Origin of the sequence: uncultured Lactobacillus sp., from assembly GCF_945290125.1 — a bacterium.
Lineage (GTDB): Bacteria > Bacillota > Bacilli > Lactobacillales > Lactobacillaceae > Lactobacillus > Lactobacillus rizhaonensis.
Genome location: NZ_CALYQV010000004.1, coordinates 1 through 57,671, shown reverse-complemented (window position 1 = coordinate 57,671; position 57,671 = coordinate 1). Strand labels below are relative to the sequence as shown.

Sequence of the window (57,671 nt, the reverse complement as noted above, 5' to 3'; positions counted from 1 at the left end):
TTTAAAAAGTGGTAAAGTATGGTGCCGGCTTTATTAGTATAAAAACAAAAAAATTAAACAAGAGGTATGTTGGAAATGGAAGAAAATAAAATTCGAGAGCTATACGCTAAGAATGATATTTCTGAAGTTTATACTAATCTTCACTCATCTTCGGCAGGCTTAACTTCTGCTGAAGCAACCGCAAGATTGGCAAAATATGGTCGTAACGAAATTAAAAAATCTGAGGAAGAATCCGAGTGGAAAACTTTCTTTAAGAATTTCATTAGTATGATGGCAATTTTATTGTGGATCTCAGGTGCCGTAGCCATGTTTAGTGGGACGCTTGAATTAGGAATTTCCATTTGGATGGTCAATATCATTAACGGACTGTTCAGTTTTTGGCAGGAAAGAGCTGCTAAAAGAGCGACAGATGCTTTGAATAATATGTTGCCAACCTATGTTCAAGCAATCCGTGATGGTAAAAAAACACAGATTGATGCCAAAGAACTGGTTCCAGGAGATGTTTTTATTCTTCAGGCCGGTAATGCCATTCCGGCTGATGCCAGACTGATTACTGCCAGTTCTATGCAGGTTGATCAAAGTGCGTTAAATGGTGAATCCGTGCCAGAATCAAAAACTACAGAATATGCTCCAGGCGAAGGCAGTTATGCGGAAGCAAACTTAGTTTATTCCGGAACAACAGTTGGATCTGGTACTGCTCGTGCTATCGCTTTTGCCACTGGGATGGATACTGAATTTGGTAAAATTGCGCAGCTAACGCAAAAGCAAAATAAGGTTGATAGCCCATTGACTCAAGAGTTAGATCGACTAACAAAGCAATTATCAATAATTGCGGTCTCAATTGGTGTTTTATTCTTAATTGCGGCAATCTTTTTTGTCAAATATCCTTTTGGCAAGGCCTTTATCTTTGCGTTAGGTATGATTGTTGCATTTATTCCTGAAGGATTGCTTCCAACTGTTACTTTAAGCTTAGCTCAAGGAGTTAAGCGCATGGCTAAAAAGCATGCCTTAGTTAAGGAACTGAATTCGGTAGAAACTTTAGGCGAAACTACAGTTATTTGTTCAGATAAAACTGGTACTTTAACTCAAAATCAAATGACTATTCATTACATTTGGACACCGCAAAATGAATATACGGTTACGGGCAACGGCTATGTTAATAATGGTCAGATTGAACTGAATAAAAAGCAGTTGTGGTACGAAGAAAATCCCGACTTGCATAAGCTGGTACAGATAGCTTCTTTAGATAATGATACTGCGGTTCAACCCAGCAAAGTTAAAGGGGGTAAACCCAAAATTTTGGGAACTCCAACTGAAGCTTGTTTAATTATTATGGCTGAAAAAGCAGGCTTTGATCGTCAGAAAGTTCTGGTTAAATATCCTCGTTTACGTGAATTGCCTTTTGACTCTAACCGTAAACGCATGTCAACCATTCATCGTTGGAACGACAGTCAGTATATTATTTTTACTAAAGGATCTTTCAGTGACATAATTAAGCAATGTGACCAGATTCAAGTTGACGGTAAGGTTCGCTCTATGACTGAAGAGGATAAAAAGCGTGCTGAAAAATACAATGCTGATTATGCTGCCAAGGGTTTCCGCAGTATGGCGATGGCTTACCGCATTGTTGAAAAAGAGAATACTGACGTTGCTAAGTTAACTATCGAAACGGCTGAACAACACTTGGTATTCGTTGGTTTGACTACGATGAGTGATCCTCCTCGTCCAGAAATTTATAATGCTGTTAAACGGTGTCATCAAGCCAAGATTAAGATTATTATGGTTACTGGCGACTCCAAGCTAACGGCTAAGTCAGTGGCTATACAAATTGGTTTGACTTCAGACAAGGCGCGGGTCATATCTGGTGACGAGCTCGAAGATATGAGTGATGCAGATTTGCGAGAAGCACTAAAAGGAGAAGTGATTTTTGCCAGGGTCGCTCCTGAACAAAAATACAAGGTTGTTAAGACCTTGCAGGAAAACGGTGAAATTGTCGCCTCTACCGGTGATGGAGTTAATGATGCCCCTGCACTGAAACAAGCTGATATCGGTATTGCAATGGGTCTCACTGGCACAGACGTGGCAAAGGACGCTGCTAATATTATATTGACTGATGATAATTTTGCTTCAATTGTAGCCGCAATTGAAGAAGGACGGGCAGTATATAGCAATATTCGTAAGTTCTTGACTTATATCCTAACTTCAAATGTGCCGGAAGCCTTTCCTTCAATTTTATTCCTGTTTTCAGGAGGTATGATTCCTTTACCAATGACGGTAATGCAGATCTTGACAGTCGATTTGGGAACAGACATGTTGCCAGCTTTAGGACTTGGTGGAGAAGCAGTTGATCCAGATGTCATGAAACAGGCACCACGTAAACGCAATGAGCACTTGCTTAATAGAAGCGTAATAATCAAAGCATTTTTGTGGTATGGTCTCATTTCCAGTGCTATTTCAATTGGCGCATACTTCTTCGTTAATTTCCAAAATGGTTGGCCTCATGTACCTTTGGCAGCTAACGGTCCAGTCTACATGCGTGCAACCACAATGGTCTTAGGAGCAATTATTTTTACTCAGATTGCAAATGTGTTGAATTGTAGAACAAACAAAGTTTCTTTATTCAAAAAAGGCATTTTTAGTAATCGCAATATCTGGTATGGCATTATCTTTGAAATACTGCTATTTTTAGCTTTAACTGTAACTCCAGGATTGCAACAATTATTCAATACAACGAGATTATTGCCTGTTGACTGGTTATTCCTGTTCTGCTTGCCTATCCCATTAGTTATAATTGATGAAATTAAAAAATGGCTTCTTTACCATCAGAAATAAAGAACTAACAAATAAAACCGCTTATATATTAGTTAAGCGGTTTTTGTTATGCTAAAATTAAAGCTTAAGGAGAACAAATTATGAAGTGGACAGCAACTATTACAAAAATTGGTAAACAAGCTATAGAGCCTAAGAGCAATATGGTGATTTTATTTGGTGAAAATGTTACAGCTGAACTGGTAGATGTTTCAATTATTCAAAAATTTGACCCTGAATCGCCACTGACTGGTTTTATTTTGAAAAAAGGGGACACAATTACAATTGATGGTCAAACTTATGTAGCTGATTATGTTGGCGCAATGGTTGTCAGTGATATGAAGGCATTGGGACACGCCACACTTTTCTTTAATCAGAAAAAGTCTAAAAATCCCTTGGCAAATGCTGTGTATCTTACATTAGGTGACAAGCAAACTTTGCCTGAATTTAACGTTGGCGATGATATAATTTACGAACATATTTGATTAGGATGATTTGATGGAAGTTGAAAAAAAACATAAAAAAAGAACCATATTTCAAAAATGGTTTTTAAATAACCGGTTTAGTATTGCATTACTAAACATTTTGTTGTTCTTCCTTGTAATCTGGTTGTTCAACAAAATTTCATTTGTCTTAAACCCTGCTAAAGTATTCGTGAGTGCAATCTTGCCACCACTAATGCTTGCTTTGATTCAATTTTACATCATGAACCCGCTGGTAGATATTTTGGAGCGGAAATTTAAAGTGCCAAGACTGGTTACGATCTTGGGACTATTTCTGCTTGTGGCAATTTTGCTGGTGTGGATTGTGAATACTTTATTGCCAATTGTTCAAAGTCAAATTAATTCGTTAATTGCACATTGGCCGCATATTTGGAAGGATGCAAGTAATGCTGTACAAGAGGCACTGAGCAAACCACAGTTTCATAGTGTAAAAGGCAATATTAATGATGCTATTAATCGCGCGCAGGATATGCTTTTCAAATCTGGTCATGAAGCCATAAACACTGCTTTGAGCAATATTTCCTCAGCAATCAGTGTAGTAACTATAATTGTTATGACTTTACTTACAGCACCTTTTATTCTCTTCTTTATGTTAAAAGATGCCCATAATTTGCGGCCCTATCTAACCCAATTTGCACCTAAGCGCTGGCAAAAAAGTTTTGGTGAACTGCTCTATGATATTAACACCGCTTTAGCTTCGTATATCAGGGGACAGATCACAGTTGCCTTTTGGGTAGGAATTATGTTTGCCATTGGCTATAGTATAGTAGGCTTGCCATATGGCATTGCACTTGCTGTTTTAAGTGGTTTACTTAACCTGATCCCATATTTTGGTACATTTATTTCCTTTATCCCTGCAATTGTAATTGCGATCATGCTTTCAGTTCCCATGGTCATTAAAGTTTTGATTGTTTTTGCAATTGAACAGACAATTGAATCAAGAATTATCAGTCCCCTCGTAATGGGTAATAAGATGGAAATGCATCCGGTAACTACAATTTTATTGTTAATTGGTTCTAGTGCTGTTTGGGGACTTTGGGGTGTCATTTTTGGTATTCCTATCTATGCAATCTTAAAAATCATCATTTTACGTGTTTATAATTATTATCGTAATGTTTCTCAAGTTTTTAGAGAAGATGAGGACGAAGAAACTACTCAAATTGCTGCGCAAGATGTAGAAAAAGCTGATTTAAAAAATAAGGAATAAGGTTAGTTTGTTCAGAAGTTTTATGTTGAAGGAGAAAAAAGATTGACAAATCATGTAGTGTTATATGAACCATTAATGCCGGCAAACACGGGTAATATTGCTCGGACATGTGCTGGTACTAATACAGTTCTTGACTTAATTGAGCCCTTAGGATTTCAAATTGATAATAAAAAAATGAAACGAGCCGGGCTTGATTATTGGGATAAAGTTGATGTGCGACTTCATGATGATCTTAATGCCTTTTTGAAGCAGTTAGGACCACAGGATGAGCTTTATCTTATTTCTAAATTTTCTTCTGAAAATTATGCTGAAGTAGATTACACGGATTCTTCCAAAAATTACTACTTCATATTTGGTAAGGAAACTACTGGCTTACCTGAAACTTTTATGCGAGAATATTACGAACGTAATTTGCGCATACCTATGTCAAATAATATTCGTTGTTACAATTTAGCTAATTCAGTGGCAATAGTTTTGCTTGAAGCATTACGTCAACAAGGTTTTCCTAAACTGGAAACTTCTCATCATTATGAAAATGACAAGTTAAAAGATAACTACAATCGTCCTGAGCGCTATGAAAGAAATTTGGGAGGAAATTAAAATGGACTTTGAAAAAGAAACACCAGTGTTAGTAAAAAATTTTCACTACGATATTAATGAAGAACCTGAAACTAAAGATCAAGTTAATTTTGGCCTTAAAAAAGTTGAAAAACAAAATGATGATGGCTCAACAGATGCAGGAGTAGATGGTAATTATTTTGACATTACCATCATTTTTGACGTGGCACCTGCTCCAGGGGAATTCTCAGTAAGCGGGATGATCAGCCAAATTGTTCAAATCAAAAATTACTTTGGTGATGGTAGTGATCTTAGTAAGAGTGATTACAAATTGCTTAGTAGACCTTTAGTTGAGTATATTGAAACGTTAACTTATCAAGTTACTCAAATTACGTTGGATAAACCAGTCAACTTGAACTTCCAAGCTAATTTTTAGCTATTGATTAGGTAATATCATGCCAAAAAAGAAAAGGAGAAAAACCACAAAGGCTCGAAAGAAAAATCACAGTACTGGAATTAAATGGGCAATTGTCGGACTTTTACAAATTGTTATCTCTGCTTTAGCATTTGCCAAATTTGGGATCTTGGGTAAACAAGTAGCAAATGCTTTTCGCTTGGTCTTTGGAGATTCCTATTTGCTTGCAGCTGGTATTTGCATTGTTTTCGGCTTGGTTATGTTGATTTATAATAAGCCGATGCACTTTAACTTCAAACGCAGTTGTGGACTATTTTTTGCTATTTTAGGAATTTTATTAATTCAAAGCAGTATTTATTTTGAACGTGAATTCGTTAATAATGCGTTTATGAATGTCTTTTGGCATGAAATTTCAGCTGAGTTCGGTCGCATGGCTGTTACTAAAAATATCGGTGGTGGAGTCATAGGCGCCTTATGTTATCAGATTTTTTATCCCTTACTTGGTCATATAGGACTGCGTATAATTGCAATTTTATTGATACCGAGTGGTATTTTGATGTTTTTTGATGTTAAATTTTCAACAATTATCAAAAAATTTCAGTCTGTTAGTCAGCTTTTTATTAATAAAAACAAAGCAGCTGGTAGCAAAATAAAAGATAAATATGGCTCTTTCAAAGAGAAACGTGAGCAGAAAAAAAACGAGTTGCGTGACCAGGAAGATCACAATTCAGTGGGTACAAAAGCTCCAGTTTTTCCGGACGTGGATGATTTTACTGTGGATGATAACTCTTCTGAAAGTAACATCGATCAAAACGAAGTAACTAATTTTCCATCTGAAAAATCAGAATATGGTGATATTCCGGAACACGCTCCTGTTGAGCCGCAAATTCAAGTTGCGAGTCAAAATAATAGCGACAAGGCACAGCAAAGTAATTCTTCTGTTTCATCATTACCTAAATCACATTCTTTTGTTGAAGAAGATAAAAAGATTAAGGAAGAATTAGGAGCAATAGACCACGGTGATTTAAAACAAGATCAAAAAGTTAGTCCGGATTACCAAAAACCGCCGTTAACATTACTTGATAATATAAAAAATATTGACCAAAGTACTGATAAAGCTCTCATTCGCAAAAATACTCAGACTTTACAATCTACCTTCAAGAGTTTTGGCGTTAACGTTATTATTAAAAAGGCAATATTGGGTCCAACTATTACGCGCTATGAGGTTCAACCGGCTGTTGGTGTCAAAGTCAGTCGTATTGTTAATCTCGCTGACGATTTAGCTCTTGCGTTGGCTGCAAAGGATATTAGAATAGAAGCACCAATACCTGGTAAACCATATATTGGAATAGAAGTACCTAACAAAAACACCTCAATTGTTGCTTTTAAAGATGTAATGCAAAATCAGGATACCAGGGCCAAAAAGGATCCTATGCAGGTTCCTTTGGGTAAGGATGTCAGTGGACAAACTATTTCGGCTAATTTGACTAAAATGCCTCATCTTTTGATTGCTGGATCAACCGGTTCTGGTAAATCTGTAGCCATTAATACGATTTTAACCAGTATTTTAATGAAAGCATTGCCGGATCAGTTAAAGTTAATCTTGATAGACCCAAAGATGGTGGAGCTTTCTGTTTATAATGGAGTACCTCATTTGTTGATACCGGTAGTTACTGATGCAAAATTGGCTGCAAATGCTTTGAGTAAAGCTGTTAAAGAAATGGAACGCCGCTATAAGTTGTTTGCTGCAAGTGGAGCTCGTAACATGAGTGAATTTAACGAAAAGGTGCGCCTGAATAATCAAGATAAATCAAAACCGGCAATGAAGCCATTACCATATATCTTAGTAGTAGTTGATGAACTTAGTGATCTAATGATGGTTGGCGGACGTGACGTTGAAGGAGCAATTGTCCGTTTAGGCCAGATGGCGCGAGCGGCTGGTATTCACATGATTTTGGCCACACAAAGACCGAGTGTTGATGTCATTACCGGTTTAATTAAAGCAAATGTTCCTTCACGGATTTCTTTTGCTGTTTCGAGTGGCATTGATTCACGGACTATTTTAGATCAGACTGGGGCCGAAAAATTACTCGGTCGCGGTGATATGCTATATATGCCAGTTGGTGCTTCAAAGCCTGAACGTATTCAGGGAGCCTATGTTTCTTCACATGAGGTTGAAAATATTATCTCATGGGTAAAGAAACAGCAGAAACCCGAATATGATAAAGGTATGATTCCACAAAAAGGCCAAGAAAATTCTGAAAATAAAGATGATGAGCCAAAAGACGAATTCTATGATCAAGCAGTGGACTTAGTAAGGCAACAACAAACGGCCAGTGTGTCACTCTTGCAAAGAAGATTTCGTATTGGCTATAATCGTGCCGCTAGGATAGTTGATGAAATGGAAGAAAAAGGTATTGTTGGCCCATCTGAAGGTTCAAAGCCTCGCCAAGTTTTATTACCGCCTAAAAAAGAGGAAGATCAGAGCTAATTTTTTAAGAAAGTTTATCATGTCGTTTTATTAGTTCAAATTTGTGAAAAAATAATGGTAAAATAAAATTGAATGTGAATGCATAACTGAGTTATTCTCGAGAAGATTAATTCAGTTATTAAGATCATTTTCAATATTAAAAGTAAAAATACAATAAAAGGAATGTTTTAATTGCAGCGAGCTCTTGTATTTGGTGCTACAGGTGGCATTGGTCAGACTATTTGTCTTGAGTTGGCTAATGCTGGTTGGTCTCTTTACATTCATTGCAGTCAAAATTGGCAAAAAGCTTATTCTTTGGCTCAAGGGATGAGTCAAAAATATCCTCAGCAGGATTTTATTCCCATCAAATTAGATTTTCTGGCTGAAAATAATGATTTAAAAGAATTTGTTAATAATTTATTACCAGTTAACGCTATAGTATTTGCCCAGGGAATTACCGATTATAATTTTGTTAGTAGTCAAGATACAGCCAAAATTGATGATATTATGCGCATAAACTTGATTACCCCAATTAAATTGACAGGACTATTCGAACCTCATTTGATAAAAAATGATTATAGTCGTATTGTTTATTTAGGATCAGTTTACGGTGGGGCAGGTAGTGCCATGGAAGCGGCATACAGTTCTTCCAAATCGGGTCTTGAAGGGTTTGCTCAAGCTTATGCCCGCGAAGTTGCTTCAGCTAACCTGACGGTTAATGTTGTTGCACCAGGTGCTGTTAATACTGCAATGAATGCTGTGCTTGGCCCTGAAACGATGGAAGAAGTTAAGGGTGAAATACCTGTTGGTCGTTTAGCAGAAGGTAAGGACATTTCTTATTGGGTTAAAACTTTACTTGACGTTCAGTCAGGGTATCTAACTGGTCAGACTATTTATGTTAGTGGCGGCTGGCTTATTTAAATGTAATAATTATATGTAGTATATGTTATACTCAAAGAGTAAATTTAGAATTTGAAGAGGTAACTATGGCAGATATCGGAGACAAATTACGCAGTGCCAGAGAGGCTAAAGGACTTTCAATTGAAGACATTGAAAAAACAACCAAAATTCAAGGTAGATATCTGACTGCAATCGAGCAAAATGATTTTGATAAACTTCCTGGTGATTTTTACGTCAGAGCCTTCATTAGACAATATGCACAGATAGTTGGTTTAGATGGTAAAAAGCTGCTAAGTGAATACCACGAAGACATACCTAAAGCTGAACCCGAAGAATTTGTCGAAGATTCGATTGACAATAAAAGTGAGGAAGTACGCAAGACCACCAGTAATAAGAAAAAGATTTGGCAGGATTACCTTCCACGAATCATTGTCGGTTTGGGGATAGTTGTAGTGCTTTTGGTATGCTACGTTGTGTTTGCTCATTTTTCTTCTAGTCGCAATGAAAATAACAATGAAGCTAACGATGTTTCTGTTTCTTCGGATAGTGGTAAACGACACCGCAAAGTTAAGAAAATTAAAAAGAAGAGCGTTAAAATTAAGGAACTGGCTGCGAATCAGTTTCAGATTACCGGCCTTAAAAATAATCGCAATTTAGTTGTTAGAGCTGGTGATCAAGCAACTACAGTTTCTATTGCAATGAATGGCGTAAACCAAAGTGGTCAGACTTTAACAGCTGGTCAAAAACACACTTTAAGAATTCCAGAAACAGCTCAATCTGTTGTCGTTACATTTAGCAACGCTCTGGGAACATCAGTTACAATTGGCGGCAGAAAAGTACCATATACAGCTCAAAATTCGAGTCTTTCTTTAACCTTTTATATTGGCAAACATCGAAATAATCAAAATAGTCAAAGCAACCAACAACATCAAAGTCAAAATAATTCCGGAACTACGAATAATAATTCAGGACATAGTAATTCGAACCAGCAAAATCAAGAGCACAGCCAAACTAATAATTCTAATGGTAATAATGGTGCAAGTTCGAATACAAATAATGGTCAACAAAATACTCAAAATAAACAAAGTTCCCAGAATAATGGTCAATCGAATCATGATAACAATCAATCAAATAGCACTGAGCATAGTAATGATTCTGGCCATTCTGGAGGTAATTCCTCTAGTGGAAATGATGATAAAAAATAGTAACTATTTTTGGAGGAAAAGTTAAGAATGAATTTGCCTAATAAGTTAACGGTTTTTAGAATATTATTGATTCCGGTTTTCATGCTAATTGTCATTTTTGGTGGTGATGCCAATTTTAAAGTTGCTGGTACTACTGTTTATTGGAGATTGGTAATAGCTGCGATTGTATTTGCAGTTGCTTCTGCAACTGATTGGTTTGATGGTCATATTGCCAGATCACGCAACTTGGTTACAAATTTTGGAAAGTTTGCGGACCCTTTGGCTGACAAAATGCTTACTATGACTGCATTTATAATGTTAATTTCTTTAAAACTTGCTCCAGCATGGGTTGTAGCAATAATTGTTTGTCGTGAATTGGCTGTAACTGGATTGCGTTTGATTTTGGCTGAGAATAAAGGGCAAGTTATGGCTGCTGCTATGCCTGGTAAAATCAAAACGACATGTCAAATGCTTTCAATTATCTTTTTGTTAATTGGTGACTTTTATCATATAGGCACCATCTTACTTTATATTGCACTGATTTTTACTATCTATTCTGGCTGGGATTATTTCCACAGTTCATGGGATGTTTTTGAAGGTTCAATGTAAATTAAAGAAAAATTTAGTTTTATTAAAAAGCACTGTAAGGCGGTGCTTTTTTGTGCTTCTTTTTAATATAAAAAAAGGCATAAAATGGGCAATTGTTGATTATGCTTCATTTACTTGTTAGGATTAAATTAAGGAAATATTGAAAGGGAGGAAAATTTATGGGAGAAAAAATACCAATGGTTGAGTTCAAAGATGTATCCAAGATATATCCTAAAATGAAAAATCCGGCTGTTAACCATATCAGTTTTGAAATAGATAAAGGTGATTTTTGCTGCCTAATTGGCACCTCCGGTTCAGGAAAGACTACTTTGATGCGAATGATTAATCGCATGAACAGCGTAACTAAAGGCGAAGTGCTGGTTAACGGTAAAAACGTTAAAAGTTTTAATCCCGTCAACTTAAGACGTCATATTGGATATGTTATTCAAAATAATGGTTTGATGCCTCATATGACCATTAGGGATAATATCATTTTAGTACCCAAGTTATTAAAATGGCCTAAAGAAAAATTAGCTGGTGAAGCGCAAAAGTTGATTCAAATGGCTGAATTGCCGGAATCATATTTAGACAGGTATCCAACTGAGCTATCTGGCGGTCAACAACAAAGAATTGGAGTTGTACGTGCACTGGCAGCAAACCAAAATCTAATATTAATGGATGAGCCATTTGGTGCGTTAGATCCGATAACTCGTGAAAGTTTACAGAATTTGGTACAAAACTTACAAGTGCGATTAGGCAAAACAATTGTTTTTGTCACTCATGATATGGATGAAGCGTTAAAGTTAGCTACTAAAGTAGTTGTTTTGCATGATGGGCAGTTGATTCAAGTAGGAACGCCTGAAGAGATTTTACATCATCCTGCTAATGACTATGTTAAAAGTTTGATCGGTGAAGAGCGCTTGTCTGAAGCAAAATATGAAACCGTAAAAGTTAAAAACGTGATGACTAATCCAATTAAGATTGACTTGGGTGCCTCTTTGCCTGATGCCTTAACCATGATGAAGGAACACCGTGTCGATACGCTTTTAGTGGTTGATAATAGTGACCACCTTAAAGGTTATATTTCGATTGATGATTTGCAGCGCAATTATTCTAACGCAAGCAGCGTTAGTGATATTTTAATTACTAAATTAAGCACAGTTGGTCCAGATGAATATTTGCGGGACAATTTTAGTCGCATCATGAGCCGCAACAAAAGTTATATTCCGGTTATTGATGGTGATAATAAATTAGTCGGTATAGTTACTCGTGCAAGTTTGGTTAATGTCGTTTACCAAAAAATATGGGGCGATAAAGGCCACACGCAAAATAATACGGAAAAAGAGGCGAACTAAAATGTCAGCCTTTTTTGCACAACATGGCTCAGAATTATTAGTAAAAACATGGCAACAAATATATATTTCAGCTATTTCACTAGGCTTAGGAATAATTGTGGCAGTTCCATTAAGTATCATATTAATGAAATTTCCGCGAGTGGCAAAAGTCGTGATTGCTATTGCCAGTATGCTACAAACCATACCAGCTTTGGCATTGCTCGCGATCATGATTCCTTTCTTCGGTATTGGTAAATTGCCCGCAATTATTGCACTTTTTCTTTATAGTTTAATGCCTATTTTGCGTAATACATATGTGGGCCTAATGGGGGTAAACCCAGACACTATTGATTCAGCTCGCGGCTTAGGTATGACGAATATGCAATTAATCTTGAAAGTTGATATTCCTTTAGCAATGCCTGTGATCATGGCGGGAATAAGACTTTCTGCTATTTATGTTATTGCGTGGGCTACTTTGGCTTCTTATATAGGTGCTGGAGGTCTTGGCGACTTCATCTTTAATGGCCTTAGTCTATATCAAACTGATCTAATTTTTGGTGGTACCATTCCTGTCATCATATTGGCACTTCTAACTGATTATTTATTGGGTAAGCTAGAACGTAAATTAACACCAAAAGGAATATAAGGAGGTATTCATCATGAAAAAGTATTTTAAAAAAATATTACTGATGATAACAGCCTTGTTTATTATGTTAACTACTAGTGCTTGTGGCTTGCCTGGACTTTCTGATAGTCAGGGCAGTCAGGAAAATATTAGAATTACGGCATTAACAACTACTGAATCACAAATTATGGCCAATATTGTTGCCCAATTGATTGAACATGAAACTTCATATAAAACTTCGATCGTTAATAATTTAGGTTCTGCTCCTATGCAGCATCAAGCTCTAATTCGACATGATGCCGATATTCAAGCTGCTGCTTATGATGGTGGTGAACTAACTGCAAATCTTCTATTGCCGGCTATTAAGAATTCCAAAAAGGCAAATAATACGGTTAGGCGTGAAGTAAAAAAGAGATGGGACCAAACTTATTTGCATACATATGGTTTTGCTAATAATTATGCTTTTATGGTGAGAGCAAAAGATCAAAAGAAGTACCATCTGTATAAGATTTCTGATTTAAAGAAAGTTAAAGATAAATTTTCTTTCGGTGTAGCTTCCGAATGGGTAAATGCTCCAGGAGTCGGTTATCCTGCTTTTCAAACAGCTTATGGATTAACCTTTTCTAAAGCACACCCTATGAATATCGGCTTAGTATATTCAGCCCTGAAAAGCGGTAAGATGGATGTTATTCTAGGCTATTCTACTGATGGCAGGATTGATAGTTACAATTTGCACCTGTTAAAAGATGATAAGCATTTCTTTCCACCATATAATTGTGGAATGCTAATCAATAACTATTTGTTAAGAGAGCATCCTGAATTAAAAGCAATTTTGGAAAGATTAGTGGGTAATGTGAGTGTTCATGATATACGTAAAATGAACTTCCAAGTAGATGACAAGCTACTTGAACCAGCTACGGTTGCACAGCAATTTTTAGAAAAACATAATTACTTTAGGGGGGAGAAATAATGTCTCATTTATCTTTATGGCAGCAATTTATTTATTATTATGTCCATAATGGTAGTTATGTATTAGCACAATTTAACCGTACTTTTTTGATTTCAATCTATGGCGTTTTATTTGCAGCTATTATTGGTATACCGGTTGGAATTTTTATTTCGCGCAATGGACATTTAGGAGATTTTGTTGTAGAAATTGCAAATTTTATTCAAACGATTCCTTCGCTTGCCCTGTTGTCTATTGTAATGATTGGTTTGGGCCTAGGCGTTATGACCGTTATTGTCACCGTTACGCTTTATTCACTTTTGCCAATTATTAAAAACACATATACTGGTATGAAAAGTGTTAATAAGAATGTCATTGATTCAGGAAAAGGAATGGGAATGACAAAACTGCAACTACTTTATATGGTGAGATTACCCCTCTCAATGTCTGTTATTATAGCCGGCTTAAAAAATGCTTTAGTAATAGCAATTGGTATCACTTCAATTGGTTCGTTCGTTGGAGCAGGTGGCTTAGGAGACATAATTATTCGCGGCACCAATGCTACTAATGGCAGTGCCATTATACTAGCTGGCGCCCTTCCTACAGCATTAATGGCAATCTTGGCAGATGTGATTTTAAATTTCCTGCAAAAAGTTTTGGAACCCAAAGGCCTTAAAAAATAAATTAAAGTTTTTTGCAGCTTTTTCGTACTTAATAATGTGAATAAAAATAATAAACATTTGTTCGCCTTTTTTCTTGCAAATATACACTAAAGCAAAGTATAATTATTACGTACTAAATTAAAGAAATTATGATAGAGGAGGACAAGAGTCTTGGCCAAGGATGAAAAACAAGCTGCACTGGAAAATGCGCTTAAGAAAATTGAAAAGAATTTTGGTAAAGGCGCTGTTATGCGTATGGGCGATAAAGCTGACACCAAAATTTCGACCGTTCCCTCAGGTTCGCTTGCTCTTGATGCGGCCCTGGGAGTTGGCGGCTATCCCCGGGGTAGAATTGTAGAAATTTACGGACCAGAATCTTCTGGTAAAACAACCGTTGCATTACATGCAGTAGCCGAAGTGCAAAAAAGAGGTGGCACAGCAGCTTATATCGATGCCGAAAATGCTATGGATCCGGCTTATGCGGAGGCGTTGGGTGTTGATGTTGATTCACTTATTTTGTCTCAGCCAAATACTGGTGAAGAAGGTTTACAAATTGCTGATACGTTGATTACAAGTGGTGCGATTGATATTTTAGTTGTTGACTCTGTTGCAGCACTTGTGCCTCAAGCTGAAATTGACGGAGAAATGGGTGACAGTCATGTTGGTCTGCAAGCTCGTTTAATGAGTCAAGCTCTGCGTAAGCTTTCGGGTAATATTAATAAGACCAAAACTATTGCAATTTTTATCAATCAAATTCGTGAAAAAGTTGGAATTATGTTTGGTAATCCTGAAACTACTCCCGGTGGTCGGGCACTGAAGTTTTACGCCACTATTCGCTTGGAAATCAGAAGAGCGGAAAAGATCAAGCAAACCGGTGGAGAAATTACTGGTAACCGTGTAAAAATCAAGGTAGTTAAAAACAAAGTTGCACCGCCTTTTAAAGTTGCTGAAGTTGACATGATGTATGGTAAGGGCATCTCACAGAGTGGAGAACTGTTGGATATGGCGGCCGACAAGGACATTATAGCCAAGGCTGGCTCGTGGTATTCATATCACGATGAACGAATTGGACAGGGCCGAGAAAATGCTAAGAAGTATCTTGAAGATCACCCTGATGTCTATGACGATGTCCAAAAGCAGGTTCGTCAAGCTTTCGGTATTGATGAAAAATCAGTTGCTGAAAGAGAAGATCCTGAGAAAATCAAAGCTAAAAAAGCCCAAAAAGCTGCTGATACAGAAAAGGAAGCTTCTGCTAAAAAAGAAGCAGACAGCAAAAGCTAATTACGAGGAAATAAACCTTGACCTGTGAAAATGGGTTAAGGTTTTTTCATGTCGTTTGACATAAGTCCCATCGTTCTTTATTATTAATATTGTGTGAATAATCTAAAAAATAAAAAAGGCGATAGAAATCATGATAAGTAAATTTTTGATTCCCGTCGCGATAGCTATAATTTCAATTATTGTTGGCGTTGTTGTAGGATACTCTATTCGTAAAAGTATCTGGGAGAAAAAGGCTCAGAATGCTCAAAACGATGCCGACCATATTTTAACCGAAGCAAAAGCACGAGTTGATGCTGCTAAAGCTGAAGTCAATGCACAAAAGCAAGCAGCTGATGCTATTAAACAGAGTGCGCAAAACACTAAAAAAGAAAAAATTCTTGAAGCTCAAGAACAAATTCAAGACTATCGACAAAAAGTTGAAGATGAATTAAACGACAAACGTGATAAAATTGCGCGCGATCAAAATCGCTTAACCCAACGAGAAGATACTCTTGATCATAAGAACTCTTTGCTAAAAGAAAAAGAGGATGATTTAACCAAAAAAGATGAACAGCTAGAGCAAAAGCAAACAGAATTAGCTGCTAAATTACAAAAAGCTGATGAACTAGTTGAACAGACTACGCAGAAGCTTTACGAAGTGGCTCATTTAGACAAAGAGCAGGCAAAAAAGCTTGTTTTAGATCAATTGGCAGATGAGTTAGTCAAAGAACGGGCAGAGTTGATTAGTAATAGTAATCAAGAAGTAAAAGCTAAGGCTGACCATTATGCGCGCAAAATAATTATTGATGCAATTCAAAGTAGTTCGGCAGATACAGTAGCTGAAACAACAGTATCTGTGGTTGATTTGCCTAATGAGGAAATGAAAGGTCGGATTATTGGTCGTGAAGGACGTAATATCAGATCTTTTGAAGCACTTACTGGAGTTGATCTTATAATTGATGATACTCCAAAAGTTGTAACTTTAAGTGGTTTTGATGCCATTAGGCGTGAAATTGCGAAAAGAGCAATGGAACGTTTGATTAAAGATGGACGGATTCATCCGGCTCGAATAGAGGAAACTGTTGATAAAGCCCGTAAAGAAGTAAACGATGACATTTACGAAGCCGGAGAAAGCGCTCTAATGGAGCTGGGGATTCATAAAATGAATCCAGAACTGGTTAAAATATTGGGTAGACTCAAATACCGGACTTCTTATGGTCAAAATGTTTTGGGTCATTCAATTGAAGTTGCAAAATTAGCTGGTACAATGGCTGCGGAGCTTGGATTAAATGAAAAATTAGCCGTTCGCGCGGGATTATTACACGATATTGGAAAAGCAGTCGATCATGACATTGAAGGTTCACACGTAGAAATTGGTGTAGAACTTACAAGGAAATATCATGAGCCGGATGTGGTTGTTAATGCAATTGCAGCACACCATGGGGATGTGCCTAAGTTATCATTTATTGCTGAATTGGTAGTTGCAGCGGATACCATTTCTTCTGCAAGACCTGGTGCCAGAAGTGAAAGTTTGGAAAATTATATTAGAAGACTTACCGACCTTGAACAAATAGCAAATAGGTATGATGGAGTCAAACAGGCGTATGCTATTCAGGCTGGGCGGGAAGTCCGCGTGATGGTTGAACCTGATAAAATTTCAGATGATCGTATTACTGTTTTAGCACGAGATATTCGCAATCAAATTGAAAAAGAACTTGATTACCCCGGTAATATTAAAATAACAGTTATTCGTGAAAAACGTGCTGTATCAATTGCAAAATAAATAAAAGGATTGAATGCAAATTCAATCCTTTTTTTAATTCGCTTTAGCAAATTTTACTTTCAAAGTTGAAGTAGTTAGCTCTTTTAAGTATGCTCTTGATAATTTTGACATCTTTATTATTCAGTGAATATCCTAATTACGACTTTCAATTTCTAGTGAAGTTTCATAAAGTTATAAGTATTCCTATTTTAAAGATGCTCATACTTAATCAACCTAATTTGTGCATTTTTACTCTACCCTGTATAATTAAGACAACTTTAAATGAAAGTAGCCGACTATGTTTAAAATTATTGTTGAATTATTCTTTTTAGTGATTATACAGGCTGCGATCACACCTTTTATTAGGCGATTAGCTTTTGTATTAGGTGCTGTCGACATTCCCAATAAAAGAAGAGTAAATAAAAAACCAATGCCAACCCTAGGGGGATTGGGTATTTTTGTCACCTTCAATATAGGAGCTTTTATTCTTCTGCGCGATCAGTTTCCAACCCATGAAGCATTTAGCATACTTTTAGGTTCTAGTGTAATCGTCTTAACTGGTATAATCGATGATATTATGGAGCTGAAACCAAGACAAAAAATGCTAGGCATTTTTATCGGCGCTTTAGTAATTTATTTTCTTGCCGGTATTAAAATGAATGTTCTCAACCTACCATTTTTAAACAAACAAATAAATTTGGGTTGGTGGAGTCTGCCAATTACCATTTTTTGGATCTTAGCTTTAACTAATGCAGTTGATTTAATTGATGGACTTGATGGATTGGCTGACGGTGTCTCTATGATTTCACTCATAACGATGGGAATTGTCGGCTATTTCTTCTTGCACACCGGCCAGCTTTATATCCCGATCGGTTGTTTTATGCTAGCAGCTTGTTTACTGGGCTTTCTACCATATAACTTTCATCCGGCTAAAATATTTTTAGGTGATACAGGTGCGTTATATATCGGCTTTATGATTGCCGTATTTTCTCTTAAAGGCTTGAAGAACGTAACTTTCATTTCGTTACTTGTGCCGGTTACTATTCTAGGTGTACCGATTACTGATACGCTTTATGCTATGATTCGGCGAAAACTTAATAATCGGCCCGTTTCTCAGGCTGATAAGCATCATTTGCATCATCAACTAATGAAAATGGGTTTGACACACAGACAAACGGTTTTAAGTATTTACGCAATATCACTTGTTTTCTCTTTTATCTCCCTTTTGTTTTTATTGTCGCCAATGTGGGGCATGTGGGTCTTAATTGCTGGTCTGGCTGTTGCCCTTGAATTTTTCGTAGAGTCTATCGGGCTTTTAGGTGAAAAGTATAAGCCCTTGCTGAATTTAACCCAAAAATTAATTAATTCACGCAGTAAAAAAGATCCAACGGTGGAAGTTTGGCATCTGGGACAAGATAAACCTGAGCAACTAAAAAAGAAGAAAAAAGAATAAATTTTAGACTTGACTCACATTTGAAATGTGAGTCTTTTTTACTGCTCATGATAGTTGTTTTGAGTGACAGGAACTTCATTATATCTTTGGGAAAGAAGTTCAAATTTGACCTTGCCCGCCAAAATATTGATTAAGTCATTTTCGAGTTGCTTTAACTTGTTTTCATCAATAAAAATGGAAATTGTGACTTGCGCTCCATAATCTATATTATCAATGAAAATCTTTTTTTGATTAAGGTAATGCTGAGTTTCGTCAAATTTTTTATAATCAACTTGAAATTTCAAGCCTTGTTGCTGTACGCGCTTAACTACTCCTATAGCCTCAACGGCCTTAGTGACACTGTTGGAATAAGCACGGATTAAGCCGCCAGCGCCTAATTTTATCCCACCAAAATAGCGCGTTACTACCACGGTAACGTTTTTAAGATTCATTAATTGAAGTGCCTTTAACTCTGGGACACCTGCGGTTCCGGATGGTTCACCATTATCGCTTGCTTTGACATGCTCGTCATTTAATCCAATAGTGTAAGCAAAAGTGTTATGGGTAGCATCACGGTATTTTTTGGTAACAGCATTAATTGCACTTTCAGCCTCTTTATCGGTTAAAGTTCTTATAACAGTGGCAATAAAGCGACTTTTTTTAATTATTAATTCATGGTCACCATTTTCCTTAATGGTTAAATAGTTTTCTTTTTCATTTTCATTCAAAACAATCAGCCCTTTTTGCGTATTTATCATTGGAGGACAAAATGGAAAATATTTCTCATCTTGCTGGTCGTCAATGGCTTAGTAGTCAAATGGATTTTAGCACAAAGAAAGGTATAACAAAAATCAAGGCTATCATCAATGATCGGTGTTCACGATGCAATGCTAAGGTTTGGGCTAAATTGCCGAACGGCAAAAGATATTGTCGCGAATGTATTGGTTTAGGAAGAGTAGTTGAAGGTGATTATCTTATTCGTAGTGGGGAGAAAGTAAACTTCCCTCAAACAAGAAACGGTGGCTTAACTTGGGATGGTAAATTAACAGCTCAACAAGAAAAAATCGCTAAGGATTTGGTTCAGAATTACATAAATAAGCAAAATACTTTAGTTCATGCAGTAACCGGTGCTGGTAAAACTGAAATGATGTTTCCTTTGATTGCTCACTGTTTAGCGGAAAGAAAGCGGTGCTGCATAGCTGCACCGAGAATAGATGTAGTTAATGAATTATTTTCCCGCTTGCAGATGGCATTCACTAAAATCAGAATTGGTAAATATCATGGACATGAATACCGAGAGCCAGGCTTAGAGCAATTAAGCATCTGTACCACCCATCAATTATTAAAATTTTTCCATGCTTTTGACTTATTGATCATTGATGAGGCTGATTCTTTTCCATATGTGCAAAATCCTGGGCTTAATTTTGCAGCGAATAATGCGCTTAAAAATAATGGCCGGATGGTCTATTTGACAGCAACACCAACAAAAAAACTGTTAAAACTTGTTAAAATAGGCAAAATTCAGCAATTAAAGTTAAACAGACGTTTTCATGGCCATCTTTTGCCTGTACCAAAAGAAAAACTGTTTTTACGTCCATTTTTAGAAGGTAAACGGATTAATCCAAAACTTATGCAAGAAATTAGCAAAGTAATTAAGGCTAAGCATCCACTACTCTTGTTTTTGCCCAAAATTGATTTGATTAAACCATATGTTAGTGCGCTTAAAAATGAACCTGAATTCAAGCAAGTAACAATAGAGGGTGTACATGCTAATGATGTACAAAGAATTAAAAAAGTTGATAAATTCAGGCGCGGACAAATACAATTGCTTGTTACCACTACTATTTTGGAACGTGGAGTAACCTTTAATCATGTTTGGGTAATTGTGGTCCAGGCTGATGATAAAATTTATAATACTTCTAGTTTGGTCCAAATTGCGGGGAGAGTTGGTCGGGCTAAAACTGATCCAACGGGTCTAATATTATTTTGCTACCAAAAATATACTTCAAGTCTGCGTAATGCTATGAAGCAAATTCGTGAGATGAATAAATGAAAAAATGCCTATTATGTGGACAGTATTTTATTTCGAAAATGTCATTTTTACATTTGTTTTCTTTGCCCCAAAAAAATTGCAAAAGTATTTGTGACCACTGTTTAAAAAAGTTCATTCATATACCTGAAAAGCATTGCCCAATATGCTCGGGAAATTTAAATCAAAATAAGATTTGCTCTGATTGTGTGAATTGGCAAAAAATATATGGCGAAAAGTTAATAATTAATCACTCTGTTTATTTATATAACAGAGCATTCCATGATTTAATGGTTAACTATAAACGTTATGGTGACTATGTTTTATATGCTGCACTGCAAGAATTGTGTGCTAAAGAACTATCTGAATATAAAGCTGATGTTTATGTCCCAGTTCCGACTTCTTCTGAGCACATCGCTCAAAGACAATTTGATACAATCACTGCACTATATGGTAGTCTTGTTCCTTTAACAAATGTGCTGGGTAAAAAATCAGGACTAGGAGCTCAGGGTGAGAAAAATCGTGCTGAAAGATTAAGAAGTAAGCAAAGTTTTTTTGTTAAGAAAAACTTTACGATTAATTTTCAAAAATGCACTGTTCTCTTGCTGGATGACATATACACTACTGGCAGAACGCTTTATCATGCTCGCGATGCGCTGGCAAAAATTTTTCCCAATGCGAAAATTAGTAGCTTTACCTTATGTAGATAAAACAAAATTGTTCAGCGCTTTCATGTTTTGTTATAATTTTGCTATAATATAGATAACACAAGACTGCCTCAAGCAGTTGAAAGGAGAATCTCATATGTTAAAGTATAATGTTCGTGGTGAAAATATCGAGGTAACGGATGCTTTAAGAAGTTACGTAGAAAAGCGCCTTAAAAAATTAGAAAAATATTTCGATTTAAATCAAGATATGATTGCTCATGTTAATTTAAAGGTGTATCGTGATCATAAGGCTAAAGTTGAGGTAACCATACCACTGCCATACTTAGTATTGAGAGCTGAAGAAACAACTGACGATATGTATCGCAGTATTGATTTTGTTTCTGAAAAATTGGAAAGACAAATTAGAAAATATAAGACACGTGTAAATCGTAAGAGTCGTGAAAAAGGAATTAATGATTTCTTCGTTGAAAGCGCTGAGGAAGATTCAAAAGACAAAGAAAGTAATGAATTTACGATTGTTCGTAATAAGCAAATTGGCTTGAAACCAATGAGTCCTGAAGAAGCAATCCTGCAAATGAATATGCTTGAGCATGATTTCTTTGTTTTCCAAGATGGTGAAACCGGCGGTACAAGTGTTGTTTATCGCAGAAATGACGGCCGTTATGGTTTGATTGAGACCAAATAGCAATAATATTATCAAGTAAGGGCCCCACATTTAGTGTGAGGTCTTTGTTTTGTTTATTTTTCATTTAGCGCTAATCATGGTAAAATTATAATGTGTTTTTATACTTTAACTACATATAAGGATCGATTAAATGGTAAACATTTTAAAGAAACTATACAATAACGATAAAAGAGAACTGAAAAAATTTGAAAAAATTGCAGATAAAGTTGAAAGTCATGCAGACGAATACAGTCGGCTTTCTGACGAAGAATTACAGGCAAAAACACCTGAATTTCGTGATAGATTGAAAAATGGTGAAAGCTTAGATTCGCTCTTGCCAGAAGCTTTTGCAGTTTCTCGTGAAGGAGCCAAAAGAGTTTTAGGTTTATATCCATTTCATGTTCAAGTATTAGGTGGTATTGCGCTACACTATGGTAACATTGCCGAAATGATGACTGGTGAAGGTAAGACCTTAACTGCGACTATGCCTGTGTATCTGAATGCATTAACAGGAAAAGGCGTTCACGTTGTCACCGTTAACGAATACTTGTCCAGTCGTGATGCCGAAGAAATGGGTCAGTTATACAAATGGTTAGGCTTAACTGTTGGTCTTAACTTGAATGCTATGTCTCCTGATGAAAAGCGTGAAGCATATAATTGTGATGTAACTTATTCCACTAACTCAGAACTGGGCTTTGATTATCTGCGTGATAATATGGTCGTTTACAAGGAGCAAATGGTTCAACGTGAACTTAACTATGCTATTATCGATGAGGTTGACTCAATTTTAATCGATGAAGCGAGAACGCCATTAATTATTTCTGGCGAGGCTGAGCAGGCTAATGGTGACTATATTCGAGCTGATCGCTTTGTTAAAACTCTTAAAGAAGACAAAAGTGATGATGATGCAGATGATGACAAGGATTATGGCGATTACAAAATTGACTGGCCTACTAAGACTATTTCTTTAACTAGAACTGGTATCCAAAAAGCTTGTGATCACTTTGGTCTTAAAAACTTGTATGACGTTGAAAATCAGAAATTAGTACACCACCTTGATCAAGCTTTAAGAGCAAATTACATTATGCTTAAAGACATTGATTATGTTGTGCAAAACGGTGAAGTCTTAATTGTTGACTCCTTTACTGGTCGTGTTATGCAGGGACGGCGCTATTCTGACGGCCTGCACCAGGCTATTGAAGCTAAAGAAGGTGTTAAGATTCAGGAAGAATCTAAGACGCAGGCGACGATTACTTACCAGAACTTTTTCAGAATGTATAAAAAGCTTGCCGGTATGACAGGTACTGCTAAAACTGAAGAAGAAGAATTCCGTGAAATTTACAACATGCAGGTAATTACTATCCCGACTAACCGTCCTTTGATAAGGAAAGATAATCCGGATATTCTGTATCCTACTTTGTCATCTAAGTTTGCGGCAGTTGTTAATGAAATTAAAGAACGGCACTCGAAGGGCCAACCGGTTTTAGTTGGTACCGTTGCGGTTGAAAGCTCTGAAAGATTGAGTAAATTACTCGACAAAGAAGGAATCCCCCATGCCGTTTTGAATGCTAAAAACCATGCTAAAGAAGCGCAGATTATCATGAATGCTGGTCAACGCGGTGCAGTCACTATTGCAACCAACATGGCTGGACGTGGTACTGACATTAAATTAGGGCCAGGTGTGAAAGAATTAGGCGGACTATCTGTCATAGGTACTGAACGTCATGAATCACGTAGAATTGATAATCAGCTCCGTGGACGTTCAGGTCGTCAAGGTGATCCTGGTGTTACCCGTTTCTATCTCTCGCTTGAAGATGATTTGATGAAACGCTTTGGCGGTGACAGAGTCAAAGACTTCCTTGACCGTTTGTCTGACAATGATGATGACAAGGTAATTGAGAGTCGCTTGATTACTAGACAAGTTGAGTCTGCTCAAAAACGAGTTGAGGGTAATAACTATGATACCCGTAAGCAAACATTGCAGTACGATGATGTTATGCGTATTCAGCGTGAGATTATTTATGGTGAACGGATGCAGGTTATTGGTGAAGAGAAGTCACTTAAGGATGTTTTAATCCCAATGATTCGTCGCACCATTAATAGCCAAGTAGACATGTTTACACAGGGTGATCGCAGTAAGTGGCGGCTTGATTCACTGCGTGACTTTATTTCTTCAAGTTTAACGAGCGAAGAAGAAACTGATGCAATTGACTTCAAAACAATTACGGTCCCTGACTTAAAGCAAAAACTGTATGATATTGTTGAAGCCAACTATGAAGAAAAAGAAGCGATTTTGGCTGATCCTTCAGAAATGCTTGAATTTGAAAAGGTAGTTATTTTACGGGTAGTTGATGATCGGTGGACTGATCATATAGATGCCATGGACCAATTACGGCAGTCAATTAGTTTGCGGGGCTATGGTCAACTTAATCCGCTGGTAGAATATCAGGATTCTGGCTACAACATGTTTGAAGAAATGATATCAAATATTGAATTTGATGTGACTCGTTTATTTATGAAAGCTGAAATTAGACAAAATCTTAGTCGTTAATAGTTAAGATGAGAGAGAAAGCAGCTGCTTTCTCTTTTTTACTGAAATTTTATTAAAAATAAAGGAGCTAATGCAAAAATATGGAAATAAGTGACATTCAAAATGAATTGGATAGTTTAAAAAAGCGGTTAGACCACTTTAGGGGGTCTCTTTGACTTAGATTCTATAAATGAAAATATCATTGTTAATGAAAATAAGATGCAAGATCCGACTTTTTGGGATGATCAGGAAAAAGCACAAACTTTGATTAGTGAAACAAATGTGTTGAAAGAAAAACGTGATTCTTTTGTTAAATTGGAAAAGGATTACCAAAATGAAACGACAGCGCTGGAATTACTGCGTGAAGAAACAGATCAAGATTTACAAAAAGAAGTTGAAACCGATCTGCAAAAATTGCAAACAGAGTTTCATGATTATGAGCTAGATTTACTCTTATCTGGTAAATATGATGATCACAATGCGCTGATTGAAATTCATCCGGGTGCAGGTGGCACTGAAGCGATGGACTGGGGCCAAATGCTCTTGCGGATGTACCAGAGATATGCTGACATTCGCGGTTTTAGATTTGAAATTAGTAATTACGAACCCGGAGAAGAAGCAGGTCTTAAAAGCGTTAGTGCAAAGATTACTGGTAAAAATGCCTACGGGCTAATGAAATCGGAAAATGGTGTTCACCGTTTGGTGAGAATTTCTCCCTTTGATTCTGCCAAAAGGAGACATACCTCTTTTGCTTCAGTTGAAGTTATTCCAGAAATTGATGACAGTATTAAGGTGGATATTGATCCTAAAGATCTTCGTGTCGACGTTTACAGGTCGAGTGGTGCGGGTGGCCAGCATATTAATAAAACATCAAGCGCTGTCAGAATAACGCACCTACCGACGGGGATAGTGACTACTTCTCAGGCACAGCGTTCACAGTTGCAAAATCGGGAAACCGCAATGGATGAACTGCGAGCAAAATTGTTTCACTTAGAAGAAAAAAAGAAACGTAAGCATAAGCAGGAGCTTAAAGGTGACCAAAAAGAAATTGGCTGGGGCTCACAAATTAGATCTTATGTTTTTCATCCTTATAATTTGGTTAAAGATCTGCGCACAGGCTATGAAACTTCCGATACAAGTGGTGTAATGGATGGCAAACTACAACCGTTTGTTTATGCATATTTACAATGGCTTTTAAGCCAGGAGAATCCAGAGTAGGTGGTTAGATGAGTTTTTGGGGAATTGTTGGATTAGTATTATTGGCAGTTGTTATTCTAAGTATTATTTTTGCCATATTTCACATCTTTTTCATGATATTGCCTGCGGCCCTAGTAATTATTGGTATTATCTGGTTAATCAATCATTTTACCAAAAATGATGATAATAATGATGGACACTCGAATATCAATTCCAGTTCTTATACCTGGAACAATTGGAGTGAAAATAATGAAACTAAACCAAAACGAAAAAAAGTACGCAATGCTAAAACTAAAGATGTCGACAAGTAATAAAGGGGCATTTTGAAATGACAAACGCTGTTAAATTAAAAAATTTAATTCGTGATAATAAAATTGTTCACGTTGTGCAGGGAAAACAATATATCAATAATAAGGAGATTGTTGTATCTGATATTTATAGACCAGGACTAGAGTTAACTGGCTACTTTGATTTTTATCCCCGTCAGCGTATTCAGTTACTTGGGCGCACAGAAATTTCTTATGCCGCTAGACTAGACCACGATAGTTTAGTGCAGGTTTTTAAAAAACTTTGTACTCCTGATACGCCTTGCTTTTTTGTATCGCGTTCTCTGCGAATACCACCTGAATTAGCTCAAGCTGCTGATGAGGCGGAAATTCCTATTCTTTCTTCACCAGAGTCAACTACATATGTTTCCAGTATTTTGACGGAATATTTAAGAGAGCGACTGGCTGTGCGTGATACAATTCACGGCGTCTTAGTCGAAGTTAAAGGTATGGGCGTGTTACTGACTGGTGATTCGGGTGTAGGAAAATCTGAAACTGCTTTAGGTTTAATTCATCGCGGTCACCGTTTAATTGCAGATGATCGAGTTGATGTTTATCAAAAAGATGTGGAAACCGTGATGGGTGAAGCTCCGGAAATATTAAAACACCTAATGGAAATTCGTGGTATTGGCATCATTGATGTTATGGATTTATTCGGTGTTGGAGCTGTTAAAAATCGTGAAAGCATTCAGCTAGTTATCAAACTTGTCAATTGGGATAATAAAGCTAATTATGATCGTTTAGGTTTTGAGGAAAGCAAACGAGATATTTGTAATGTTGAAGTTCCCCAAATTACCATTCCTGTTAAAGTCGGTCGTAACATGGAAGATATTATTGAAATTGCAACTATGAATTTCCGCGCCAAGAGAAGCGGCTATAATGCTACAAAAACTTTTGACAATAATTTAACGAAATTAATTAAGAAAAACTCTCAAGCAGACTCAACAAAGGATAAGAATAAATGATATTGACCATTAATCCTGTAGCATTTAAATTAGGAAACCTAAGTGTCAAGTGGTATGGCATTATTATGGCTGTAGCAATTATTTTAGCTGTCTCAATGGCAATCATTGAAGGTCGTAAACGTCAAATTGAAAGTGATGATTTCATGGATTTGCTATTGTGGGCTGTTCCTATTGGATATGTGGGCGCACGTATTTACTATGTTGTTTTTGAATGGAATTATTATTCTCAGCATCTTGGCGAGATAATTGCTATTTGGAATGGTGGCATAGCTATCTATGGTGGCCTACTGGCCGGACTGGTAGTTTTACTAGTATTTTGTTATAAGAGGATGTTGCCACCATTTCTGATGCTTGACATCATTACCCCAGGAGTAATGGCTGCTCAAATATTAGGCCGCTGGGGTAATTTTATTAATCAAGAAGCTCATGGTGGACCAACAACGTTAGCTTTTTTACAAAGCTTGCACTTACCTGATTTTATTATTAATCAGATGAAAATTGGTGGAGTTTACTATCAGCCTACTTTTTTATATGAATCTTTTTTTAATTTGATTGGTTTACTGATAATATTGTTATTAAGACACAGGAAGCATCTGTTTAAACAAGGCGAAATATTTATGCTCTATTTGGCATGGTATTCTGTCGTGCGTTTTTTTGTAGAAGGCATGCGGACAGATAGTCTTTACTTTTTGGGATCGATTCGGGTTTCGCAAATGCTTAGTGTCATATTGCTGATTGTGGTTATAGTATTATTTATTTATCGCAGACGAGTTGTTAAACCTAAATGGTATCTAGAAGGCAGTGGCTTGAAATACCCTTATAGTCGAGATTAATAATTTATTTAAGTGAAAGAGAGTAAAAAATGACGAAAATTGCAGTTTTAGGAGCAGGTTCTTGGGGCACGGTTTTAGGTTCAATGCTTGCGGATAAAGGATATAACATCGTTTTATTTGGTAATAACGAAAAAGTTAATGACGAAATCAACCAGTGTCATACTAATCAGCATTACATGAAAAACTGGCAGGTAAATAAAACGGCCGTTGCTACAGGCGATTTAAACGAAGCCTTAAGAGGCGCTGAAATTGTCTTATTTGTTTTACCTACTCAAGCAATTCGCAGTGTGGCTAAGAATGTTAGTGAAATCTTAAAACAGACTAATGCCAAGCCGCTCATAGTTACTGCGACGAAGGGTATTGAACCCGGTTCTAAAAAACTGATATCAGAAATTTTAACAGAAGAAATTTATCCCGATGATGAGGATAAAATTGTAGCTATATCTGGACCTAGCCACGCTGAAAGTGTTGCTCAAAAAGATTTGACTGCCATTTCATGTGCTTCAACCAGCATGGCAAACGCACAAAAAGTGCAACAGTTATTTTCAAATGATTATTTCCGTTTATATACCAATAGTGACTTGATTGGTGTTGAAGTGGCTGGTGCGGTTAAAAATGTTATTGCTATTGCGGCAGGGATTTTAGTTGGTAAACACTATGGTGACGATGCTAAAGCTGCTTTAATGACACGAGGATTAGCAGAGATTACGCGCTTAGGAGTTAATTACTTTGGTGCCAACCCAATGACTTTTAGTGGTCTTGCAGGAATTGGTGATCTGATTGTGACTTGTACATCTGTTAATTCCCGTAATTGGCGCTGTGGTAAGCAATTAGGTGAAGGTAAGAGCCTCGACTATGTCTTGCAAAATATGGGTCAGGTTGTAGAAGGTGCCACAACAGTAAAGGCTGTGCATGAATTATGTGCAGAGAAGAACATTGATATGCCGATTAGTGAAGCTATCTACCGCGTTTTATACCAAAATTCTAATGTTGATGACGAAATTACTAAAATGATGGGTAGAAGTCCTAAACAGGAGATTAGACTTTAACATGCAAATCGTTGTACTATTTACTTACGAAAAATAAGAAAGTACTGGGGGTAAAACTATGACTGAAAAATATGACGTAATCATTATAGGAGCAGGACCTGGTGGCTTAACTGCTGCTCTTTATGCTTCTCGTGCAAACCTTTCAGTGTTAATGCTTGATCGAGGTTTGTATGGTGGTCAAATGAATAATACCGATGCAATTGATAACTATCCCGGTTTTAGTGAGATTAAAGGGCCAGAATTGGGTGAAAAAATGTACAATTCTGTCATGAAATTTGGCGCCAAATTTGAATATGGCGATGTGCAATCGGTAACCACCACTGGTGACCAAAAAATAGTTAAAACAGATACTGGCGAGTACAGTACACCTGCTTTAATTATTGCTACTGGTGCAGATCATCGTCATTTAGGAGTTCCTGGTGAAGATGAATATTCTGGTAAAGGTGTTTCTTATTGTGCGGTTTGTGATGCTGCCTTTTTTAAAGATGAAGATATCGCAGTTATAGGTGGTGGCGATTCTGCTATTGAAGAAGGAATTTACTTGGCTCAAAGTGCTAAATCCGTTACGGTTATACATAGGCGAGATCAACTACGCGCTCAACCAACTTTGCAAAAACGTGCTTTTGCTAATCCTAAAATGCATTTTATTTGGAATGGCTTAACTCAATCTATTGATGGTGACGGCAATAAGGTTACTGGCGTAACCTATAAAGATAAAGAGACCGGTGAAGAAAAACACTTAAAGACTCGCGGTGTTTTTATTTACGTTGGTGTTATTCCTCAAACTGCTCCATTTAAAGATTTGGGCGTAACTGATGAGAATGGTTGGATTCCAACGGATGACCATATGAGAACTAAAGTTGATGGTATTTTTGCTCTGGGTGATGTAAGGGCAAAAGACTTGCGCCAAATTGCCAATGCAGTTGGTGATGGTAGTATTGCTGGCCAACAGGCTTATAATTATTTGCAAGATTTAAATGATCGGTAAATATAACGATTACAAAAAGAATTCAGCTTAAATGAATTCTTTTTTTATTTTTACAGATAGCGATAGTGATAAATGCTAGAATATAATTTATGAAAATGAATTAAATGCTAGAAAAAGAGGAACATTACTGAAATGAATGTAAGAGAAACATTTCAAAAATGGCAACAGGCACCAAATCTGCCCGATTATTTAAAAGATCAACTGTCTGAACTTGGTCAAAATCCAAATTGGGTTGAAGATGCGTTTGGGCAAGATATTAATTTCGGTACAGCCGGCATGAGGGGCAGACTAGAGCCGGGAACTAATCGCATCAATTTGTACACTGTTGGTCGTGTAACAGAGGGCTTAGCTCGGTTGATAGATGAAAAAGGTGAGCAAGCTCAAAATAAAGGGGTGGTAATTTCTTTTGATTCACGTTATCATTCGCGCGAATTTGCGGAACATGCGGCGCGAATCTTAGGAAGCCATAATATCCATGTTTATCTGTTTGATGATTTAAGACCAACACCGGAATTATCATTTGCTGTTAGATACTTACACGCTACGGCAGGAATTAATATTACTGCTTCACACAATGCTAAACAATATAATGGTTACAAAGTTTATGGTGCTGATGGTGCCCAAATGGGTCCTGAAGATGCAGAGCGAGTTTTTGAGTATTCTCAAAAAGTAACAGATATTTTTAACGTTAAAGCAGCGCCCATAGTGCAATTACGTGCACAAAAAACTTTACAGCTGATTGGTGAAGACATTGATGAAGCTTATTTAGCAGAATTAAAAACGGTAAATGTTAACACCGACCTTATACGGCAAAATGCCGATAAATTAACAATTATTTATACCCCATTGCATGGTACAGGTAAAATGATTTATGATCGCGCATTCAGGCAAGGAGGTTTTACTAATGTAATTCCGGTTCCCAGTCAGGCAATCATTGATCCTGAATTTCCAACAACTAAAAAACCAAATCCGGAATACCGTGATGTTTTTGATCCGGGAATAAAATTAGCAAATGAAAAACATGCAGACTTAATCGTTGCCACGGATCCTGACGCTGATCGAATGGGTGCATGCGTTCGCACCAAAAATGGTGATTTTCAGGTGCTAACTGGTAACCAAATTGCTACGCTGATGATTTATTATTTATTGGTTAATTTAAAAAATAATGGTCAGTTGAATCCTGATTATGAGTTAATTACTTCGGTAGTTTCAAGCAGCATGCCATTTAAAATTGCCAGAGATTTTGGTATTAAAACCAAGTCGGTTTTGACCGGTTTCAAGTTCATCGGTGAAGAAATCGATCGTATGAGTAAAATGCATGATGGCAAATTTTTAATGGGCTTTGAAGAAAGCTACGGTTATCTTTTTAAGTCTTTTGCGCGGGATAAAGATGCCATGCAGGGTGCATTAATGTTTGCTGAGGTTGCTTCTTATTATGCTTCACGGAATATGACAGTATTAGATGGTCTCAATGAAATTTGGCAAAAATACGGAACTTCATATGAAATTACCAAAGCCATCGAAATGCCCGGCATTGGCGGTCAAAAGAAAATGGCGCTTTTAATGTCAAAATTGCGCTCAGAGCATTTGGAAAAGATAAATGGTGTTAAAGTTAACAAAATCCAAGACTTTTTAAAGCAGCAAGAAATTACCGAGAATGGTGTTAAACCGCTAGCAGGATTACCTAAATCCAATGTATTAAAATATTATTTAGCAGATGAAACCTGGCTGGCCTTAAGACCATCTGGTACAGAACCAGTAATTAAAGCCTATGTCGGAGTTAATAAGCCCGATATTGCAACTGCTCATGAGGCGGCTGAAAGTTATCAAAAGGCAATGGCAAAACTGTTAAAATAAGACAAAAATAATGCGAAAATACGTTCGAGAGTGTAAAATATAATAAGTCAAATAAGAGTTGGGCGATTTTGTCCAACTTTTTCTACGAGGAGTCTTTCGATGATTAAACGACAAGAAGAACGTAAATTTGAACTCGTTTCTAAATTTAATCCAGCAGGTGATCAGCAACAAGCTATTGACAAATTGGCTGCTGGTTTTAAAAAAGGGTATAAAGAACAGATTTTGGAAGGTGCTACCGGTACTGGTAAAACTTTCACTATGGCTAATATTATTGCTAAGCTAAATAAACCCACTTTAGTCATTTCTCATAATAAGACTTTGGTGGGACAGCTGTATGGAGAATTTAAAGAGTTTTTCCCGCATAATGCCGTTGACTATTTTGTGTCATACTATGATTATTACCAACCTGAAGCATATGTGCCGCAATCAGACACATATATTGAAAAGGACTCAGCAATTAATGATGAAATTGACCAATTACGTCACCAAGCTACCAGTGACTTAATGGAGCGTAACGACGTTATAGTCGTAGCGTCAGTTTCGTGTATCTACGGTTTAGGTGATCCTAAAGAATATGCTGCGAGCGTGATTACAGTTCATGAGGGTGAAGAATATAATAGGAATACTTTGCTGCGTGATCTAGTTAATATTCAATATGATCGTAATGATATTGACTTTCAACGTGGTCGTTTTCGCGTCCGCGGAGATGTTGTAGAAGTTTTTCCTGCAGGTAATTCTAACCACGCATATCGGATTGAATTTTTCGGTGATGAAATTGACAGAATAGTAGAAGTTGATGCCTTAACAGGTGAAGTAGTTGGTGAAAGAGAGAGTATTTCACTTTTCCCAGCAACGCACTTTATGACCAATGAAGAACAAATGAGGCGGGCTCTCAAGGCAATTTCACAAGAAATGAATATTCAAGTGAAAAAGTTTGAGGGCGAGGGAAAGTTGCTGGAAGCTGAACGTATTAAGCAACGGACTACTTTTGATATGGAAATGATGGGTGAAGTTGGCTATACCAACGGTATTGAAAACTATTCGCGTCATATGGAAGGAAGAAAAGAAGGAGAACCACCTTATACTTTACTTGACTTCTTTCCAGATGATTTTTTGATTTTAATCGATGAGTCTCATGCGACTATGCCGGAAATTAGGGCAATGTACAACGGGGATCGTAATCGTAAAAAGACTCTTATTGATTATGGCTTTCGTTTACCTTCAGCGCTTGATAACAGGCCCCTGAAGCTGGCTGAATTTGAAAAACACGTTAACCAAATATTATATGTTTCAGCAACCCCAGGAGACTATGAATTAGAACGCACTGATCACAAAGTTGAGCAAATTATCAGACCAACTGGACTTCTTGATCCTAAAATTGAGGTTAAACCAGTTGAGGGGCAAATTGATGATCTAGTTGCCGAAATTAATAAACGTATTGACAAGAACGAACGTGTTTTTGTTACGACATTAACGAAAAAAATGGCTGAGGATCTGACAGATTATCTGAAAGATCTGGGCATTAAAGTACAATACCTTCACTCTGACGTGAAAACGCTGGAGCGAATGCAAATATTGCGTGATTTGCGTACTGGCAAGTATGACGTTTTAATTGGTATTAACTTACTGCGTGAAGGTATTGATGTACCGGAAGTTTCACTTGTTGCAATTCTTGATGCTGATAAGGAAGGCTTTTTACGTGCCTACAGACCACTAGTGCAAACAATGGGGCGGGCTTCCAGAAACGCAGATGGAGCTGTAATTATGTATGCAGATACAATCACAGATTCGATGCGGGAGGCTATTGATGCAACGCAGAGAAGACGTAAATTACAGATTAAGTTTAATGAAGAACACGGTATGAAACCGAAAACTATCGTTAAACCGATCAGAGATGTTATTTCTGCTACTAAGGTTGCTGATGAAGACACTCAGACCGACAGTTTTGCCGATTTGAATTTTGACGAATTAACCGTTAAACAAAAGAGAACCATGATAAAGGATTTGCGTAAGCAAATGCAAGAAGCTGCTAAGAAGCTTGATTTCGAAGGTGCTGCAACCTTGCGGGATGCTATCATGGAATTGGAAAGCTCAACTAGAAGTCCAATTAAGAAAAAAGGAAAAGCTTTAAATGGTAAATGATAAAATTGTTATTCGGGGTGCGCGTGAACACAATTTAAAAGACATCAATCTTTCAATACCTAAGGATAAATTAGTTGTTATTACCGGCCTGTCAGGTTCTGGAAAAAGTTCTTTGGCTTTTGATACTTTGTATGCTGAGGGGCGCAGAAGGTATGTCCAATCGCTATCAAGTTATGCGCGCCAATTTTTAGGGCAAATGGATAAGCCGGATGTTGATTCAATTGATGGCTTAAATCCTGCAATCTCGATTGACCAAAAAACGACATCACATAATCCCAGATCGACTGTGGGCACGGTTACTGAAATAAATGATTATCTCAGATTATTGTGGGCACGGGTTGGGCACCCAGTCTGTCCTAATGATGGTACTTTAATTGAAAGACAGTCGGTTGAACAAATGGTTAATCGTATTTTGGCTTTGCCAGAACGTACTCGCATTCAAATTTTAGCACCAGTAATTAGAGCTAAAAGAGGAGCACATAAAGAAGTCTTTAAACGTGTCCAAAGGGCTGGTTATGTGCGTGTCATCGTTGATGGCGATATGCATGAAATTGGTGAAAAATTTGATTTGGAAAAAAATAAACGCCATTCAATTGATATTGTGGTTGACCGTTTGATTGTTAAAGATGGTATTCGTTCGCGGCTTTTTGATTCGGTAGAGGCAGCCTTGCGCTTATCAGACGGCTATATGAACGTTGATGTTATCGGTGGAGAAACAATTAACTTTTCAGAGTACTATGCCTGCCCTAAATGCGGTTTTACTGTAGGAGAAATGGAACCGCGGCTTTTCTCTTTCAATGCACCGTTTGGCGCTTGTCCAGACTGTGATGGCTTAGGAGTTAAGTTAGCAGTTGATGAAGATCTGGTTGTTCCAGATCAAAGCAAAACTTTAGCCGAAGGAGCAGTTGCACCTTGGAAAAATTCAAAGTACTACGGGGAAATGCTTGAACAAGCATGTACGGCTTTAAAAATTCCGCTTGATAAACCTTTTTCTAAGTTGACTAAGAAGCAAAAAGAAATAATTTTGCACGGCTCAAATAAAAAAATCAAGTTTCATGTTACTGGTGATTTTGGGGTTAATGATACTACAGCACCTTTTGAAGGTGCTATGGAAAATGTTGAGAGACGTTATTATCATCCGATGTCCAAGTTCATGAGGGATGTTATGGGCAAATATATGACAGAACTTACTTGCTCAACCTGTCATGGTAAAAGGTTAAATCGTAAAGCATTAGCAGTAAAAGTTAACGGTAAGGATATTGCTGAAGCATCGGAATTGGCAATCAGCCACGCTCTTGAATTTTTTAATAATATTAAACTTGATGAGCAGGAATCTGTCATTGCTAAGCCAATACTAAAGGAGGTACGTGATAGACTCACTTTCTTAAATAGTGTAGGCCTAGATTATTTGACCTTGTCTCGTTCTGCTAATACTTTGTCTGGAGGGGAAGCTCAGAGAATTAGGCTTGCGACCCAAATTGGTTCCAATCTTTCAGGAGTCATGTATGTTTTGGATGAACCATCAATTGGTTTACATCAGCGTGATAATGACAGGCTAATAGCTGCTTTGAAGCGCATGCGCGATTTAGGTAATTCCTTAATTGTAGTTGAGCATGATGACGAGACGATGAGACAAGCTGATTATCTGATCGATATGGGCCCGGGTGCCGGGACTTACGGCGGTGAAGTCATGGCTGCTGGTACGCCAGAAGAAGTTGAACAGAATGAAAAATCTCTGACAGGGCAATATATGGCTGGTAAAAAGTTTGTTCCTGTTCCGTTAAAAAGACGTAAAGGTAATGGTAAAAAAATTACAATTACAGGCGCGGCTGAAAATAATCTAAAAAATTTAAAGGTTGAATTTCCTTTAGGCAAATTAATTGTGGTTACTGGGGTTTCAGGCTCTGGTAAATCAACTTTGGTAAATATGATATTAAAACATGCTTTAGCACAAAAATTGAATCGGAATCAAACTAAACCTGGCAAATACAAAACTATCAGTGGCTACCAAAACATTGAAAAGATCATTGATATTGATCAAAGTCCGATCGGTCGTACTCCTCGAAGTAATCCTGCTACTTATACCAGTGTTTTTGATGATATTAGAGCTTTATTTGCCCAAACAAATGAAGCCAAACTCCGTGGTTACACGAAGGCGCGTTTTTCCTTTAATGTTAAAGGTGGTCGTTGTGAAGCCTGCCATGGCGATGGCATTATTAAAATAGAAATGAACTTCTTACCAGACGTTTATGTTCCGTGTGAAGTTTGTCATGGCAGTCGTTATAATTCTGAAACTTTAGAAGTGACCTATCGCAAGAAAAATATTGCTCAAGTGTTGGATATGACAATTAGCGAGGCCTGCTTGTTCTTTAAAAATATTCCTAAAATTGCACGAAAATTACAAACAATTGTGGATGTCGGTTTAGGTTATGTTAAATTAGGTCAGTCTGCTACTACTCTATCCGGTGGTGAAGCTCAAAGGATGAAGCTTGCTGCGGAGTTGCAAAAGCTGTCAACAGGTAAAAACTTTTATATTTTAGATGAACCGACAACTGGATTGCATACTGATGATATCAAGCGTTTACTCGAAATATTGCAAAGGCTTGTTGATCAAGGCAATACTGTTTTGATAATCGAGCACAACCTAGATGTGATTAAAAATGCCGACTGGCTAATTGACCTTGGTCCCGAAGGTGGAGAAGGTGGCGGCCAAATAGTTGCCACTGGAACTCCAGAGGAGGTTGCATTGATTAAAGAAAGTTATACAGGTCAGTACCTAAAACCAGTTCTTAAGCGTGACACCGCACTAACAAAAAAGGCTAGAGCAAAAAATAATTAAATAGTATTAATTATTTGTGATAAAGTGTAAAATATAGCGCAAGGAGGAATAAAAATGGATAATTTTTCTAGTTACGGACAAAATCGTGGGTTTAATTGGGCCGCATTTATCTCTGGTATTTTAATGGTAATTGCCGGGTTATTTCTATTGCGGCATCCAGGTAAAGCACTACATGCATTTGTCTTGCTGTTCGCTATTGTCTCTATTGTCCAGGGATTTGTTTGGCTGGTATTTTACAGCCGCTTTCGGTATTTTATCCCTTCTAGCTGGTGGTCGATTTTTTCAGGAGTACTGGACATTATTATTGGTGTTCTGTTTCTTTATTCTTACGATGCCGCTGGATTAACAATTGCTTACCTTTTTGCTTTTTGGTTCTTATTTGATTCGATTACTGGAATAGTTTTTTCATGGCACATGAGAAGGATTTCCAATTTCTTCTTTTGGCTTAATCTGATACTGAATATACTAGGATTATTGATAGCAATCAGCCTGATGTTTAATCCAGCATTATCTGCTTTAACACTAATTTGGCTAGTGTCATTCTGGTTATTAATTTTTGGAATTAATCAGATTATTGCTGCTTTTGTTAATCGCTAATAAATAAAAAGTTCATTAGAACTTTTTTTTTACTCAAAAAAGTTATGAAAAATCTGATATGGTATAATTTTATTAATAGGGGGTAGCTTGAAAATGGCTGAGCACAAAAAGCAACTATTGATTGTTACAGGAATGAGTGGTGCGGGTAAAACCGTTGCTTCTCATGCTTTGGAAGATATGGGCTATTTTATAGTTGATAATTTGCCTCCATCGCTTTTACCTAGTTTTTGGGATTTAATTGTTAACTCGGATGATTTTTCTAAAGTAGCAGTAGTCATTGATCTACGAGTTAGACGGTTTTACACAGATTTAGGTAATGAAATTAATTCACTTGAAGATAACAGTAATGTTCAAACAAGAATTGTATTTCTTGACGCATCAGACAGTACCTTAGTTGCACGTTACAAAGAGACAAGGCGTGTACCACCTTTGGCTAAGAATGGTCGCTTACTGGATGGTATTTTGGAAGAAAGACGAATTTTAGCTGGATTAAAGAGTCGTGCTAATGACATAATCGACACCTCTAATTTATCTCCTAAAGAGTTAAAACAAGAGATGGCAAATAGATTTAGTAAACAGCATAAACAGCCTTTTTCAATTGAAGTGTTATCTTTCGGTTTTAAATACGGTATGCCGATTGACGCTGATATTGTGATGGATGTCAGGTTTTTGCCCAACCCATTTTATATACCTGAATTAAGGCCATTTACGGGACTAGATAAACGGGTTTTTAATTATGTAATGGATAAAAAGCAAACCCGTACTTTTTATCAAAAATTTTTAGATTTATTAAAAGAAGCTTTACCCGGATATATCAAAGAAGGTAAAAGCAAATTAACTGTTGCAATTGGTTGTACAGGTGGACAACATCGTAGTGTAGCAATTGCACAACAATTAGCAAAGGATTTGGCTAAAGACTATACAGTTGATATTACTCACCGTGAAATTAGTCGTTATGCTAGAAAAAGGTGATTTTTATGACGAATGCTGAAAAAGCTATTCACGTAACAAGAAGCAGAAGGCCACAGATTGTAGTTATTGGTGGTGGTACTGGACTGCCAGTTGTCTTAAATGCACTTAAAGAACAAGATGCTGAAATTACTGCAATTGTGACTGTATCGGATGATGGTGGTTCATCAGGCTCGATTCGCAATTTTATTAATGTCGTACCACCTGGTGATATACGTAATGTCTTAGTTTCTTTAAGTGAAATATCTCAAGAAGAAAAAGATGTTTTTCAGTATCGTTTTGATTCCTCAGATTCATTTTTTTCAGGTCATGCCATAGGTAACTTAATTATTGCAGCTCTGAATGAGATGCACGGCAATATTTTTGATGCTGTGCAAGCATTGTCTAAAATGATGCATGTAGATGGACATGTGTATCCAGCTTGTAATGAACCCTTAACGCTTAATGCTGAGTTTGTCGACGGTTCTATCCAGGCGGGAGAAAAGGAAATCACTGATAAAGATAAGCGGATAAAAAGGGTTTGGGTTACTAATACAGATTCAAAATCTGAACCAGAAGCTGTACCTCAAGTATTGGAAGCTGTTGAAAATGCTGATGCTGTAGTGTTGGGACCTGGAAGTTTGTTTACTTCGATCTTACCTAATCTAATGATTCCTAATTTAGGTGAAGCTGTTAGAAAAACCAGTGCAGAAGTGATATATATTTGCAATATTATGACGCAACTTGGTGAAACCGATCACTTTTCTGATTGTGATCATGTTAGAGTAATTAATGCTCATTTGGGTGGACATTATATTACTACCACTTTAGTCAATGGTGCCAAAATTGACATGACTAAGTTTAATCCTAATGATTATGATGCGTACATTGAACCCGTAAAAAACGATTTTAAGGGATTACGTGAGCAAGGCTGCCGTGTAATTACCGATGATTTCATTGACCAACGTAGCGGGTTGGTTTTTCATGATGGTAAGAAGGTAGCAAAGGAGATCATCAACCTGGCATTTGCAGCAATGTCTCGCAGGAAGGAATAACAAATAATGGCCAGTTATGCTAGTAACGTAAAAAAAGAGTTGACTTCGTTGCCCATTCACCGCGAACATGCCAAAGCTGAACTGGCTGCTTTCTTGCGTATGAATGGCGTTTTGAATTTTCACGAGCACCAATTTAGCCTTGATATCACTACTGAAAATCCTGCTATAGCTAGACGTATTTTTTCATTAATAAAAACTGCGTATAAAGTTGAACCTCAGCTGATAGTTTCTCGCAAAATGAAGCTGAAAAAAAACAATCAATACTTGGTGCGACTTCAAAATCATGTTAAAGAAATACTGAATAACTTGGAAATTCTGACGCCAACTTTGAATTTAATTACTAGAATTCCAAAAAGAATAATTAATTCACGGGAAGGGGCAATGTCTTATCTACGTGGTGCATTTTTGGCCAGTGGTAGTGTGAATAATCCTAATACGAGCCGGTATCATTTAGAGATATATTCTATCTATAAAGACCATAATGACGATTTGCTTCATATAATGAATGATCGCTTTAATCTGAATGCTAAAAGCACACCTAGAAGGCGAGGTTATATTGTTTATTTAAAGGAAGCCGAAAAAATTGGCGACTTTTTGCATATTGTTGGAGCATTAAATGCAATGCTGTCTTTTGAAGATTTGCGCATTATGCGCGATATGCGTAATTCTGTTAATAGATTAGTCAATTGTGATACTGCTAATTTAAAGAAGACGGCTAATGCAGCAGCAAAGCAGGTTGAAGATATTGAGTTAATTGAACGTAAAATCGGGCTGGAGAATATTCCTGAAAAATTGCAGGGATTAGCTCGATTGCGACTAGAAGAGCCTGAACTGTCATTAAAAGAAATAGCACAGCAGGTGCCAGATGGTCCAATATCGAAATCTGGAGTTAATCATCGATTTAAAAAAATACACGATATTGCTGCAAGTTTAGAGCAATAAAAAAGAAACTCATCAATTGATGAGTTTCTTTTTTTATTATGTTGAAGTAATGATAAGATCGATGCCATTGTTCATAATGCCCTTGGCAATATTGATTGGTGGAGTTTTATCAGTGATAATAGTTTGAATTTTTTTTGAATTAAAATCTGATAGAAGAATATAGTCTTTTTTGCCAAACTTAGTATGATCAATTAATAATATTGTCTTTTGTGATTTGTCTATTGCAGCTCTCTTCATGTATGTTTGGCTTTCATCTGCCATATATATTCCATTCTCATCAATTGAACTGCATGAAATGAAATTTAAGTTAGGGCGGTAATTATTATCAAGATCATCAATTGCTTTTGGACCCAAAATTGAATTAGAACAGTTTGATATTTGGCCCCCTAAAACTGAGATATCAATATTTTCTAATTGTGTTACTTCGTCAACAATATTGATATTATTCGTAATAATATGCAAATTTTCTTTTCCAGCAAAATACTTAGGCAAAAAAGTTAAAGTAGATGATCCATCTAAAAAAATTGCGGCCCCGTTAGTAATTAAATCAGCTGCGTACTTACAAAGTTTATTCTTGACAGCTACATTTTCACTCTTCCTAGTTGCATATGCAATTTCGACATTGGAATTTTCAAGCAAGCTAACATAACCATGAGTCCGGCTAATTGTATTTGTTGCCTGTAAACTCATAAGATCCCTTCTCAATGTTGAAATACTAATTCCAAGTTTTTCTTGTAATTTTTTGGTACTAATTCTCTTATTTTTAGCTAAAATTTCGATTATTTGCTGTAATCGATCTACTTTTGAAACATTCAACATAAATTCCCCCAGTTATTCAATAATAAAAATAACATATTAACAAAAGAAACTAAATATGAAGATATTAAAGTTTTTCAGCCTTCATATCCCAGTAAGGTTATCAAGTTAAGTATCTTAACAAAAATAATTATAGCTTTTACAAGCCATAAATACTTATATATAAATTTTTGTCTATGTTAACTAAAAACTTGAACATTTTTGAACAAATAATGATATTTACTTAAAAAAACTCTTGAAATGATATTGGAAGCGTTTTATAATCTTATTGTAAATATAAAGTTCATAAAAGTTCGAACAAATGAACAAAAGGAGGATTCAATGAGTAGTTGCGCAAATTTACTTGATCGTGATCTTGTTTTTTGGAATATTCATGCAGATAGTTGCATGGATTTATATCAAAAGATAGCAAATAAGCTTGAGGACGCTAATGTAGTGGAGACAAGCTATTTTAAAGCTTTAATTGAAAGAGAAAAAGAATTTCCTACAGGGCTAAATACGCAGTTTTTACCTATTGCTTTACCACATGCTAATCCAGAAAATGTAAAAAAGGCATTTATAGCTGTTGTGAAAACCACTTCTCAAATCAATATGAAACAAATGGGGACTAATGAATATATGAAAAGTCAATATTTTTTCTTTTTAGGAATTGTCAAAGAAAAGCAGGATTTGCAAGTCAAGTTATTACAAAGATTTATGCAATTAATGAATGATAAAAGCTTTGTCAGCTCATTTAAAGGATTGTCACAACCTGATGAAGTTTATGAGTTTTTAAGAGATCGATTTTAAAGGAGTTTGTCATGTTAAAAATTGTCGTTGCATGTGGAAGTGGAATTGCTACTAGTGAAACTGTTGTAGGGACAGTGAAGTCATTTTTAGAGGATCATTCGGTAAAGGGAGTTGATGTTGAAGCAACAGATTTTAAGCAACTACCTAGTGTATTACCTAATTATGATATTTATGTATGGCTAGCAAAGCCAACACCTGAAATTCATGACATATGCAAAAAAGAAGGTATTCCGGAAGTTAATGGTGTTGATATTTTGACAGGATCAAAAGGTGACAATACTTATTTAGAACTAGTTAATGCCATGATGACATTAAAAAGCAGGTCATAAAGAAAGGAAGTGATTCTAAATGGAAATACTAAAAAACATAGTCAACTATGTCCTTAACTTGGGTGCAGCCGTTTTTGTACCATTGATTATGTTTGTCATTTCTTTGATAGCCAGATTAAAATTGAGCAAGGCCGTTAAAGCTTCCCTTACTTTAGGTGTTGCCTTCAGTGGAATGACTTTGGTTGTTAATTACATGACTGATTCAATTTCACCGGCTGCCAAAGCAATGTCAAAGATGTTGCATTTAAGTCTTAACGCTATCGACCAAGGATGGCCTGGCGTAGCTGCGATTACCTGGTCATACAAAGCAGCATTTTTATTTTTCCCGTTTTTGTTACTAATCAATTTCATAATGTTAACTTTCAATTGGACAAAAACTTTGAACGTAGATATGTGGAATGTTTGGAACAAGATTTTCACTTATGTAGTAGTCTTATACTTTACACATAACGCCATTTATGGGTTTATTGTTGCAGGCATTCAGATCGTCTTAGAACTAAAAGCAGGGGACATGTGGCAAAGGCACATTCAAGACCTGACTGGAATTCCGGGAGTTACTGTTCCTCATTTCGTAACCTTATTTGCAGTTGTACTTATGCCACTTAATAAACTGCTAGATTTTATTCCAATAATGAATAAACCAGCTGATGCTAATGCTATCCAGAAGAAAATTGGTATTTTTGCTGATAATTCTGTAATGGGTGCAATTATTGGTGTGCTATTAGGATTTGGGGCCGGCTATTCACTTTCAGGATCCTTAAAACTTGCTATCGAAGCTGCAGCAGCTATGACAATGTTTCCCATGATTTCCAAATTATTTATGGAAGCTTTAAACCCGATTGCTAATGCTATGAATGAGATGATGAAAAAACACTTCAAAGGTCGGCAAGTATTTATTGGATTAGACTGGCCCATTCTTGCAGGAAGAAATGAGTTATGGGTAACAGTAATTATTTTAGTACCAGTAATGCTAATCATGGCTATGGTATTACCGGGCAACACTGTCTTACCATTTGCTGGAATAATCAATCTTTCGTTTGTAGTTGCAGCCCTATTACTAACTGGAGCTAATTTATGGAGAATGTTGACATTAGGCATTATTACTACGCCAATTTTCTTATACGGAGCTACTTATTTTGCTCCAGTAATCACAAATCTCGCAAAATCTACAGGAGCAGTACACGTTAATCCTGGTCAATAATTATCTTGGTCAACTTTTGAAGGACCAGATTTTAGATTATTCTTTGCACAGGCATTTAATGGTAAATGGTGGGCAATTGCAGCTGCTTTGGTATGGTTATTGATTTTTATTTGGCTTTACAAAGATCAAAATAAAATTGCTTTACCTAGTAAACGTTATGCCTTAAATACGGGTACAGTTGATAATGTAGAAAATGTTTCAGAAGCCACAGATATTACTAAAGGAAATGATACGTGGTCTGTTTCCAGCATTGATGGTATGAATTTCGAAAATGTTCATAAACATATTATAAGTGCATCTACTAAGGATAAATTCTCAATTAATGATATTAATGATGTGGATTTTTCAAACTTTACCAGGTAAAGCGGAGAAGTTAAATGAAAGATAAATCTTCAAATTCAAAATTATCACAAAAAATATGGTGGTCATTTGCTTTATTCATAAATGTCATCTTAACAATTGAAGCAATTTTTACTCAAAATATTTTCGGTTGTATAAGTGTAATTCTATTTGGACTTTTTATAGCTAAATATGGAGATCCAATAATTTTTGAAAAATATAACCGTCAACAAGAAATTAGATATCGAGCTGCGTATAAAAAACGTGAACAATATAAATTAAGGAAAAGAGACAAATTAGATGATTGAAAACTATAATATAATTAAAGAAAGGCTTCCTTTCGAAAATGAACGTAAAGATATAGCTGAAGTCGCTCGTGAAATGTTCAATCGCAAATTAACAAATATTGCTGGAGGAAACATCTCTGTCAAAATTACACCAGATGAAACATTCTCTTATGACAATCAGACATATTATGCTAACCATGATTATTTGTTGATGACTCCTACTTTTATGTCTGAAGCATGGTTCTCAAAGCTAAATGCTTCTCAAATCTTAGTTATTGATTTAGAAACAGGTAAAAAACTAGCGGGAGAGGGTCGGCTAACACGAGAAATCAATATGCATATTGGAGCATATGAGGCAAATAAAGACATTAGAGTAGTTTATCACTCTCATGCACCAAAATGTATGTTTTGGGCTACATTAGGCCAGGACATGCCTAACTTAACAGAAATTACATCTTTTAATGTACCTCTTGGAAAAATTAAGTGTTTACCATATCGTGAAGCATGTAGTAAAGAACTCGCTGATTTAGTCCATGATGAGCTAGTGAAACTTGGTACTGGCGCTAAAGAAAATATTTTTCTGCTAAATAGTCATGGAGTTTTAATTACTGAAACAGATTTGCATGCAGCAGCTCAAGTTTTGGAAACAGTGGAATGGAATGCTGAGATAGCTTATAAACAAGCAATTTTTAAGAAATTAGGAATTATTGATCAGTATCAGTCTCGAGGTAAAAGCACGGATGGTATGGTAAATTAAAGCGAATCACGAAATATAGATATCTATTCAAATAAAAAAGGAAGTTAAACAAATTGTTTAACTTCCTTTTTCACTTAGCAATAAATTTATTTCTTTTGGTTAACCATAATCTCATCGATTAAGCCATAGTCTTTTGCTTGTTGTGCGGTCATGTAGTTGTCCCGCTCAGTGTCCTTTTGAATTTTTTCTAAAGGTTGACCAGTAGTTTCATGTAAGATCCGGTTAATTTTTTCACGACTCTTTAAAATCTCATTAGCAGCAATTTGAATGTCTGTTTGCTGACCCTGTGCACCACCTAAAGGTTGATGAATTAAAACAGTGGAGTTAGGTAATGCAAAACGTTTACCTTTTGCTCCGCTAGTCAGTAAAATGGAAGCCATAGAGGCTGCCATGCCGATGGCAATAGTTGAAACATCCGATTTAATAAAGTTCATGGTATCCATGATTGCCAAACCAGAAGTAATTACACCACCCGGTGAATTAATGTAAAGTGAAATATCCTTGGTGTTGTCTTGAGCATCAAGAAATAGTAATTGTGCAATAATTGAATTGGCCATATCATCGTTAATTTCGCCGCTAAGCATGATGATTCTGTCTTTCAATAAACGTGAATATATATCATATGCGCGTTCGCCACGTGCAGTTTGTTCAATAACTGTAGGTACAAGCATCTTTCTACCTCCTAAATATAATTAGCACTCTATCAAGTACAGTGCTAATTAAATCACTTACATTACATGCTGTCAATGAAAGTGTATTAATTTTGTATTCTTTTTAGAGAGGGTTTTATTATATAATTTAAAGGTAAACTAAATATTGGAGGATATATTTTGAAGCTTTATAAGAAAAAATTACCATATTTACTGACATTGGTTGTCGGATTACTAGTTTGTACCGGCTTGTCAACTACATCAGTTGCGGCAGATTCGAATAGCGCTCAACCGCCAGTTCAAGATGACAGCAACAAGTCATCGAACAACTCAACTGATGTAAATAATGATAATAATGCCACTAATGATCAAACAGGTAAATCTGATCAAACTGGGACAGACGACACTAATACTAAAAAGCCTAAGCCTAAACAAATTGTTACTGGTTTTTCTATGATGACCAAAGTTGCGGGCAACAAAAATTATAAGGTCTGGAAAGAAGTAAATGACGGGAAGGTTAGCACAAAAGTAGCTGACGGTATTAACTTTCGTTATAGTCATATTCAATCAGATCAGTTGATTGAAACTAAAAAGTATCGCTACTGGCGCATTTATGTTAATGGCAGACAAGTAGGGTATGTTAATGAACGTTACTTTGCCAGAAACCAAATTGCAGTTCCTAAGACTATATCTCTAGTGCGCAATGAGTTCTATAACTTCCCTACGAGAGATGCTATTTCTTATATTACTAACAGCATGGGTACGGTGATTGACAATAGTCAAGTAACTGTTTCAAAAGATAGCATTAATTGCGGAACTCCTAAGACATATAAAGTTAAATATACTTATGGAGATGCGACTGCTACAGTTAAAATAACTGTTAGAAAAAGTAAAAAAGAAGGAGTGGTTGATGCAAATACCGTTACCTCCTTCCCGGCGCAACCTGGTACCAATGACTATCAGGCTTGGAAAACCCATTACGGTTCATCATTAAATTATATTAGTCCAACAGAATACACGCCTGAAACCAATAAACATACTTTGACTAGTGGTGATTTGACCTTAAAAACACGATTATATCAACCAGTTTTACTAAGTGTAGCTGATCCATCAGATGATAATATTAACCGTGTTGGTCACATTCCAGAAGGTGTTACCGTTTCTAATGGCTGGGCATATACTAGTCTTTTAAGCCACACAAATTTGGTATCTGGTCATATTGTTGGTTATGATCTGAATACTTTAACTGACCCGTTTGATGCGCAACATTTACTTGATATGTCGCAGAAGAAGTTTAACAGTTATGTTAAAAACATCAAGGTAAGTCCATATATTCCAATTGGTCATGGTCAAGCATTGGGCGCAAGTGATAAGTATATTTATGTGTTAAATAATGACAATACATTAAATGACACTAATGACTCTGAAGAATTACTTCAAATCCGTAAGAGTGATTTACAAATTAACAAGATTTGGACAATCAAAACTTGGATTGATGATGGCAAGAGTAATCGCTATTTCCAAAATGGTGTAATTGTATCAGATAAGGATATGTACACTGTTTACCATGATACTGCCAATAATTGTTATGAATATTGGGAATTCACTCGTAATGGAGATAATTGGTATCCAAAATTAGTCGGTAAAACTGATGGCAACTTTGTAAACAATAATTCACCTGTTCAAGGTTTTACGTATGACACTAAGAATAAAAACTTTTACTTGGCATTCAATGACTTAATCTTTAAGATTGGCCGCGATGGCAAATTAAAAGATACTTATTCTTTTGACACCGGTCGTGAAATTGAAGGTTTATCAGTTAGTGATAATAAATTGTATGTAAACCTTGCACAAAGAGCTGAATTATTGGTAAGCATGAATATTAAATAGAATAAATATTTTTAAATGAGAGCTGAAAGGCTCTTATTTTTATGCTTTAGATAATTTAGTCATAAAAATAGTCCTGAAAGTTATCTAACTTTTAGGACTCGTTTCTTTCAGTAACCATGATATTCATTAAAGAATCGAAGCAAAATCAATAGGACAAATATAAATCAAGTATTGAGAATTATTTTTCAGTAGAGCTTGATTCTTGTTCCAGTTTTATGATTAATATCTCTTAGTCATTTTTTCTTTGTTTTGACAGTCAGGACAAAGGCCGTAGATTTCAACGTGACTTGAAGAAGTGACAAAACCTGTTTGTTTATCTGCCTCATTTCTCATCTGCCCTTCAATTCTACCAAAGTCAGGATAATAAACATCAGCAATTTTACCGCACTTTTTACAAATAATATGAAAGTGTGGCTTTACAAAGTAGTCATAGTGCAGAGAATCATCACCATTTTTTATTTCAGTTATGATACCCGCGTCTACAAGTTTGTTAAGATTGTTATAAACGGTGGCACGATAAGCTGGCTTATCTCCACTGATTGCTGTAAAAATCGTTGAAGCGGTGGGATGATTATGATGTACCATTAAATATTCAAGTATTTTTAAGCGTGGTTTAGTTACTTTTAAGTGATGGTTACGTAGCAGACTTCCTGCTTCATCAGAAAAATTAGGCATGATTCTCATCTCCTCAATTAATTAGAGTATAGCATTTTTTATGTAAAAAACCGCCTATTGCTAGGCGGTTAAGTATTATTTTGCTTATTTTTTCTCTTGTTTTCGTCTAATTGTTGGCATAATTAAACCAAGTAGAAATAATACCACTGGAGTGGCAATATTTAAACAAAGCGTAAATGGATCATTTGAATACATTCCCATTAAACAGCAGGCAATTGTAACGGCTAATCCCCAAATTCCGGTAGTATAGGCTAGCCACTGGTGTTTAGTCATTTGATAGTTATCAGCATCGTTATGGAATTTTTCATGTTGTTTACGCAAAGCTAAGTAGGCAATGAAAACCCATAAATAACGCATTGGCATCACTATCGAATTTAGTTTAACTAATTGTGCCATCACAGTTTGTGCATCAGGCATAACAGCCTGTAATGCAATAATACCACCGGAAAGAATGACGATCATCCATATACCGTTAATGTATGCTCCATGCTTGTTGATTTTTAATAACTTTTTCGGAATAAAATCTTTTGCTTCTTTGCCTCCTAGAAGCATTCTCAAAGGAGCATCAATACTAATAACCAGTGCGGAAAATTGTCCAATGACGTTGCACCAGGCATAAATATAGAGGAATAATCCGCCAACGCCGTAATATTCACCTAATTTTTGAAAAGCAATGTACGGACCATTTGAAATGTATTCATTCAAATTACCATTAACTACTTTAGGATCAAACATTAATGCTAAAGCAATAGTACCTAAGATAGCAGAAATCATTACCATTCCAGCTAATCCTAGCATAGCTTTAGGGAAATTTTTTGCAGGCTTTTTTAATTTGCTAACATATGGAGAAATCTTTTCAGCTCCACCTATAGCAAATACCAAAATTGAAAGTGAAGTAAAATACTTCGTATTAAAATCTGGCATAAAGTTTTGCCAGTTCCAGTTTATGCTGTTAAAACTAGCATGCGGATTAATCATTGGTGCCGCAAACATCATGATAATAAATAGAATTGACATAATAAACATTGAAGTGCCAGCAATTGTTGATAGAGTTTTAATTACCGGAATCCCCCGGCTGGCTACCCAGCAAAAGAACAAAAATACTACCAGTGTGGCTAATTGCGTCCAGGCTGTAGGCAAACTGTCGTACCATTTAGTATTACCAAAAATGCCCCAGGCCATGCCTCTTAGGCCAGTTGTACCCTTACTGGAAATATAAACCACGTGTACTGCCCAGAAAGTCCAGCCAACATAATAGGCCCATTTGGGTCCGATAGTAGCGTTAATCCAGGAAGCAACGCCACCCTCAGAGTCTTTAAAAACTGATCCAAGTTCACCGACCATTAAGGCATAAGGAATAAAGAAAAGCAGGAAAATAATAACCCAGCTGAAAATTACCTTGGTGCCATCAAAATATATGAATCCGTTAACAACGTTGCCAAAGCTCCACACAATAGAGAAAGCCATAGTGGCCAGCGTTGTCCACATCATCTTTTTAAAATTGTTTGGTGTTTCACCCATGAAACTGCTCCCTTATATAAAAATAACAATTTTTTTATTTTAACTTAAATGTTTTTAAAAATCTAATAATAAGTCACTTGAAATTAATAACAATAATAATCATTGATATATGAATTAAAAAAGTGTAAAACTATTATTATATAATAGAAGAAGGGGTTGTAAGTTTAATGAAAAGAAAATTTAAAAATAAGTTGCTGATTGCTGGAACAATAGCTGCAGTTGGCTTATTTGTTGGGAGTAACAGTTCATATATATCTGCTAAAAGCTATCATAAGGCAGTAACCAAGATAGCAGGTAATGGTAATTATGCAGTTTATCATTATGCTTCAAAAATGGGGCCATCTGGCAAGTTTACATCGACTAAATATTTCAAGCACGCACAAATTCAGTCTAAACAGTCAATGGCCACTAGGAAAGGCAAGTTTTGGAAGATAATTGTTGACGGGCGCACGGTCGGCTGGGTTAATCAGAACTTTTTTGCCAGAAATAAGATTTCTGTAGCGAAGAAAGTAAGCTTAGTACAAAATAATCAATATTCGTTTAATACTAAGGATGCTATCAATTATGTGACTAATAGTGCTGGTACAGCTGTAGGCACAAGCAAGGTAACAGTTTCTAAGTCAAAGATTAATTCTGGCACCCCTGGTAAGACCACTGTTGATTATAGTTATGGTAAGGCTAAAGCTACAGTCGATGTGACTGTTCGTTCAGATAAGAACGAAGGTATAGCAAGAGCTGATAAAAAACCTATGAACGGACCAAAGGAAGTCTCAACTTGGAAAGGTAGTTCCAAGTCTTCTTCCAGAAACTGGAACGCAGCGCATCATTATACTTCCGAAACAAGATCTAACACGTTTAAAGCTAATGGGTTAACTTTAAAAACCAAGCTGTTCCAGCCTCGTTTTGTCAGTCTGGGCTACAATCAATCTGGTGATAAGATGGGACAAGTAGGCGTAATTCCCGAGGGCATAACCGTGAATGGTTCAAACTTTACGGTTGCTCTATTTAATTCAAGTAGTGCACAAAACGGTCATTTAGTTTCTTATAATTTAAAACATATTAATAAATTCAAGGCGCAAAATTTACAAACATTGAGATGGTCAACATTTAAGAAATATGCCTCTCATATTAAAGTTAGTCCTTATATTAAATTAGGCCATGGTCAAGCAATAGGATCATCTTCTGCATACATTTACGTTATTGCTAATAACAATACTTCTAGCAATTCAAATGCTTCTGAGGAAATTTTGCAAATACGTAAATCAGACATGAAGATTAATCAAATCTGGACCTTTAGGATTTCTAACTATGGTAGTCCTAGATATATTCATAATGCTACGTTTGCTGGTGACAATACAATGTATTGTCTATTCCATAATGGCGGAAACGGCTATTATGAATATTGGAAAGTAACTCGCAACGGTGATTCCTGGACTCCCGTTGAGGTAGGAGCTACTAAAGGTAACTTTGTAAGCAATGGTTCACCAGTTCAAGGGTTTACCTACGATCAAAATCATAACCAATTTTATATCGGTTTTAATGACTATATCTTTAAAGTTGATGAAGATGGAACATATAAGAGTACCCATCATCTTCATGTAAGGCGTGAAATTGAAGGCTTGTCCTCATCTGGTAACAAGCTTTACGTTGAATTTGCCCAGCGTGGAGAATTAACAGCTGGTAATACAAATTAAAAAATTATTTTAAGCAGTTTGTTAATCATAAGAGTTTTTGACAACTGATAAAATTCGAATTGGCAATTAAATAAATTATATAAGTCACTGAAATTTTTCAGTGGCTATTTTTATTTTAGTAAGACTTTTATTCCTAAAATATTTAAGACTTTCTATATTTGAATGTAATTGTTTTTCAAATAAATTTGCTTTCTGTATTATGGTACGCGACAAGAAAAATAGAGAATACTAAAAGGAGGATTTTTTGGTTAAAAGAGACTTTATTGATACTTGTGGCTTTTCAAGAGACGAAATGAAATTTTTAGCTGATTTAGGTATAAAAATTAAAAAAGCTATTAATCATGGTTATTACCCGCCGCTATTAAGAGGTAAGAGTTTAGGAATGATTTTTGATCAGGTATCTACAAGAACACGCTGCTCTGCCGAAACTGCAATGACTGAATTAGGAGGACATGCTTTGTATTTAGCTCCAGGGCAGATACAACTAGGAGAGAATGGTCACGAGGGCTTAGTAGATACTAGTCATGCTTTAGGCGACTTGGTCGATATTATTGGTGTGAGAACCGCTAGTCATGACGATATTGTTACGATTGCGCAAAATTCGCCGGCTCCTGTTGTTAATTTTATGAGTGATAATGATCATCCTACTCAGGCACTGGGAGATTTAATTACGATTAAAGAATTTTTACCTGAGGGTAAGAAAATTTCCGATGTGAAGTTGGTTTTTGTAGGGGATGCAACCCAAATTACTGTTTCAGCATTATTTTTGTGTGCTCAAATGGGAATGCAATTTGTCCAATATGGTCCTAAAGAAAAGCAATTATCTCCAAAAATATTGCGAAAAGCAGAAAAAATAGCTCAGCAAAATGGTGGTTCAATTACTCTATCTGAAGATGAAAAAGTCTTAGAAAATGCTGATTTTATTTATACGGATGTTTGGTACGGCCTATATGATCAAGAGCTTGATCAAACAGAGTATATGAAAATATTTTATCCTAAGTACCAGGTTAACGAAAAAATGCTGGCTAAAACACACAACCCTACCGTTAAATTTATGCATTGTTTACCTGCAAGCAGAGGTGAAGAAGTGACAGCTTCTGTGCTTGAGGGTGAAAACTCAATTGTCTGGCAACAAGCTGCAAACAAAAAGACGGCAATGAGAGCAATATTTACTTATCTGCTTAAAGATAAATTAGCTAAAGAAGATTTTTCGAACCAGATTGATAATGAGTTTCAAAGAGATTTATCTTATTTTCTTTTATAAAAACCTTAATTTTATTGGAAAAAATATACAAAAACCATTCTAACAAGAATTGTTAGAATGGTTTTTTAAATTCAATAACTTTTTATTTTAGTTCGAATTATAAACATTCATGCATTTTTATTTTCTTCAACAATTTCATTAATTAGTTTGCGAATGGCTATTGTCCCGAATTCAGATGGCAAAGGCATCTTTTGATCTACAAAATTACTGTTATATTTAGTTGAATTAGTAAGCTTTCTATATTGAGATGGAGTTATACCTACTCTTTTTTTAAAAGTATGAAAGAATAACTTTGTATCGGAAAAATATGATTTGTAGCTTATCTCGGAAACAGAAAGATAAGTTGTTCTTAATAAGTATTTAGCAAAGTCAAGTTTCATATTAATAATGTATGATTTTAAAGGTATATTTGTTTCCTTTTTAAAAGCTCGACTTAAGTAATTGGAATTAAGACCAAATTTTTGAGCAACTTTTTTAACAGTTAAATGTGGTGAAATATTAACTTTAATCCACTCAGAGATAATATTAATGTTCTTTTTTTCTTCAGTTTTACTAATATTTTCTAAATAATCATTGCTAATAGCAGTTAATAAATAAGACAAAAATAAATCATTTCCTCTATTTATTTTTCTCTTCTTTGCAGTGATGTTAACGAGTTGATTAAAAAGGAGATAAATTTGAGTTGGATTATGGAGAATAAAATGATCTGGGATAACTGCATAATTATCTAAAATGTATTGCTTTTTGCCAGATATAATTTGTCTTGATAAAGAATCATTATCTTTTAGATTTTTATATTCTGCAAAAAAATGTGTCCAATATAGAGAAATTGCTGCATAGGTTGATTTAATTCCCATTAAGTGTGCAAACGGCGGTATAAGTAATGCTTCACCTTAATTTAATATTAAAGGTTTTCCATTTAAACTTAAATTTAAATTACCCTTCTTAAGAATTGTGAGTTCAAAATCTTGGGAGTGTTGTTGACTTGGATGAACCCATACAGATCCTTCTTCTTTAATAAATTCTTTAGTCCAAATATTTAAAATAGGCTTATTAATATTAATTAAGTAATTCATAATGTTCTCCTATGAAAGATTTTAACACTTTTTCTACTAATTAAGTGGTTAAAAAAAAGATACTTAGGCACTAATATAATAGTGTAAAGGGCATTAAATAGCGAAAAGATAAATTAAAAATTCAAAAAATTATTTTTTTGAAAGTGTCTTTCTATGCCTAAATATAAAAATATTCATTTAATATAGGAGGTATGTAGAATGACTGTTGTTTTAGCAAGAATTGATCAACGATTAATTCATGGATTAATTGTTAATCAGTGGGCACAATATTTAAAAATAAAGCGCTTCATGGTTGTTGATGATGAGTTAAGCAAAAATGAATCTATTAAATCCAACATGAGAATGACAAAACCAGCTGGGACAGGAATGTCTATTATTAATACTAAAAAAGCCATACATAATTTTGGTATTGGCAAGTATGATGAACAACGAGTTTTTATATTGGTAAAAGAACCCGAAGTTTTAATTCAACTTGTGAAAGCTGGCATTAAAATTCCCAAAATTGATTTAGGCATACTCTTTGATGAAAATGGGAGAAAACCAATTTCAAAATTTGTTTTTCTTAATGCAAAAGAAAAGCAGGATTTAATGACGTTAAAGAATATGGGAATTCCAGTAGTAATTCAATATGTTCCTACTGACCCAGAAAAAGAATATATAGCTTAGGAAGTAAATTGAAATGCAATTAGTACAAGATATTCTAATTATTATTTTAGCAGGATATATGACTGTAGATGAAGATGGGCCAGTAATTATGTCTTGGTTTCCAGTGATTGTTGGTATGATAACAGGATTTATAATGGGAGATTTACAAACTGCCTTAGTGATAGCCGGTACATTTCAACTAATGATGTTGGGAGTAGCAGCTCTTGGTGGTGCTTCAGCTCCTAATTATGGACTTGCCACTATTATTGGTGCTTTTATTGCCATCAGAACTGGTACGGGAATTAAATCTGCCATTGCAGTAGGTATTCCAGTAGGTTTATTAGGTATTCAACTGGAAGTCGTATGTAGAATTATTAATAATTTCTTAATTCATTATATTGAGAGACTTAACGCGGAACACAAATGGAATAAGATGAGAAAACTATCTTATTTAGGTCCAACCTTGTTTTTTTTGCAAACAGCTTTACCAACTGCATTAATTGTATTTTCTGGCCCCACCATTGTCGATTTGATTCTTAAGGTTATTCCAAAATGGGTAACTGATGGTTTAACAGTGGCAGGTGGCATGTTACCAGTTGGTGGTATTGCAATGCTACTGCATTATATGCCTATTAAAAAGTTTTTACCGTACGTTATGATAGGTTTTGTTATTGCTGCATATATGAAAGTACCTGTCTTAGGAATAGCTATTATGGGACTAGCATTTGGCTATATTTACTATGTAAAAGAGAGTAAAAATGATATTAAGAATAAAAATGTAGCTACCAACGGTGAGGAAGGAGACGATTATGATGAATAAAAAATTGATTTAAATCCATCAAATATGAAGTATAAAGTAACGAAAAATGATTTGAGAAGAGCATGTTGGCGATGGAACTGGTTTTGCGTAAATATGTTTAATTACGAAACACAAGAGGGACTAGGTGTAGCAATTTCTTTAGCCCCCTTGCTTAGAAAAATATATCCTAATGATGATGAATATGAAAAAGCTTTAACTAACCATTTTAGATATTTTAATACGACTCCAATCATGGGAAATCTTCTATTAGGTGCGGTTGTAGCAATGGAAGAAAAGGATGGTCTAAAAGCTGCCGAAACCATTCAGTCATTTAAGACAAGTATGATGGGTCCTCATGCAGGAATCGGAGATACTATATTCTGGGTTTTATGGCCAACAATTATGGGGTCTCTTTCTGGCTACATGGCTTTGCAAGGCAATCCATTAGGTGCAATTGTGTGGCTTACCGTCAATATTTTACTTTATATTTTAAAATACTGGTTTTATGATGTAGGCTACACATCTGGAACAAAATTAATAGATAATTTAGGCACTAAATTAAATATCTTTACTGAAGCTGCATCAATTATGGGATTAACCGTTATTTGCTCTTTAGTAGCTACGGTTGTAAAAGTTTCAACTTCTCTTACTTTTCAAATGGGTAAGGTTAACTTGGCTTTACAAACTGGTGTTTTGGATAAATAATGCCTGCATTACTACCAGCATTGTTGACCTTTATCGTTTATAAACTTTTGAATAATAAGAAGTGGACAGCGACCAGAGTGATTTTTTTGGTGATCCTACTGGCTCTTATAGGCACATACTTTGGTGTTTTTAAAGCCTGAAAAATGAGAAATACTATGCAAAGAACGATAATAATTGCTTCTCATCATCGTTTAGCTGAAGGAATGACCGACACATTAAAATATATTATTAATAGTGGTTGTTCTATAAAATACCTAAATGGTTATATAAACAATGTATCAATTGAAAAAGATGTACAAAAATTAATGTCGAATGTTCACAATCAAGATGAAATATTTGTTTTTACTGACATTTTGGCGGGAAGTGTTAATCAGGCATTTATGCCTTATATGAGTTTACATATTCATTTAATTACGGGTATGAATTTACCGCTAATAATGAGCTTTGTATTAGACCCTAAAAAGGGATATTTAACTGATTCGGATATAAAAAAACATATTGAAGAAGCTAAGAAAGCAATAATTTACGTAAATGATTTTAAGGTGAATGATAATGACGACGATGAGTAAATACGAAATAAATTCTAATGGCCAGAATATGACTGTAAGTATACAAAAAATTTTAGATAAAGCTAAAAATGGTAGTAATATTGAACTAATTTTTAATCCTGGCATATATAAAACTGGATCTTTAAGAATTTATAGTAATACAAAGTTAAGTTTAAAGGCAGGCTGTCGAATACTAGCTTATAATTCTATTTCTGACTTTACGGATTTCAATGAAAAAACTAAAATTCAGTATGTAAATGATAAGCATATGATTCGGCTTTGGAACCTTCCCGAACATTATTTTAAAGCAATTTTTTGTGCTTATAACGCAGAAAATATAACGATTTGCGGCGAAAAGGATTCACTTATAGATGGCAATAATATTTTTGATCCTAATGGTGAAGAACATTTTCGTGGACAAATGGGATTAACATTTTCTAATGTTAAAAACTTAAAGCTGGAAGGATATGAAGTTATTAATAGCGCAAATTGGTCACATGCTATTATTGGTTGTAATAATGTAAATATTCAACATGTAAAGATTAATGCTGGTCATGATGGTTTTAATTTACATTATTCGAGAAATATTAAAATTGAACACTGTTTGCTTAACACTGGTGATGATTGTATTGCGGGGTATGAAATCCAAGATTTAAAATTAGTAATTGCTGGCTTAATACCAGTTGTAATACTTTTCGTTGTGGTGGAACTAATTTTCAGATAAATAATTGTGCTGTAATTGGACCAGGGGAATATCCTTATAGACATTTAAAAACTTATTTTACACATGATTTCTTTATATTTTATTCTTTAACTACTGATCCTCTTGAATTAGATAGTTCAAAAATTGTTTTTCATGATATGTCTATTCAAAAATGTAGAAGTCTAGTTAGATATTACCCTGCTTCGGAAAAAGAACTAGAAAATAATAGGCAACTAAAAGAATTGGTTTTTGAAAATTGTCAAATTGAAAACATGAAACAGCTGTCCCATATCATTGGCGGAAAAAAATAAATATTAGTTTTTATAATTGCTTACTAAGGGATTTAAAGGGATTCAAAATTAGTGATAATGTTCATATTAAGTTTGAAAACTGCTTAAACTTAGACACTTTTCAAATTGATAAGTATGGCCAAAAAATTTGTTTTAATGAAGTCACTTTGAATTTTCAGATATAAAAAATTTTGTCTTTAATTAAATATTACTAAATTAATAGGAAAGTGAAAAGCTGATAAACTTCTGGTCTTATAATGAAGTTTATCAGCTTTTTAACTGTAAGCATCTTTAAAGTAAGAATGAAAATAAATAGAAACATTAAATAACACATTTTATCCTAAATTCAATGGGTCCCCTGAGAGTCGAACTCAGATTTTAAGAACCGGAATCTTACGTGCGATCCATTA

51 protein-coding genes and 2 pseudogenes are annotated in these 57,671 nt (G+C 35.7%); 46 read left to right on the top strand and 7 right to left on the bottom strand.

Features of this window, described 5'->3' with window-relative positions; genetic code table 11:
- Positions 1 to 75: 75 nt before the first annotated feature.
- The 16 genes from Q0K80_RS01480 (at position 76) to Q0K80_RS01405 (ending at position 18,675) form a co-directional block, all read left to right on the top strand.
- A complete protein-coding gene (locus tag Q0K80_RS01480; protein ID WP_294602108.1) occupies positions 76 to 2,832 on the top strand; it encodes a cation-transporting P-type ATPase in 2,757 nt (918 codons plus the stop codon).
- A gap of 80 nt (positions 2,833 to 2,912) precedes the next feature.
- Positions 2,913 to 3,293, top strand: a complete 381-nt coding sequence (locus Q0K80_RS01475) for a PTS glucitol/sorbitol transporter subunit IIA (RefSeq protein WP_294602105.1) — start codon at positions 2,913 to 2,915, stop codon at positions 3,291 to 3,293.
- Between the two features lie 13 nt (positions 3,294 to 3,306).
- Positions 3,307 to 4,518 carry an AI-2E family transporter gene (locus Q0K80_RS01470; protein ID WP_294602103.1) on the top strand — a complete coding sequence of 404 codons (1,212 nt, stop codon included), beginning with the start codon at positions 3,307 to 3,309 and terminating at the stop codon, positions 4,516 to 4,518.
- 42 nt (positions 4,519 to 4,560) lie between these two features.
- Positions 4,561 to 5,118 carry a tRNA (cytidine(34)-2'-O)-methyltransferase gene (locus Q0K80_RS01465; protein ID WP_294602100.1) on the top strand — a complete coding sequence of 186 codons (558 nt, stop codon included), beginning with the start codon at positions 4,561 to 4,563 and terminating at the stop codon, positions 5,116 to 5,118.
- Between the two features lies 1 nt (position 5,119).
- Positions 5,120 to 5,512, top strand: coding sequence for a DUF1149 family protein (locus Q0K80_RS01460; RefSeq protein WP_294602097.1), 393 nt, complete (start codon positions 5,120 to 5,122; stop codon positions 5,510 to 5,512).
- A 19-nt stretch (positions 5,513 to 5,531) separates the two neighbouring features.
- Complete coding sequence (locus tag Q0K80_RS01455; protein WP_294602095.1) at positions 5,532 to 7,982, top strand: DNA translocase FtsK; 2,451 nt, start codon at positions 5,532 to 5,534, stop codon at positions 7,980 to 7,982.
- A gap of 171 nt (positions 7,983 to 8,153) precedes the next feature.
- On the top strand, positions 8,154 to 8,882 hold the full coding sequence (locus Q0K80_RS01450; RefSeq protein ID WP_294602093.1) for an SDR family NAD(P)-dependent oxidoreductase: 729 nt from the start codon (positions 8,154 to 8,156) through the stop codon (positions 8,880 to 8,882).
- A 65-nt stretch (positions 8,883 to 8,947) separates the two neighbouring features.
- Positions 8,948 to 10,066 (top strand): helix-turn-helix domain-containing protein, encoded by a 1,119-nt coding sequence (locus Q0K80_RS01445; protein WP_294602091.1) that lies wholly within the window; start codon positions 8,948 to 8,950, stop codon positions 10,064 to 10,066.
- Positions 10,067 to 10,093: 27 nt separating this feature from the next.
- Positions 10,094 to 10,654 carry a CDP-diacylglycerol--glycerol-3-phosphate 3-phosphatidyltransferase gene (gene pgsA, locus Q0K80_RS01440; protein WP_294602088.1) on the top strand — a complete coding sequence of 187 codons (561 nt, stop codon included), beginning with the start codon at positions 10,094 to 10,096 and terminating at the stop codon, positions 10,652 to 10,654.
- Positions 10,655 to 10,812: 158 nt separating this feature from the next.
- Complete coding sequence (locus tag Q0K80_RS01435) at positions 10,813 to 11,988, top strand: betaine/proline/choline family ABC transporter ATP-binding protein (protein ID WP_294602087.1); 1,176 nt, start codon at positions 10,813 to 10,815, stop codon at positions 11,986 to 11,988.
- Position 11,989: 1 nt separating this feature from the next.
- Positions 11,990 to 12,613: an ABC transporter permease gene (locus tag Q0K80_RS01430; RefSeq protein ID WP_294602084.1), complete on the top strand. Its 624-nt coding sequence runs from the start codon at positions 11,990 to 11,992 to the stop codon at positions 12,611 to 12,613.
- Positions 12,614 to 12,626: 13 nt separating this feature from the next.
- Positions 12,627 to 13,562 carry an osmoprotectant ABC transporter substrate-binding protein gene (locus Q0K80_RS01425; RefSeq protein ID WP_294602081.1) on the top strand — a complete coding sequence of 312 codons (936 nt, stop codon included), beginning with the start codon at positions 12,627 to 12,629 and terminating at the stop codon, positions 13,560 to 13,562.
- Entirely contained in the window at positions 13,562 to 14,221 is a 660-nt protein-coding gene (locus tag Q0K80_RS01420) for an ABC transporter permease (protein WP_294602078.1), read from the top strand. The genes Q0K80_RS01425 and Q0K80_RS01420 overlap by 1 nt, the downstream gene beginning before the upstream one ends.
- A gap of 150 nt (positions 14,222 to 14,371) precedes the next feature.
- The gene (gene recA / locus Q0K80_RS01415) at positions 14,372 to 15,481 is read left to right on the top strand and encodes a recombinase RecA (protein WP_294602075.1); all 1,110 of its coding nucleotides are present in this window, start codon (positions 14,372 to 14,374) and stop codon (positions 15,479 to 15,481) included.
- Between the two features lie 130 nt (positions 15,482 to 15,611).
- A complete protein-coding gene (gene rny / locus Q0K80_RS01410; protein WP_294602072.1) occupies positions 15,612 to 17,243 on the top strand; it encodes a ribonuclease Y in 1,632 nt (543 codons plus the stop codon).
- Positions 17,244 to 17,520: 277 nt separating this feature from the next.
- Positions 17,521 to 18,675 (top strand): glycosyltransferase family 4 protein, encoded by a 1,155-nt coding sequence (locus tag Q0K80_RS01405; protein WP_110445855.1) that lies wholly within the window; start codon positions 17,521 to 17,523, stop codon positions 18,673 to 18,675.
- Between the two features lie 38 nt (positions 18,676 to 18,713).
- On the opposite strand, the gene Q0K80_RS01400 is transcribed toward Q0K80_RS01405, so the two are convergent.
- A complete protein-coding gene (locus Q0K80_RS01400; protein ID WP_294602067.1) occupies positions 18,714 to 19,412 on the bottom strand; it encodes a YigZ family protein in 699 nt (232 codons plus the stop codon).
- Between the two features lie 11 nt (positions 19,413 to 19,423).
- Between Q0K80_RS01400 and Q0K80_RS01395 the strand changes: the two genes are divergently transcribed.
- From Q0K80_RS01395 to whiA, 17 genes are all read left to right on the top strand, one after another.
- The gene (locus Q0K80_RS01395; RefSeq protein ID WP_294602065.1) at positions 19,424 to 20,707 is read left to right on the top strand and encodes a DEAD/DEAH box helicase; all 1,284 of its coding nucleotides are present in this window, start codon (positions 19,424 to 19,426) and stop codon (positions 20,705 to 20,707) included.
- Positions 20,704 to 21,393 carry a ComF family protein gene (locus tag Q0K80_RS01390; RefSeq protein ID WP_294602063.1) on the top strand — a complete coding sequence of 230 codons (690 nt, stop codon included), beginning with the start codon at positions 20,704 to 20,706 and terminating at the stop codon, positions 21,391 to 21,393. The genes Q0K80_RS01395 and Q0K80_RS01390 overlap by 4 nt, the downstream gene beginning before the upstream one ends.
- Positions 21,394 to 21,487: 94 nt before the next feature.
- Positions 21,488 to 22,036, top strand: coding sequence for a ribosome-associated translation inhibitor RaiA (raiA, locus tag Q0K80_RS01385; RefSeq protein ID WP_046324605.1), 549 nt, complete (start codon positions 21,488 to 21,490; stop codon positions 22,034 to 22,036).
- A 130-nt stretch (positions 22,037 to 22,166) separates the two neighbouring features.
- Positions 22,167 to 24,566 (top strand): preprotein translocase subunit SecA, encoded by a 2,400-nt coding sequence (gene secA, locus Q0K80_RS01380; protein WP_294602059.1) that lies wholly within the window; start codon positions 22,167 to 22,169, stop codon positions 24,564 to 24,566.
- Positions 24,567 to 24,646: 80 nt separating this feature from the next.
- A protein-coding gene (gene prfB / locus Q0K80_RS01375) for a peptide chain release factor 2 (RefSeq protein WP_294602057.1) occupies positions 24,647 to 25,763 on the top strand; the annotation gives its coding sequence in 2 pieces (ribosomal slippage) (positions 24,647 to 24,718 and positions 24,720 to 25,763; 1,116 coding nt in all).
- Between the two features lie 8 nt (positions 25,764 to 25,771).
- Positions 25,772 to 26,053, top strand: coding sequence for a hypothetical protein (locus tag Q0K80_RS01370; protein WP_294602055.1), 282 nt, complete (start codon positions 25,772 to 25,774; stop codon positions 26,051 to 26,053).
- A gap of 17 nt (positions 26,054 to 26,070) precedes the next feature.
- Positions 26,071 to 27,033: an HPr(Ser) kinase/phosphatase gene (gene hprK / locus Q0K80_RS01365; protein ID WP_294602053.1), complete on the top strand. Its 963-nt coding sequence runs from the start codon at positions 26,071 to 26,073 to the stop codon at positions 27,031 to 27,033.
- Entirely contained in the window at positions 27,030 to 27,866 is an 837-nt protein-coding gene (gene lgt, locus Q0K80_RS01360; RefSeq protein WP_294602051.1) for a prolipoprotein diacylglyceryl transferase, read from the top strand. Before hprK ends, lgt begins: the two co-directional genes overlap by 4 nt.
- Before the next feature lie 29 nt (positions 27,867 to 27,895).
- Positions 27,896 to 28,915 (top strand): NAD(P)H-dependent glycerol-3-phosphate dehydrogenase, encoded by a 1,020-nt coding sequence (locus Q0K80_RS01355; protein ID WP_294602049.1) that lies wholly within the window; start codon positions 27,896 to 27,898, stop codon positions 28,913 to 28,915.
- Between the two features lie 58 nt (positions 28,916 to 28,973).
- Positions 28,974 to 29,903: a thioredoxin-disulfide reductase gene (gene trxB, locus Q0K80_RS01350; protein WP_294602047.1), complete on the top strand. Its 930-nt coding sequence runs from the start codon at positions 28,974 to 28,976 to the stop codon at positions 29,901 to 29,903.
- A gap of 132 nt (positions 29,904 to 30,035) precedes the next feature.
- Positions 30,036 to 31,760 (top strand): phospho-sugar mutase, encoded by a 1,725-nt coding sequence (locus tag Q0K80_RS01345; RefSeq protein WP_294602046.1) that lies wholly within the window; start codon positions 30,036 to 30,038, stop codon positions 31,758 to 31,760.
- 99 nt (positions 31,761 to 31,859) lie between these two features.
- Positions 31,860 to 33,902, top strand: coding sequence for an excinuclease ABC subunit UvrB (gene uvrB / locus Q0K80_RS01340; RefSeq protein ID WP_294602045.1), 2,043 nt, complete (start codon positions 31,860 to 31,862; stop codon positions 33,900 to 33,902).
- On the top strand, positions 33,892 to 36,741 hold the full coding sequence (uvrA, locus tag Q0K80_RS01335; RefSeq protein WP_294602043.1) for an excinuclease ABC subunit UvrA: 2,850 nt from the start codon (positions 33,892 to 33,894) through the stop codon (positions 36,739 to 36,741). The genes uvrB and uvrA overlap by 11 nt, the downstream gene beginning before the upstream one ends.
- Positions 36,742 to 36,795: 54 nt before the next feature.
- Positions 36,796 to 37,338, top strand: a complete 543-nt coding sequence (locus tag Q0K80_RS01330; protein WP_365934753.1) for a DUF308 domain-containing protein — start codon at positions 36,796 to 36,798, stop codon at positions 37,336 to 37,338.
- A gap of 93 nt (positions 37,339 to 37,431) precedes the next feature.
- On the top strand, positions 37,432 to 38,310 hold the full coding sequence (gene rapZ, locus Q0K80_RS01325) for an RNase adapter RapZ (RefSeq protein ID WP_294602041.1): 879 nt from the start codon (positions 37,432 to 37,434) through the stop codon (positions 38,308 to 38,310).
- A gap of 5 nt (positions 38,311 to 38,315) precedes the next feature.
- Positions 38,316 to 39,341, top strand: a complete 1,026-nt coding sequence (locus tag Q0K80_RS01320) for a gluconeogenesis factor YvcK family protein (RefSeq protein ID WP_294602039.1) — start codon at positions 38,316 to 38,318, stop codon at positions 39,339 to 39,341.
- Positions 39,342 to 39,347: 6 nt separating this feature from the next.
- Entirely contained in the window at positions 39,348 to 40,283 is a 936-nt protein-coding gene (gene whiA / locus Q0K80_RS01315) for a DNA-binding protein WhiA (protein WP_294602037.1), read from the top strand.
- 36 nt (positions 40,284 to 40,319) lie between these two features.
- On the opposite strand, the gene Q0K80_RS01310 is transcribed toward whiA, so the two are convergent.
- Positions 40,320 to 41,102 carry a DeoR/GlpR family DNA-binding transcription regulator gene (locus tag Q0K80_RS01310; RefSeq protein ID WP_294602035.1) on the bottom strand — a complete coding sequence of 261 codons (783 nt, stop codon included), beginning with the start codon at positions 41,100 to 41,102 and terminating at the stop codon, positions 40,320 to 40,322.
- A 318-nt stretch (positions 41,103 to 41,420) separates the two neighbouring features.
- Here Q0K80_RS01310 and Q0K80_RS01305 point away from each other — a divergent pair, with 318 nt between their 5' ends.
- The 5 genes and pseudogenes from Q0K80_RS01305 (at position 41,421) to Q0K80_RS01285 (ending at position 44,801) form a co-directional block, all read left to right on the top strand.
- A complete protein-coding gene (locus Q0K80_RS01305; protein WP_294602033.1) occupies positions 41,421 to 41,888 on the top strand; it encodes a PTS sugar transporter subunit IIA in 468 nt (155 codons plus the stop codon).
- A gap of 11 nt (positions 41,889 to 41,899) precedes the next feature.
- Positions 41,900 to 42,217 carry a PTS galactitol transporter subunit IIB gene (locus Q0K80_RS01300; RefSeq protein ID WP_294602031.1) on the top strand — a complete coding sequence of 106 codons (318 nt, stop codon included), beginning with the start codon at positions 41,900 to 41,902 and terminating at the stop codon, positions 42,215 to 42,217.
- A 19-nt stretch (positions 42,218 to 42,236) separates the two neighbouring features.
- Positions 42,237 to 43,781, top strand: a pseudogene (locus Q0K80_RS01295) (PTS transporter subunit IIC).
- 14 nt (positions 43,782 to 43,795) lie between these two features.
- Positions 43,796 to 44,065, top strand: a complete 270-nt coding sequence (locus Q0K80_RS01290) for a hypothetical protein (protein WP_294602029.1) — start codon at positions 43,796 to 43,798, stop codon at positions 44,063 to 44,065.
- Between the two features lie 13 nt (positions 44,066 to 44,078).
- Entirely contained in the window at positions 44,079 to 44,801 is a 723-nt protein-coding gene (locus Q0K80_RS01285; RefSeq protein WP_294602124.1) for a class II aldolase/adducin family protein, read from the top strand.
- Between the two features lie 86 nt (positions 44,802 to 44,887).
- On the opposite strand, the gene clpP is transcribed toward Q0K80_RS01285, so the two are convergent.
- The gene (clpP, locus tag Q0K80_RS01280) at positions 44,888 to 45,472 is read right to left on the bottom strand and encodes an ATP-dependent Clp endopeptidase proteolytic subunit ClpP (RefSeq protein WP_034977497.1); all 585 of its coding nucleotides are present in this window, start codon (positions 45,470 to 45,472) and stop codon (positions 44,888 to 44,890) included.
- Positions 45,473 to 45,631: 159 nt separating this feature from the next.
- Between clpP and Q0K80_RS01275 the strand changes: the two genes are divergently transcribed.
- Positions 45,632 to 47,341, top strand: a complete 1,710-nt coding sequence (locus Q0K80_RS01275; RefSeq protein ID WP_294602019.1) for an SH3-like domain-containing protein — start codon at positions 45,632 to 45,634, stop codon at positions 47,339 to 47,341.
- A gap of 219 nt (positions 47,342 to 47,560) precedes the next feature.
- On the opposite strand, the gene Q0K80_RS01270 is transcribed toward Q0K80_RS01275, so the two are convergent.
- Both Q0K80_RS01270 and Q0K80_RS01265 read right to left on the bottom strand, forming a co-directional pair.
- On the bottom strand, positions 47,561 to 48,016 hold the full coding sequence (locus Q0K80_RS01270; RefSeq protein ID WP_294602017.1) for a Fur family transcriptional regulator: 456 nt from the start codon (positions 48,014 to 48,016) through the stop codon (positions 47,561 to 47,563).
- Positions 48,017 to 48,100: 84 nt separating this feature from the next.
- Positions 48,101 to 49,537: an amino acid permease gene (locus Q0K80_RS01265; RefSeq protein ID WP_294602014.1), complete on the bottom strand. Its 1,437-nt coding sequence runs from the start codon at positions 49,535 to 49,537 to the stop codon at positions 48,101 to 48,103.
- A gap of 167 nt (positions 49,538 to 49,704) precedes the next feature.
- On the opposite strand from Q0K80_RS01265, the gene Q0K80_RS01260 reads away from it, so the two are divergent.
- Positions 49,705 to 51,231, top strand: a complete 1,527-nt coding sequence (locus Q0K80_RS01260) for a GW dipeptide domain-containing protein (protein WP_294602012.1) — start codon at positions 49,705 to 49,707, stop codon at positions 51,229 to 51,231.
- A 244-nt stretch (positions 51,232 to 51,475) separates the two neighbouring features.
- Complete coding sequence (gene argF, locus Q0K80_RS01255) at positions 51,476 to 52,495, top strand: ornithine carbamoyltransferase (RefSeq protein WP_294602010.1); 1,020 nt, start codon at positions 51,476 to 51,478, stop codon at positions 52,493 to 52,495.
- Between the two features lie 107 nt (positions 52,496 to 52,602).
- Here argF and Q0K80_RS01250 read toward each other — a convergent pair whose 3' ends face one another.
- Positions 52,603 to 53,352 carry an AraC family transcriptional regulator gene (locus Q0K80_RS01250; RefSeq protein ID WP_294602008.1) on the bottom strand — a complete coding sequence of 250 codons (750 nt, stop codon included), beginning with the start codon at positions 53,350 to 53,352 and terminating at the stop codon, positions 52,603 to 52,605.
- A gap of 36 nt (positions 53,353 to 53,388) precedes the next feature.
- Positions 53,389 to 53,571 (bottom strand): hypothetical protein, encoded by a 183-nt coding sequence (locus Q0K80_RS01245; protein WP_294602006.1) that lies wholly within the window; start codon positions 53,569 to 53,571, stop codon positions 53,389 to 53,391.
- A 198-nt stretch (positions 53,572 to 53,769) separates the two neighbouring features.
- On the opposite strand from Q0K80_RS01245, the gene Q0K80_RS01240 reads away from it, so the two are divergent.
- The 5 genes and pseudogenes from Q0K80_RS01240 to Q0K80_RS01220 all read left to right on the top strand — a co-directional run bounded on the left by Q0K80_RS01240 (position 53,770) and on the right by Q0K80_RS01220 (position 56,992).
- Positions 53,770 to 54,237 (top strand): PTS sugar transporter subunit IIB, encoded by a 468-nt coding sequence (locus Q0K80_RS01240; protein WP_294602004.1) that lies wholly within the window; start codon positions 53,770 to 53,772, stop codon positions 54,235 to 54,237.
- A 13-nt stretch (positions 54,238 to 54,250) separates the two neighbouring features.
- The gene (locus tag Q0K80_RS01235; RefSeq protein ID WP_294602002.1) at positions 54,251 to 55,036 is read left to right on the top strand and encodes a PTS sugar transporter subunit IIC; all 786 of its coding nucleotides are present in this window, start codon (positions 54,251 to 54,253) and stop codon (positions 55,034 to 55,036) included.
- Between the two features lie 93 nt (positions 55,037 to 55,129).
- Positions 55,130 to 55,860 (top strand): annotated as a pseudogene (locus Q0K80_RS01230) (PTS system mannose/fructose/sorbose family transporter subunit IID).
- A 15-nt stretch (positions 55,861 to 55,875) separates the two neighbouring features.
- The gene (locus Q0K80_RS01225; protein ID WP_294602000.1) at positions 55,876 to 56,289 is read left to right on the top strand and encodes a PTS N-acetylglucosamine transporter subunit IIBC; all 414 of its coding nucleotides are present in this window, start codon (positions 55,876 to 55,878) and stop codon (positions 56,287 to 56,289) included.
- Entirely contained in the window at positions 56,273 to 56,992 is a 720-nt protein-coding gene (locus Q0K80_RS01220) for a glycosyl hydrolase family 28 protein (protein ID WP_294601998.1), read from the top strand. The genes Q0K80_RS01225 and Q0K80_RS01220 overlap by 17 nt, the downstream gene beginning before the upstream one ends.
- Positions 56,993 to 57,671 lie beyond the last annotated feature (679 nt).

What these genes read in the sequence shown, in the direction of transcription:
- Q0K80_RS01475 (WP_294602105.1), top strand. Translation starts at nt 2,913, where the DNA reads ATGAAGTGGACAGCAACTATTACAAAAATTGGTAAACAAGCTATAGAG.
- clpP (WP_034977497.1), bottom strand. Translation starts at nt 45,472, where the DNA reads ATGCTTGTACCTACAGTTATTGAACAAACTGCACGTGGCGAACGCGCA.
- Q0K80_RS01400 (WP_294602067.1), bottom strand. Translation starts at nt 19,412, where the DNA reads ATGATAAATACGCAAAAAGGGCTGATTGTTTTGAATGAAAATGAAAAA.
- rny (WP_294602072.1), top strand. Translation starts at nt 15,612, where the DNA reads ATGATAAGTAAATTTTTGATTCCCGTCGCGATAGCTATAATTTCAATT.
- Q0K80_RS01370 (WP_294602055.1), top strand. Translation starts at nt 25,772, where the DNA reads ATGAGTTTTTGGGGAATTGTTGGATTAGTATTATTGGCAGTTGTTATT.
- Q0K80_RS01420 (WP_294602078.1), top strand. Translation starts at nt 13,562, where the DNA reads ATGTCTCATTTATCTTTATGGCAGCAATTTATTTATTATTATGTCCAT.
- Q0K80_RS01320 (WP_294602039.1), top strand. Translation starts at nt 38,316, where the DNA reads ATGACGAATGCTGAAAAAGCTATTCACGTAACAAGAAGCAGAAGGCCA.
- uvrA (WP_294602043.1), top strand. Translation starts at nt 33,892, where the DNA reads ATGGTAAATGATAAAATTGTTATTCGGGGTGCGCGTGAACACAATTTA.
- uvrB (WP_294602045.1), top strand. Translation starts at nt 31,860, where the DNA reads ATGATTAAACGACAAGAAGAACGTAAATTTGAACTCGTTTCTAAATTT.
- hprK (WP_294602053.1), top strand. Translation starts at nt 26,071, where the DNA reads ATGACAAACGCTGTTAAATTAAAAAATTTAATTCGTGATAATAAAATT.
- secA (WP_294602059.1), top strand. Translation starts at nt 22,167, where the DNA reads ATGGTAAACATTTTAAAGAAACTATACAATAACGATAAAAGAGAACTG.
- raiA (WP_046324605.1), top strand. Translation starts at nt 21,488, where the DNA reads ATGTTAAAGTATAATGTTCGTGGTGAAAATATCGAGGTAACGGATGCT.
- Q0K80_RS01345 (WP_294602046.1), top strand. Translation starts at nt 30,036, where the DNA reads ATGAATGTAAGAGAAACATTTCAAAAATGGCAACAGGCACCAAATCTG.
- Q0K80_RS01305 (WP_294602033.1), top strand. Translation starts at nt 41,421, where the DNA reads ATGAGTAGTTGCGCAAATTTACTTGATCGTGATCTTGTTTTTTGGAAT.
- Q0K80_RS01455 (WP_294602095.1), top strand. Translation starts at nt 5,532, where the DNA reads ATGCCAAAAAAGAAAAGGAGAAAAACCACAAAGGCTCGAAAGAAAAAT.
- Q0K80_RS01395 (WP_294602065.1), top strand. Translation starts at nt 19,424, where the DNA reads ATGGAAAATATTTCTCATCTTGCTGGTCGTCAATGGCTTAGTAGTCAA.
- whiA (WP_294602037.1), top strand. Translation starts at nt 39,348, where the DNA reads ATGGCCAGTTATGCTAGTAACGTAAAAAAAGAGTTGACTTCGTTGCCC.
- lgt (WP_294602051.1), top strand. Translation starts at nt 27,030, where the DNA reads ATGATATTGACCATTAATCCTGTAGCATTTAAATTAGGAAACCTAAGT.
- Q0K80_RS01270 (WP_294602017.1), bottom strand. Translation starts at nt 48,016, where the DNA reads ATGCCTAATTTTTCTGATGAAGCAGGAAGTCTGCTACGTAACCATCAC.
- Q0K80_RS01435 (WP_294602087.1), top strand. Translation starts at nt 10,813, where the DNA reads ATGGGAGAAAAAATACCAATGGTTGAGTTCAAAGATGTATCCAAGATA.
- Q0K80_RS01330 (WP_365934753.1), top strand. Translation starts at nt 36,796, where the DNA reads ATGGATAATTTTTCTAGTTACGGACAAAATCGTGGGTTTAATTGGGCC.
- Q0K80_RS01425 (WP_294602081.1), top strand. Translation starts at nt 12,627, where the DNA reads ATGAAAAAGTATTTTAAAAAAATATTACTGATGATAACAGCCTTGTTT.
- rapZ (WP_294602041.1), top strand. Translation starts at nt 37,432, where the DNA reads ATGGCTGAGCACAAAAAGCAACTATTGATTGTTACAGGAATGAGTGGT.
- Q0K80_RS01405 (WP_110445855.1), top strand. Translation starts at nt 17,521, where the DNA reads ATGTTTAAAATTATTGTTGAATTATTCTTTTTAGTGATTATACAGGCT.
- Q0K80_RS01390 (WP_294602063.1), top strand. Translation starts at nt 20,704, where the DNA reads ATGAAAAAATGCCTATTATGTGGACAGTATTTTATTTCGAAAATGTCA.
- Q0K80_RS01460 (WP_294602097.1), top strand. Translation starts at nt 5,120, where the DNA reads ATGGACTTTGAAAAAGAAACACCAGTGTTAGTAAAAAATTTTCACTAC.
- Q0K80_RS01265 (WP_294602014.1), bottom strand. Translation starts at nt 49,537, where the DNA reads ATGGGTGAAACACCAAACAATTTTAAAAAGATGATGTGGACAACGCTG.
- Q0K80_RS01235 (WP_294602002.1), top strand. Translation starts at nt 54,251, where the DNA reads ATGCAATTAGTACAAGATATTCTAATTATTATTTTAGCAGGATATATG.
- Q0K80_RS01355 (WP_294602049.1), top strand. Translation starts at nt 27,896, where the DNA reads ATGACGAAAATTGCAGTTTTAGGAGCAGGTTCTTGGGGCACGGTTTTA.
- Q0K80_RS01260 (WP_294602012.1), top strand. Translation starts at nt 49,705, where the DNA reads ATGAAAAGAAAATTTAAAAATAAGTTGCTGATTGCTGGAACAATAGCT.
- pgsA (WP_294602088.1), top strand. Translation starts at nt 10,094, where the DNA reads ATGAATTTGCCTAATAAGTTAACGGTTTTTAGAATATTATTGATTCCG.
- Q0K80_RS01250 (WP_294602008.1), bottom strand. Translation starts at nt 53,352, where the DNA reads ATGGGAATTAAATCAACCTATGCAGCAATTTCTCTATATTGGACACAT.
- trxB (WP_294602047.1), top strand. Translation starts at nt 28,974, where the DNA reads ATGACTGAAAAATATGACGTAATCATTATAGGAGCAGGACCTGGTGGC.
- Q0K80_RS01480 (WP_294602108.1), top strand. Translation starts at nt 76, where the DNA reads ATGGAAGAAAATAAAATTCGAGAGCTATACGCTAAGAATGATATTTCT.
- Q0K80_RS01430 (WP_294602084.1), top strand. Translation starts at nt 11,990, where the DNA reads ATGTCAGCCTTTTTTGCACAACATGGCTCAGAATTATTAGTAAAAACA.
- Q0K80_RS01245 (WP_294602006.1), bottom strand. Translation starts at nt 53,571, where the DNA reads ATGAATTACTTAATTAATATTAATAAGCCTATTTTAAATATTTGGACT.
- Q0K80_RS01240 (WP_294602004.1), top strand. Translation starts at nt 53,770, where the DNA reads ATGACTGTTGTTTTAGCAAGAATTGATCAACGATTAATTCATGGATTA.
- Q0K80_RS01220 (WP_294601998.1), top strand. Translation starts at nt 56,273, where the DNA reads ATGACGACGATGAGTAAATACGAAATAAATTCTAATGGCCAGAATATG.
- Q0K80_RS01290 (WP_294602029.1), top strand. Translation starts at nt 43,796, where the DNA reads ATGAAAGATAAATCTTCAAATTCAAAATTATCACAAAAAATATGGTGG.
- Q0K80_RS01300 (WP_294602031.1), top strand. Translation starts at nt 41,900, where the DNA reads ATGTTAAAAATTGTCGTTGCATGTGGAAGTGGAATTGCTACTAGTGAA.
- Q0K80_RS01225 (WP_294602000.1), top strand. Translation starts at nt 55,876, where the DNA reads ATGCAAAGAACGATAATAATTGCTTCTCATCATCGTTTAGCTGAAGGA.
- Q0K80_RS01445 (WP_294602091.1), top strand. Translation starts at nt 8,948, where the DNA reads ATGGCAGATATCGGAGACAAATTACGCAGTGCCAGAGAGGCTAAAGGA.
- Q0K80_RS01470 (WP_294602103.1), top strand. Translation starts at nt 3,307, where the DNA reads ATGGAAGTTGAAAAAAAACATAAAAAAAGAACCATATTTCAAAAATGG.
- Q0K80_RS01310 (WP_294602035.1), bottom strand. Translation starts at nt 41,102, where the DNA reads ATGTTGAATGTTTCAAAAGTAGATCGATTACAGCAAATAATCGAAATT.